Origin of the sequence: Nocardia sp. NPDC058499 (genome assembly GCF_042719915.1) — a bacterium.
Lineage (GTDB): Bacteria > Actinomycetota > Actinomycetes > Mycobacteriales > Mycobacteriaceae > Nocardia.
The window spans coordinates 504,094-561,764 of the sequence record NZ_JBHXMZ010000001.1; the positions used below are offsets into that span (position 1 = coordinate 504,094).

Genomic DNA, 57,671 nt, shown 5'->3' on the forward strand with positions numbered 1-57,671 from the left:
AGTAACGCGTTGAGGGTGGCGAAGATGAGCGGGGTTGCGTACTGGCCGACCACATCGCAATAGCCGTCCGCGCAGAACGAGTTGATCAGCGAGATCGAGATCTCCTCGATGATCGCGTGCAGTTCGTGCATATCGACACCGTCGATCGCCGCGACCGCGGCCGACCGATAGCGCGCCCGGTCGTGTCCCACGGTGCGCAGCGGGTTCGGGCGGTATTCCATCATCGGCAGCACCGGGCAGTCCGCGCGGACACCCTGCTGCCAGACGCGCGGGTCGGCGGGGAAATGCTCGGGATCGTGCATGATCCGCACCGCGGTGTGGTAGCCGATCACCAGGGTCGCCGGAACGCCCGGGGCCAGTTCCACCGGGGCCAGCGAGCCGAAGCGTTGGCGCATCGCACGATAGGCCTGGTGCGGGTCGGCCGCGAATTCCTCGGTATACAGGGGAATTCGCGGGCCAGCGGTGTCCACGGGAGATCCGTGGGTCAACGGGACGCTGTCGACCGTGTCGTACCGATCAGTTTTCGCTGTGGTCAAGACATCACACTCCGAGGTTCGTACGAATCAGCGAATAGTGCGGGTTCGCAGACCTATCCGCCGACTCATACCTCCCGTTCAGCGACGTCCGCGACGAGCCATCAGCATGAAGTTGTAGGTATCCGTCCTGAGCACGGTACCGGTATCAGGACAGGTACACAGGCAATTTCTGATGACCGTTGGAAACGAAACTCACCACCGGTTTCAGCTCGTCCGGCTCCACCGCCAACCGCATGTTCGGGAAGCGCCGGAACAGCGCGGGCAGCGCCAGTTCGCCTTCCATCCGGGCCAGCGGCGCGCCGATGCAATGGTGGGCGCCGTGCCCGAAGGCAATATGGTCTTTGACCGCACGCGCCGCATCGAAGGTATCGGTGGTGGCGCCGTGCACCTTCGGATCACGGCTGGCGGCCGCGTACGACGCGAGGATGGCTTCGCCCTTACCGATCCGCAGGCCCTCGATCTCGATATCCTCCACCGCGAAACGCAGCGGCAGATGCGCCACGGGGGCCTGGTAGCGCAGCGTCTCCTCCACCACATCCACCCAGCCGATGTCGCCGGCCAGCGCGGCGGCACGCTGCTGCGGATGCGTGAGCAGCGCGACGATGGCCTGATCCAGCAGGTTGACCGTCGTCTCATGCCCCGCGTTGATAACCAGCATCAGCGTATCGATGATCTGATTCTCGGCGAGCTGCGCACCGTCCTCGTCCCGGTTCGTGATCATCACGCTGGTGATGTCGTCACCGGGATTCGCGCGCCGGTAGGCCACGAGTTCGGTGACCAGCCCGTACATCTCGACATAGTTCGCCTGGGCTTCTTCCTGCCCGATGGTGGTGTCGAAATACCGGTCGACACAGACCCGCAGGCCCGGGCCCAGCGTATCCGGGACCCCGAGCAGTTCGGTGATCACCTGGATCGGCACCGGGTAGGCGTAGTGTTCGCGTAGATCGACGACCTCACCGGCCGGGACGGCGGCCAGTTCATCGAGGAGTTCGGCGACCAATGCCTCGACCCGGGGCCGCAGGCCCACGGTGCGGCGATGAGTGAACGCCGGCGATACCAGTTTGCGCAGCCGCCGATGGTCGGCACCGTAGGCGGTGAACATATTCTCCACCGCGATCCACGGCAGCAACGGCCAGTCCTCGGTGATCTCGCCGTTGGCGAACGCCGTCCAGTGCTGCCGCGGATCCTTCGACACCCGGGGATCCGCCAGCAGGCTCTTCAGAACCGCCGCATCGGTGACCGCCCAGGCCGGCACCTCGCCGGGCAACTCCACCAGCGCCGCCGGTCCCTGGGCACGCAACCGGGCGGACTCACCGACGACATCGGCACCGGCCATATCCAGGACGATGGTTTCGCGTTCCAACGAACGTTCTCCTTAAACGGTATTCAGGGGCGGCGAGGGCGGGAAGACGACCGGCAACGCCGCCAGGGCCCGGTGGAAAGGCCCCGGGCGCCAGCCGAGTTCCTCGGACGGCACCGCAAGTTCCAACTCCGGGAGCGCGTCGAGCAGCAGGTCGATCGCTCCCTGGACCACGACGAGCGCCGGAGACTGCGCCGGACAGGTATGCGGTCCGATACTCCAGGCCAGATGGGACCGGTTACCGATATGGTCGCCACCCCGGATGGCCGGATCGTTGTTACACGCGGCCAGGCTGATCAGCACCGGCTGGTGGGCCGGTAGCCACGTGTTCTCCACGAGAATCGGCTGACGCGGGTAGGTGGTGCAGAAATTCGCCATCGGAGGGTCGTTGAACAACACCTCGTCGAGCGCGTCCCGGGTGGACAGACTGCCGCCGAGCATACTTCCGCCGAACCGCTCATCGGTCATCATCAGCAGCAGGGTGTTGTTGATCAGGTTCTGCTGCGGTTCCACACCGGCGCCGTAGAAGCTGATCAGATTCGACAGCAGCTCTTCGTCGTCCAGTTTCGCCGGATGGTGGACCAGCCGTGAGGTGACATCGTTACCGGGATCGGACCGCTTCTGGAAGATCAGCTCCATCAACGCTTCGCTCAGATGGTTCATCCCCCACTCGGCGTTGACCGTATCGAACAGCGCGGCCATCCCGTTGGCCACCCGCTCCCCCAGTTCCGGTGTGCAGCCGACCATCCGGTTGAGCACCTCGAAAACCAGGGGGAAGGCGTATTGCATGACGAGATCGGCTTTACCGGTCCCGCAGAACGAGTTGATCAGCGGAACGGCGATCCGCTCCACCGTCTGGTTCAACTCGTGCAGGTCGATCCCGTCGATCGCGTGCACATACGCCTGGCGATAGCGCAGATGCAGATCACCGCTGTTACGCAGCGCATTCGGATACCACTCCATCATCGGCCGGATCGGCGAATCGGGTGGGATACTGGCCTGCCAGGTCCGCGGATCGGCGGGAAAACGATCGGGATCGTTGAGAATCCGGACCGCCGCCTCGTACCCGATCACCAGGGTGGCCGGAACGTCCGGCGCCAGGTCGATGGGAACCAGGGAACCGTACCGGCTGCGCATCGCGGCATAGGCGCGATGCGGATCGCCGGCGAATTCCTCGGTGTAGAGACTGAATCGTGGGCCAACGCCTCCGGTGGGCTCTCCGTGGACCACCGGGCTGCCGGTGAACGGAGGTTGTTGCTGCGGAACCGGAGAGTGCTGCGTGGTCAAAGACGAGACTCCAATCGATGGAACAGATATTCGACGAGCGTGATCAGCCCCTGCAGGCAGGTGCGCCGATCCCGGGCGTCGAGTGCGACGAGTGGAGTGTCTTCGGTCAGGTCGAGCGCTTCACGAATCTCCGACAACGGATAGCGATTCGATCCCTCGAACTCGTTCACCCCGACCGCATAGGGCACACCACGCTCTTCCAGCGTAGCGAGCACCTCGTCGGCCTTTTCGATCCGGCGGGTGTCGACCAGCACCAGGGCGCCCAGGGCGCCCTTGGCCAGTTCTTCCCACAGCGGGATGAACCGCTGCTGCCCCGGCGTGCCGAAAAGGTACAGCGCCAACTCGGGATTGAGTGTGATGCGGCCGAAATCCATCGCGACCGTGGTCGTTGTTTTCGACCCCAGCCCGCCCAGATCATCGATCCCGACGCTGGCCTCGGTGATGGTCTCCTCGGTACGCAGCGGTTTGATCTCCGAAACACTGCTCACGAAGGTGGTTTTGCCGACGCCGAAATTACCGGCGACCAGCAATTTCACCGACCGGGTCACCGTCTCCGCAACATAGTCGACCGCGCGGCCGTAATCCGCGGACCGATCAGGCCGGGAGAGCACGGAGCCCATTGAGTACCTCCTCGAGCAGGGCGATCTCCGGCATGATCTCCGCCGGGGTCGGGATATTCAGGTGTCCGCTGTCCAGCAGATCGGAGACGACGATCGTCACCACCGACGGCGGCAGGTCGAGATACGCGGCGACCTCCGCGATCGACAGGGCACCACGAGCGCATACATCGACCACTCGGCGCGCGTCCGGGGTGGCGCCCGGCGCCGGGTCCGATACGGCGACGACAAGCGTCACCAGGCCCAGCTCGCGGGTCGGACGCGAGCGCCCGCCGGTCCGCACGTAGGCACGGACCAGGTCTGGGTCACGCCGCGACCGGCTCATTGCAGATCGCCGCCGTGTGCGCCTCTGCGGGGCTCACTACCGAGCTCGTGGCCCACCCGGCCGGCCAGCTCGTTCATGCGATGCGCGATGAGACCCACATCGATATCGGTCATGGTCGCCACGCCGAGCAGCGCACCCTCGCCGGCGGCGGTGATCATGATCATGCCCTGGTCGTATTCGGTCATGTTCTGCCGCACATCGTTTCCGGTGCTGCCGCAGAACTCCCCGAGCGCCTTGCCCAGCGAGCGCAGCCCCGAGGCCGCGGCCGCGAACCGTTCGGCATCGTCTTTGGCGATACCGGCAGAATGCGCGATACGCAGTCCGTCCTCGGAGAGCAGAACGGCAAATCGGACGCCGGGAACCTCGAGATCGTCCAGTAACCAGCCCAGTTTATTGGTGCTGTCTGATACCACTGTCCTCGGTGAACCCATCAGGATGTCATCCCTTCGGTGTTTTCGGTTGCGGCGGCTCGGCCGCTCTTGGAGCCGCTCTGCCAGGCGGCGGCGATATCGGGGCGAGCCTGCCCCGGTTCGGTCCTGGGTTGCCCGGACAGACGATCGTTGATATCCGCGGGTACGGCCGCGGCACGGCGTCGCCGCCTGGGCAGACCACCGCTGGTGATGTCGTGCACGGTTGTCCGCTGTTCGGTGCCGCTGTCCTCGGCGGATTCGCCCGCCGAGGCCCATTCGCCGGGCGCCGGTGCCTCGGCGGCGGGTACCGCGGCGTGGGCGCCGGTCTCGGTGGCGGCATGCGCACCGCCCCGGGCCGGCATCGTGCCGCCGGTCAGGGCATTGCCGTTACCACTCGATACCGAGGAGGCCTGGCCGCCGGGTACCGCGGCGAGTTCCCGGGGGGCCGGACCGCCGTTGGAGAGAGCGTCGTTGTCGTTATCGGCCTTTGGAGCGACCAGCAGTGCCTCCGGAATGTAGACCATGGCGCGCATACCGCCGTAGGCGTTCGGGCCGTCGATGTAGACGGTGAACCCGTAGCGGCGAGCGAGGGCGGCGATGCCGGGGAAACCGACCTTGGGGGCCGGGCCCAGCTGATGGATATCGACCGTGCGTTCGTTGGCCAGAACCTGGCGCGACTCCTCCATCTGCTCGGCGTTCATCCGCACGCCGGCGTCGTCGACGATCACGGTCACGCCGTGATGGCCTTCCTGGAAGGTGACGTCGACGAACGAGGTGGGCGGCGAATAGCGCAGGGCGTTGTCGATGAGCGAGGCCAGGGTGTGTACCAGCGGTTCCACCGCGCGGCTGATGACGACGCGGTCGAGCTGGGCGGGCCGTACGCGCAGATAGTCGCGCACACGGCCGGTCGCGCCGCCCACCACATCGGTGAGCGACTGGGCGGGCCAACGGCGGCCGGGCAGGCCACCACAGACGATCACATAGGACTGCGCCTGGCGGATCATCTGCTGCACGGTGTGGTCGATACGGATGAGGGTCTCGTATACGCGGTCGTCGCGGTGTTCGCGCAGCGCGGCGCTCACCACCTGGCTGACGTCGGCGCCGAGGCTCACCACCGAGGTACCGAAGGAACGCACCGCGGCGCTGGTCGCTTCGCGCGCAAGAGATTCGGCGCGTTCGCGGCCGCTGTCGGCCTCGGTGCGCACGCTCTGCTCGGCCGCGGCGACGGCGGCGCGGGTTTGTTCCTCGGTTTCGCGGGTGACGGTTTCACGGGTTTCGCTCTGGACGGTGCGCAGATCCTCGGACACCCGATCGAGGATCCAGCGCAGGCACTGCGCGAAACGCGAGTTCTCGAGTCCCGGCGGCACTTCGGGACCGACGGCGGTCTGTTCGAACCGGCGTACGGATTCCGAGAGCGCGGGCAGTGTACTGGCAGCGAGATGTTCGAGGGCATCTTCGCGAACGGCCAGCTCCCGCTCGAGTACGGAGAGGCGCTTCTGTTGTTCGCGCACGGCCCGAACGGCGTACCACGCCACGCCGAGCACCAGTAAGGTGGCGAGGATCCAGGGAAGCAGCACGGCGGTATTCAGATTCATCAGCTTTCTCGTCGTTGACGGGGCTCGAGGTGCGCCACGCGGTGCCGTGGCAGGCCACGGCGCTTCGTCTCGCCTTCCTCGCGACGCCGACCATGTTCGCCCCTGGCCGGATGAGGTCCGCGCCGGGCACCAGCGGTCCGGTCGGTGACATATCCCTTAGGCACTTTCGGCTACTCGAAAGTAACTAAGGGACAAGTCATTCGGCCGTTCGCTGACCATCGGAGCACATCCTCGATGGCCCGGAACCCGACGACTCGCTCACAGTAGCAGCATTGTCGTGAACTCTCTCAATAACGGTCGATAATCGATTGTCACCGATCCGTGATAGTGCCGGGACCTCGCGGAATGCGGAAAGGTATTGCGCTGGTGAAGATCACGAACTCGATTCCCCTCACGGCGACCCCGCGGACTCGCGCGTGCCACAGCCCACATCGCGCGACCGTCCCCTATCACCAGCGACGGAACCGAAACCGGACCGACCGGTCGGCGATTGGCAACGCGCGCCGAAAATTGATATTGGAGGCTCGGCCGAATCTCCCGGCCATACGGCCGATACCGGTGCCGGCCGCGCGGAAAACAATAATGCCGCTCTACACAATCCCCGCCCCGGCCGCAGAACTCGGCTGCGCGAATATGTCCGGGATCCGATACCACACCGGCATTAACGCAAGGAAATGCGACCGTTTCCGATCGAGGCCGTAGCGGTCCATACCAGTGGACGGCTTCCGGCTGCCAGTCCGGACCAATTCGGGTATAGACCAATTTCGGGCGGCGACCGATAGGTCGCCGCCCGAATTCGGCATCGCCGAAGTTGTGCCGAGGTCCCGCCTAGACGGTGAAACCCAGCGCCCGCAACTGTTCCCGGCCGTCCTCGGTGATCTTGTCGGGACCCCACGGCGGCATCCAGACCCAGTTGATCTTCAGATCGTCGACCAGTCCGCTGCGCACCAGCGCATTCCGCGACTGATCCTCGATGACATCGGTGAGCGGGCAGGCCGCAGAAGTCAGGGTCATATCGAGTACCGCGGTGCTCTCCTCGACCCGCATGCCGTACACCAGGCCCAGATCCACGACATTGATACCGAGCTCGGGATCGACCACATCGCGCATCGCCTCCTCGAGATCGGCGAGCTGCGCGAGATCCTCGGCCGACAGTTCGGCCTCGGCGGGTGCGGGATCCGCGGTGGATTCGGTGGCGGATGTTTCGGTCATGATGTTTCCCCGTTCCGTACTCGGTCGGTCTCCGGCGTCGCGGCGGCCGGGGCGACGGCATCGGCGGCACCGTCGATCCGGAGCACCGCATCCTTGAACGCCATCCAGCCCAGAAGAGCACATTTCACGCGGGCCGGATACTTGGCAACACCGGCGAAGGCGATCCCGTCGCCGATGACGTCCTCGTCGCCCTCGACGGTACCCCGGCTGCCGATCATCTCGTTGAACGAGTCGACGACGCCCAGCGCCTCACCCACCGGCAGGCCGATCACCTGATCGGTGAGCACCGAGATCGACGCCTGGCTGATCGAACAGCCCTGCCCGTCGTAGGACACATCGGCGACATCCCCGGCGTCGCCGAGATGCACCCGCAGGGTCACTTCGTCGCCGCAGGTCGGGTTCACATGGTGCACCTCGGCGCCGTACGGATCCCGCAACCCGCGATTGTGCGGGTGCTTGTAGTGATCCAGGATCACTTCCTGGTACATCTGTTCCATACGCATGTTCTAGGCAACCCCGAAGAAGCTCTGGGCCTTCCGCACCGCGGCGACCAGTTTCTCCACCTCGTCCACGGTGTTGTACAGCGCGAACGAGGCACGGGCGGTCGCGGCGATACCGAAGCGCCGGTGCAGCGGCCAGGCGCAATGGTGGCCGACCCGGATGGCGACACCCTCGTCGTCCAGGATCTGGCCCAGGTCGTGCGCGTGGATACCGTCGGCGACGAAGGCCACCGCACCACCGCGGTCGACGTTGTCGGTCGGCCCGACGATCCGGATACCCGGCACCGCGCCCAGGCCTTCCAGCGCCGCCTCGACCAGGGTGTGCTCGTGCGCGGCCACCGCGTCCATGCCGATTTCCCGCAGATAGCGCACCGCGGCCCCGAGCCCGACCACCTGCGAGGTCATCGGCACCCCGGCCTCGAACCGCTGCGGCGGCGGCGCGTAGGTGGTCTCCTCCATGGTGACCGTTTCGATCATCGAGCCGCCGGTGATGAACGGCGGGGTCTCGGTGAGCAGATCCCGTTTGCCGTACAGCACACCCACACCCGACGGGCCGAGCATCTTGTGCCCGGAGAACGCGGCGAAGTCCACGTCCAGGGCACGGAAGTCGACCGGCGCGTGCGGTACCGACTGGCAGGCGTCCAGCACCACCAGCGCACCGACGGCGTGGGCCCGGCGCACGAGCTCGGCGACCGGCGCCACCGCTCCGGTGACATTGGACTGGTGGGTGAAGGCCACGACCTTGGTGGCCGGCGAGAGTTCCAGCGACGACAGATCGATCCGGCCGTCCTCGGTCACCCCGTACCAGCGCAGGGTCGCGCCGGTCCGCCGCGCCAGCTCCTGCCACGGCACCAGGTTCGCATGGTGTTCGAGTTCGGTGATCACGATCTCGTCGCCGGGACCCACGTGGTACGGGAACCGCGCGTCGGCGAAGGAGTACGTCACCAGATTCAGCGATTCGGTGGCGTTCTTGGTGAACACGATCTCGTCGGCCTCGGCGCCGACGAATCCGGCGATCTCGGCGCGGGCCGCCTCGTAGGCGTCGGTGGCCTCCTCGGACAGCTGATGCGCGCCCCGGTGCACCGCCGAATTGCTTTCGAGCAGGAAATCGCGTTCGGCGTCCAGCACCGCCAGCGGCCGCTGCGAGGTGGCACCGGAATCCAGGTACACCAGCGGCTTCCCGTCCCGGACCGTACGGTTCAGGATCGGGAAGTCGGCCCGGATCCGGGCGACATCGAAGGCGGGAAGGGTCGCAGTCATATCACGCTCCGGCGGTGGCAGTCTGAGTGAATTTCACATAGCCGTTGGCGTCCAGTTCCTCGGCCAGTTCCGCGCCGCCCTCGGCGACGATGCGGCCGCCCACGAAGACGTGCACGAACTGCGGCTGGATATAGCGCAGGATGCGGGTGTAGTGGGTGATCAGCAGAACGCCGCCGTTGTCCCGCTCCTTGTAGCGGTTGACGCCCTCGGACACGATACGCAACGCGTCCACGTCCAGGCCCGAATCGGTTTCGTCGAGGATGGCGATCTTCGGCTTGAGCAGGCCCAGCTGCAGGATCTCGTGCCGCTTCTTCTCACCGCCGGAGAAGCCCTCGTTCACACTGCGGTCGGCGAAGGCAGCGTCGATATCGAGTTCGTTCATCGATTCCTTCACCTCCTTCACCCAGTGCCGCAGCTTCGGCGCCTCGCCGCGCACCGAGGTGGCGGCGGTCCGCAGGAAGTTGGACATGGAGACCCCGGGAACCTCGACGGGGTACTGCATCGCCAGGAACAGGCCGGCGCGCGCCCGCTCGTCCACCGACATCTCCAGCACGTCCTCACCGTCGAGGGTGATCGAGCCGCTGGTGACGGTGTACTTGGGATGTCCGGCGATCGCATAGGACAGAGTCGACTTACCCGAGCCGTTCGGACCCATGATGGCGTGCGTCTCACCGGATTTCACGGTGAGGTTCACGCCCTTGAGGATCTTGACGGTATCGCCGTCCGGGGTGGCGACCTCGGCGTGCAGGTCCTTGATTTCCAGGGTGGTCATCGGTTTCTGAATTCCTTCGGTGGCTGTGGCTGGGTGGTCGGTCAGGCGCCGATGGCGGCGAGTTCGGCCTCGATGGCCGCCTCCAGCCGCTCGGCGACTTCGGGCACCCCGATCTTCTGGATGATCTCGTGGAAGAAACCGCGCACCACGAGACGACGCGCAGCGTCCTCCGGAATACCGCGTGCCCGTAGATAGAACAGCTGTTCGTCGTCGAAGCGACCGGTCGCCGATGCGTGCCCGGCGCCGACGATCTCACCGGTTTCGATCTCCAGGTTCGGCACCGAATCGGCGCGCGCCCCGTCGGTGAGCACGAGATTGCGGTTGATCTCGAAGGTGTCGGTGCCCTCGGCGGCGGCGCGGATCAGCACATCGCCGACCCACACCGTGCGGGCGTCGCCCTTGCGCGAATCGGGGTCGCCCTGCAATGCGCCCTTGTACAGCACGTTCGATTTGCAGTGCGGTTCCGCGTGATCGACCAGCAGGCGCTGTTCGAAATGCTGTCCGGCGTCGGCGAAGTAGAGGCCCAGCAGTTCGGCGTCGCCACCCGGCCCGGCGTAGCGGACGGTGCCGGTGAGCCGGACCAGATCGCCGCCGAGGGTGACCGCGGTATGCCGCAGGACGGCATCGCGACCGAGGTTCGCGTGGTGGGCAGTGGCGTGCACGACATCGTCGGCCCAATCCTGCACCGCGACGACAGTGAGCTTGGCGCTGTCGCCGAGGACGAATTCGACGTTCTCGGCGTAGGTCCCGCTACCGCGCTGGTCGATGACGACCGTCGCGACGGCGAATTCGGCCAGCCGCACCTGCAGATGCCCGTAGGCCGTCTTCCCCTCGCCGGGACCGGTGATCCGCACGACGACAGGGTCGGCGACCTCGGTCTCCTTGCCCACCGAGACGATCGTGGCCTGTTCGAACCCGGAGTACGCCTGAGCCGCGACCCGATCGGCTGGGGTACCGCCGGCACCCAGCCGGGTATCGTCGCGACCCACGGTCTCCACGGTCACACCGGGGGCGTCGGTCACCTCGATACGGGCCTGCCCGTCCGCGGTGGCGGTGCCGTTGTGCAGCCCGCGTAGCCGGCGCAGCGGGGTGAACCGCCACGCCTCGTCCTTCCCGGAGGGGATCTCGAAGGCGTTCACCTCGAAGGACGTGAACACCTCGCCCTTGTTGATCGCCGGTGTGCGAGCCTCGGCGGCCTCCGAAAGATTCGAAGGACGACGGGCTGTGCTTTTCGGTTCGCTCGCAAGCTCGCTCACTAGCCGACGGCTCCTTCCATCTGCAGTTCGATCAGGCGGTTGAGCTCGAGCGCGTACTCCATCGGGAGTTCCTTGGCGATGGGCTCGACGAACCCGCGCACCACCATCGCCATGGCCTCGTCCTCGGTGAGACCGCGGCTCATCAGGTAGAACAGCTGGTCCTCCGACACCTTCGAAACGGTCGCCTCATGCCCCATCGTCACGTCGTCCTCGCGGATATCGACGTAGGGGTAGGTATCGGACCGGCTCACGGTATCGACCAGCAGCGCATCGCATTTCACCGTCGACTTCGACCCGTGCGCGCCCTTGTTGACCTGGACCAGGCCGCGGTAGGAGGCGCGGCCACCGCCGCGCGCCACCGACTTGGAGACGATGGTCGAGGAGGTGTGCGGCGCCAGGTGCACCATCTTGGCGCCCGTGTCCTGATGCTGGCCCTCGCCGGCGAACGCCACCGAGAGCACCTCGCCCTTGGCGTGCTCACCGGTCATCCACACGGCCGGGTACTTCATGGTGACCTTGGAGCCGATATTGCCGTCGATCCACTCCATGGTCGCGCCCGCCTCGGCCTTGGCCCGCTTGGTGACCAGGTTGTAGACGTTGTTCGACCAGTTCTGGATGGTGGTGTAGCGGCAGCGGCCGCCCTTCTTCACGATGATCTCGACCACGGCCGAGTGCAGCGAATCCGATTTGTAGATCGGCGCGGTGCAGCCCTCGACATAGTGCACGTAGGCGTCCTCGTCGACGATGATCAGCGTGCGCTCGAACTGGCCCATGTTCTCGGTGTTGATCCGGAAGTAGGCCTGCAGCGGGATATCGACGTGCACGCCCGGCGGAACGTAGATGAACGAGCCGCCCGACCACACCGCGGTGTTCAGCGCGGAGAACTTGTTGTCACCGGCCGGGATGACGGTGCCGAAGTACTCGTGGAAGATCTCCGGGTGCTCCTTCAACGCCGTATCGGTGTCGAGGAAGATGACGCCCTGTTCCTCCAGATCCTCGCGGATCTGGTGGTAGACGACTTCGCTCTCGTACTGTGCGGCGACGCCCGAGACCAGCCGCTGCTTCTCCGCTTCCGGGATGCCCAGCTTGTCGTAGGTGTTCTTGATGTCCTCGGGGAGGTCTTCCCAGGTCTCGGCCTGCTTCTCGGTCGAGCGCACGAAGTATTTGATGTTGTCGAAGTCGATACCGTCGAGGTTGGATCCCCAGTGCGGCATCGGCTTGCGATCGAAGATGCGCAGCGCCTTGAGCCGGTTCTCCAGCATCCAGGAGGGTTCGCTCTTCTTGTCCGAGATATCGCGTACGACCTCTTCGGACAGACCACGCTGCGCACTGGCGCCCGCCACGTCCGAGTCGGCCCAGCCGTAGCCGTAGTTACCCAGTGAGGCGATGGCCTCCTCCTGGGTCAGCTGCGGCACCTGGTCGGTGGTGGTCGTCATTCGGCACTCCTTCCGGAGTCGTTCGATACGTCCGTTGCGGGCTGTGCAACGGTTGATGGTGAAGCGTTGTTCGGTTGGGGGCCGCCCGCCCGGTCCGGCAGGACGGTGAGCGGGACATGCGTGGTGCAGGCGCAGTCGCCGTTGGCGATGGTCGCCAGCCGCTGCACATGCGTGCCGAGCACTTCCCGGAAGGCCTCGAGCTCGGCCTCGCAGAGCTCGGGGAATTCCTCGGCCACATGCGAGACCGGGCAGTGGTGCTGGCAGATCTGCACACCCGCGCCCACTCGCCGGGTACTCGCGGCGAACCCGGCATCCGACAGCGCCGTAGCGATCTCGTCGGCCTTGGCCACCGTTTCGGACCGAACGGTATCGTCCCCGGTCGCGCCGGGATCGACCGACTGCCCCTTCTGCTGGGCGGGCAGCGGATCGATGCCGTCGACCAGGGTGCGTGCCCGTTTCCGGGCGAAGGCCGTCACGGCATCCTCGCCGCCGATCTCACGCAGCTGCCGGATGGCCGCACCGGCGAGATCGTCGTACGCGTGCCCGAGCATGCTGCGTCCGGCGGCGGTGAGCTGATACTGCTTGGCCGGACGTCCACGCCCCTTCTGCTGCCACGGCGCGGACCGGCCCGCCCGCGCCTGACCGGATTCGATGAGTGCGTCCAGATGGCGCCGCACGCCGGCCGGAGCCAGCCCCAGCGCGGCACCGATCGCGGTCGCGGTGATCGGGCCCTCCTCGAGCAGCAGCTGGATGATCGCCGCCCGAGTGTGTCCCTCACCGCCGATCACGGGCGCGCCGACGGACCCGGCACCGGCCCGGTGACCAGCCCCTTCGTCCACATTCGGCAAACCCACAGTTTTCACAACATCAGTGTGGCGGAATTCGTTCCCGAAATCTAATAAGGGTGCCCTGAGCAGGGTGGTCGTCATAGGGCCACCCGTCCCGGCCGGAAACCGGAAACCCCTGTTCCACCTAGAAAGTCCCGTTCACCTCGACCGGACCGAATACCTACAGTGATCTGCTTCACTCCGCCGCCGAGGCGACCGGAAACCGGATCGCGGCCCACCCGGTTGCTGTCCGGCTGCACAGGGCGGGCACTCGACCGCGAACAAGACGGGACCCGCGTCCGCGAACCGGTACGACTCCACGTCCTGCCCGGTGTCGATTCGGGAGAATACCCACAGCAGAGCAGACCATGTCCGATAACTGAGCGGTTTCCGGACGCGGCATCAACGAAGCCGGCGGCGGCCTCCTCGGCACGAGCCCGGCGATTCGGCACACCGTGTGCCGCGGCCCGGGGTCCACCGCGGACTCCGGCGAACTAGTCTCGGTGGCCGTGGCAGGACAGGCAGGCGCCCCGGGCGCATCGGCATCGCTCCGGCAGCGTGCGCTGCATCTGATGCGACGCGCCCTCGGACTGGATGTCAAAGCCTCGGATCACACCATCGCCGTCCTGCACAGCGACGAATCATCCGAGGCACCGGGGCTCGATCGCCGGGAACTGCGGCAACTGGACCGGATCCGGTTGATGGGCACCACCGGCACCGTGCTGATGGCGATCAGCGCCCTCGGTATCGGCGCACAGCCCGTGCACCAGAACCCCACGTCCGGCATGCGGGTGCTGGGCATCTTCGCGCGGGCGCACACCGGATCGCTGGCGATGTGCATGGTCGGTACTGTCACGGTCGTCCTGGCCTGGTTACTTCTCGGCCGTTTCGCCATCGGCGGCCTCGGCGGCTCACCACTGCGCCGGATCACCCGCCGTCAGCTCGACCGCACTCTGCTCGTATGGATCATCCCGCTCTGCGTCGCACCACCCATGTTCAGCAACGATGTGTACTCGTATCTCGCGCAGAGCGAGATCACCGCACGCGGGATCGATCCCTATGTGGAAGGCCCGGTCGCGGGCCTCGGCATCGACAATGTCCTCACCAACAATGTCCCGAACATCTGGCGCGAGACCCCGGCACCGTACGGCCCGCTGTTCCTGTGGATAGGTCACGGTATCGCCGAGATCACCGGCGACAACATCCTCGCCGGGGTCTGGGTACACCGGCTGCTGGCGCTGGCGGGGGTCGCGCTGATCGTCTGGGCGCTACCGCGCCTGTCGGTGCGCTGCGGGGTGGCGCCGGTGAGCGCCCTCTGGCTGGGCGTGGCCAATCCGCTGGTGCTCTTCCACCTCATCGGCGGTGTGCACAACGACGCGCTGATGCTCGGGCTGATGCTGGCCGGGCTGGAACTCATGTTGCGCGCCATCCACGGCGTGCCGGGCGACGGGGGGCCACCGCCGCTGGACGTCCGCGGCTGGGCGTTGCTGATCGGCGGTGCGATCACCGTCAGCCTCTCCTCGTCGGTCAAGATCACGTCGATCATCGTGCTCGGGTTCGCGGGTATGGCACTGGCCCGGCGCTGGGGTCCGGGGATCCGACCGGTCATCAAAGCCGCGGCGATACTCGGAGTCGTCGCGGCGCTGACAACGCTGGTGATCAGCACGGCGAGCGGTCTCGGATTCGGCTGGCTCGATACGGTCAGCGTGGCCAACGCGGTACGCAGCTGGATGTCACTGCCGACGGCACTGGGGATCATCACCGGCTTCGGCGGTGTGCTGCTGGGATTGGGCGACCACACCACGGCGCTGCTGAGCATCACCCGGCCGATCGCCGGGGTGATCGCGGCCTACATCACCGTACGTATGCTCGTCGCGACCTGGACCGGCCGCATCCATCCCGTGGGCGCGCTGGGCGTATCGCTCGGCGCGATCGTGCTGCTGTTCCCGGTGGTCCAGCCGTGGTACCTGCTGTGGGCGATCGTGCCCATGGCGGCCTGGGCCACCAAACCGGTATTCCGGGTTCCGGCCATCGGTATCTCCGCGGTGGTCAGCGTGATCCTCATGCCGCGCGGCGCCGACCTCGAGGTTTTCCAGATCGTCGGGTCCGCGGTCGCGACGGTGATCGTGTCCGTGCTGTTCATCGTGGTCACCCGCAACGCCTTGCCGTGGCGCACTCAGCAGGGGGTGTCGGCCCCGTCACAGCCGGCCGGGGCATACGGTGTGACCTCGTGACGACCGCTTCCCGTGTACCCGCCGTCCAGGTGGACCACGTCGCCAAACACTACGGCGAAACCGTCGCGGTGGACGGTATCGGTTTCACCGTCGAACCGGCGCAGGTATTCGCCCTGCTCGGGCCGAACGGGGCCGGCAAGACCACCACGGTGGAGATGTGCGAGGGATTCGTCCGCCCGGACGCGGGCTCCGTCCGTGTCCTGGGGCTCGACCCGCACACCGAGTCCGAACGGCTGCGGCCGCGGATCGGGGTGATGCTGCAGGGCGGCGGCGCGTATCCCGGGGCCCGCGCCGGCGAGATGCTGGATCTGGTCGCCTCGTATTCGGCGAATCCGCTCGACCCCGATTGGCTGCTGGGTGTGCTGGGACTGTCCGACAGCCGGCGTACCCCTTACCGGCGGCTGTCCGGCGGTCAGCAGCAGCGGCTCTCACTGGCCTGTGCGCTCGTGGGGCGGCCCGAGATCGTCTTCCTGGACGAACCGACCGCGGGGATGGACGCGCAGGCCCGGATCATGGTGTGGGAGCTGATCGACGCGCTGCGCCGCGACGGGGTCAGCGTGCTGCTCACCACCCACCTGATGGACGAGGCCGAAGAACTGGCCGACCATCTGGTGATCATCGACCACGGGCGGATCGTCGCCTCCGGCACACCCGCGGAGGTCACCGCGCACGGCGCGGCCGGACAGTTGCGATTCGCCGCCCCGCCGCGGCTGGACCTGGAGCTGCTGCAGCGTGCGCTGCCGGAGGGTTTCGCACCCACCGAAACCAGTCCCGGCTCCTATCTCGTGGAGGGCGAGATCAACCCACAGGTGCTGGCAACGGTGACCGCCTGGTGTGCCCGGGTGAACGTCCTCGCTACCGATATCCGCATCGACCAGCGCCGGCTGGAGGATGTTTTCCTGGAACTCACCGGACGGGACCTGCGCGCATGATGCGGTTGAATCTCCGCCTCCGCCGACCGCATCTGTCGGCTTCGAAGGAGGCCTGGTGATGCGATACCTCCGCTACAGCCTCCGCGCACCGCATGTATCACCGTCGAAGGAGGCCTGGTGACCAAACCGGATCTCTCGGCCAACCGGTTCGAACCGGGTATTTTCGCCCCCGCGCCCCAACCGGCACCGCGGGCGGCCATGTTGTTCGCGCAGACCCGCCTCGACCTCGTACTGCTGCTGCGCAATGGCGAGCAGTTGCTGCTCACCATGTTCATCCCGATCACGCTGCTGGTAGGACTGGCGCTACTGCCGTTCGGCGATATGGGCCCGGACAAGATCGACAAGATCGTGCCCGCCGTCATGATGGTGGCCGTGATGTCGACCGCCTTCACCGGCCAGGCCATCGCCGTCGGATTCGACCGGCGCTATGGCGCGCTCAAACGGCTGGGTGCCACTCCCCTGCCGCGATGGGGCATCGTCGCCGGTAAGAGCGGCGCGGTCCTGCTGGTGGTGATCCTGCAGGCGGTACTGCTCGGGTCGATCGGAGTCGCCCTCGGCTGGCGGCCCGGCCTCGCCGGGCTGGCACTCGGCGCGGTGCTGATCACCCTGGGGACCGCGACCTTCGCGGCCATGGGCCTGCTGCTCGGCGGCACGCTCAAGGCCGAGATCGTGCTCGCACTGGCCAATATCCTCTGGTTCGTCATGCTGGGTATCGCCAGCGTGGTCTTCGCCTCCGAAGAGCTGCCCGAGATCGTGCACACGCTGGTCCGGCTGGTGCCCTCGGGGGCGCTGGCGGTCGCCCTGGAACACGCGCTCAGCGGTAGTGTCGACTGGCTCGGCGTGGTGGTGCTACTCGTCTGGGGAACCGTCGCCGGGCTCCTGGCCGCCCGCTGGTTCCGCTTCGAATGAGTGACCACGACAACTTGTAGTAGTCCGGCTGCGGCCGTCGCAGTACCGCCCGCTACCATCGTGACGTGCTCTATCGCGCATTCCTGCGAGTCGTGGACCGGCTCCCACTGCCCTCCCGGCGCGTCCAGCTGCTGATCGCCCTCTCGGTACTCGGCACCCAGGCCGGGATCGCGGTGACCGGTGCGATCGTGCGGGTCACCGCCTCCGGGCTCGGCTGCCCCGCCTGGCCCCAGTGCTTCCCCGGCAGCTTCACCCCGGTCGGGGTTTCCGAGGTGGCGGTGCTGCATCAGGTCGTGGAGTTCGGCAACCGGCTGCTCACCTTCGTCGTCACGCTGTGCGCCGCGCTCATCGTGCTCGCGGTCACCCGGGCCCGGCGGCGCCGGGAGGTCCTGATCTATGCGTGGCTGATGCCGGCCGGCACGGTGCTGCAGGCGATCATCGGCGGTATCACCGTGCTGTCCGGGTTGCTGTGGTGGACGGTCGCCCTGCATCTACTCGCCTCGATGCTCATGGTGTGGGTGGCCGCGGTGATGTACGCCAAGGTCGCCGCCCCCGACGACGGAGTCGATACGGTCCGCGCGCCCGCGCCGCTGCGCTGGCTCACCGTGCTCAGCGGTATCGCCCTCGCCGGTGTGCTCGTCGCGGGCACCCTGGTCACCGCCGCCGGACCACATGCCGGCGACAAGAGCATCGAACGCCCGGTGGCCCGGCTCGAAATCGAGATCACCACACTGGTACATCTGCACTCGCAACTGCTGATCGGCTACCTGGCCCTGCTGATCGGCCTCGGCTTCGGCCTGTACGCCACCGGTATCACCGCACCGGTCCGCAATCGCTTCTTCGTGCTGATCGGGTTGGTCCTGGCGCAATCGCTGGTCGGGGTCGTGCAGTACTTCACCGACGTCCCCGCGGCCCTCGTGGCGATCCACGTGGGTGGCGCGGCGCTGTGCACCGCCGCCACCGCAGCCCTGTGGGCATCGCTACATACACGTGAGCGCCTCCCCGTCGGCGCACCGGAACCCCACACTCAACCCGCGTGAACCGAGGACCGGCGTAGCGCTCGGTCGGTGGTTTCGCAGCGCTCGACCGGTCCCGCAACCAGGAGCACACCTACGCCGCCGCACCGCCGGGCCGGGATGACCGCTCCGGCGCCCGCCGAAAGCGGGCTACCTCTGTGTCATTCGCTGCTGGGGCGCTTCTGATAGCTGCGCGCGACCAGGGCCGAGGTCAGGTACCACAGGCCGTTGGGTATGGCCGGGTCGTAACCGGTGAGCAGCCGGACCCGTTTGAGGCGGTAGTCGAGGGTGTTGGTGTGCATATGCATGAGCCGGGCGGTGCGCTGCCGGTTGAAATTGTTGGCGATGTGCTGGCGCAGTGTTTCCAGTAGTTCGGGATGCTCGTCGAGCGGGTCCAGGATGGCGCTGAGATGTTCCCGGGCCGGGCCGGGCCGGGTGATCTGGAATTCCAGCGCCAGATCCGAGAACCGGTGCAGCCCACCGCCGGTGGTGATCCGCGAGACGATATCGAGGAGTTCGTGGGCGCGATCGGTCGCACCGGGGATATCGGCGGTCTCCGCGGTGACGACGGTGGCGGTGACCGGTACCTGAGCGGCCTGCGACAGCCGGGCGATCAGTTCGTCGAGCGCGTCCTCGGGAAACATATGCGCGGGCAGCAGTACCGTGCCGCCGTCGATACTGAGCAACGACAGGGCGCGCTCACCGCAACTGCGCGCGAGTTCGGCCTGCACCCGGCGCAATTTCCGGCGCGCGACGATACGGCCGTCCACCCGCGGCGCGGATTCGTCCGGATGCGGCGGCAATCCCAGGGCCAGTACCTGATACGACGGCGCGATCTCGATCCCGCATTCCCGGGCCATGGTCGCGGTACTGTGCCCGCCGAGCAGCGCGGAGATCAGCGTGTGTACGGCGGTGTGATGTTCGGCGACCACCCCGCGGTATTCGCTCACATAGGCCAGCGCGACTTCCGAGGTGATCGTGTCGAGGATCTCCAGCATCCGGCGGGCGGTGGCGACCAGCGTTGCCGAATCCGCCGGGCCGGCGGTGGACATGATGTGGTCGAAACCGAGTTTGAAGCCCTCGTGGATGGCGTGGTTGATGGTGTCGACCGGAATACCCTCGCGCGCCCATTCGGCGGCGGCCTCACGCACCTGTTCGATCTCGTGCGGGAGTTCGCGGCCGTCGAGGCGGCCGAGGGTGAGTTCGAGGCATAGCCGGGTCACCGCGGTGACATCGCCCTGTAGCGCATCGCCGGGCAAGGTGCCGCAGGGCGCCACATTCTCGACGAAATGCCCGACCATCTGACGCGAGAGGGTCGACACATCACGTAGATGGTTCGAAATCGGACGGCCGGACACCGTAAGTCGGGTACGGGTCGGACTACTGACCGTCATATCGGCTCCTTCTACCCCGGGCTGACGCTCGAAGCCTCAACGGTAGCGCGAAGCGGTTACTCGCCAGTAGGTTTTGGCCGGGAAACTGTCCGAGCTACCTGCCGCCCGGACCGGCGGCCTGTGAGCACACACAGAACCGCCGTCGCAACAACTCAGTTCTCGTTACGCGCCCGGGGAAACCGTGTCTGCTTCGCGACCCAGCCCGCCATCTTCTCCCAGTGCCCGGTACGCGGCGTCGTCTTGGCCACCAGATCCCGCTCCCAGCCGTCGGCAGCGGTCAGGCCGTCCACGGCGTCGATCACGGCCTGCGCCGTGGCCGTATCGGCGACCATCCGGTCACCCAGCACACCGTCGGCGCCGACCAGCGTGATCCGGACGCCCCGGCGCCCGACCGGCTGCGGAACGGCCTCGGCCGAACCGCCGTGCGCGGCGACGAACTTACGCACCGAGCCGACGATCTCCTTCGGCGCGCGAACGGTGGCGGTTGCGGTATCTGTACTCATATCCCGGAGTTTACCGGCGGGTAGTACCGCCCACCCGCGGCCGTTGCCGCCGTCGCCACCGGACCCGCGTATTGCCGGCCCGGGCACACGTGTAGAACTGGACCATGCGCGCCATCCAGGTGGACCGGCACGGCGGTCCGGAGGTACTGACCCTCACCGAAGTTGCCGACCCGTCGCCCGGGCCGAATCAGCTACTGGTCGAGGTCGACGCCGTCGGTGTGAACTACATCGACACCTATTTCCGGACCGGCACCTATCCGAGACCGGTGCCGTACATCCCGGGGTCCGAGGGCACCGGCGTCGTCACCGAAATCGGCGCACAGGTCACCGCATTCGCCGTCGGCGACCGGGTGGCGTGGGCCGCCGGACCGAACAGTTACGCACCGCGCACCGTGGTGGACGAGGCGGTCGCGGTGGCGGTCCCCGAAGGGGTCGATCCGCCGGTCGCCGCCTCGACGCTGCTGCAGGGCATGACCGCGCACTATCTGATCGAATCGGTCTACCGGCCGGAACCGGGTGAGACCGTGCTGGTTCACGCGGGTGCGGGTGGGGTCGGGCTGCTGCTCACCCAGCTGGCGGCGTCCCGCGATATCCGGGTGATCACCACGGTATCCTCGGACGAGAAAGAGTCCCTGTCCCGCGGCGCCGGAGCCTCGGAGGTCTTGCGCTACGGCGACGATCTCGCCGACCGGGTTCGCGAACTGACCGGCGGCACCGGCGTGGCCGCGGTCTACGACGGGGTGGGCGCGGCGACGTTCGACGCCAGCCTCGCCTCGTTGCGGGTCCGCGGCATGCTTGCCCTGTTCGGCGCTGCCAGCGGTCCGGTGCCGCCGGTCGACCTGCAGCGGTTGAACGCGGCGGGTTCGGTCTTCGTGACCCGGCCCAATATCGCCCACTACACCCGCGACCGCGCCGAACTGGATTGGCGCGCGGGCGATATCTTCGAGGCCGTTGCCGACGGTTCGCTCACCGTCCGCATCGGCGCGACCTATCCGCTCGCCGAGGCCGCACAGGCCCACCGCGACCTGGAGAGCCGTAAGACCACGGGTTCGATCGTCCTACTTCCCTGACCCGGACGCCGGGCGCGGCGTGGACAGTCGCGCCCGGCGCGGTGTCAGTAGTCGCGCCCGGTCAGCCCTCGGTAGACGAAACGGGTCAGGCCCTCCACAGCTTCGGCGTCGGACAATTCCACCGACCCCTCCTCGACCGCGGCGAACAGCGCCTGGGCGAGCAGGAAGAACATCGCCAGGCTGGCATCGGGGGTGCTGGGCAACCGCATCCCCTTCGCCACCAGACCGTCGAGGTGGTCGGCGATATCGAGCCGCTGCTCGGCACCGAATTGCGCCATCTCGCGGCCGAATTCCTCGTTCACCAGGGCCGCCTGGTTCACCGACCGCATCACGACGGCATGCTCCCGGGCGAAGCGCCAGTACCCGGCGAGGTGATAACGCACGGCTTCCGGGTCGCTGAAATCCGGGCTGTGGCCGGGTTGCAGGGCTTGTTCGTCACCGGCTTCGCCCAGATCGGCCAGTAACGCCCGGAGCAGCTGTTCCTTATCGGAGAAATGGTTGTAGAACGACCCCGCCGACCGTCCGGCGGCGGCGGTGATATCGGTGATCTTGGTGTTCAGATAGCCGCGCTCGGCGAAGACCTGCCGCGCAGCGGTCTTGAGCGCCTGTTCGGTTTCCTCCGCGCGTTCCCGCCGGCTCGTTCCCACCACCGCACCTCCTTGACACGGCAACCTACCAACCCGAATAATGAATTCATATTCACTGAATCTGAATTCATCCAATGCTCGTCAGGAGTCTCCATGTCGCCTTCTGTCCTCATCGCCGGCGCCGGCCCGGCCGGCCTCACCCTCGCCATCGACCTCGCCCGCCGGAACGTCCCGGTACGCATCGTCGACCTGGCCGCCGAGTTTCCGGTCGGCTCTCGCGGCGACGGGATCCAGCCCCGCACTCTCGAAGTGTTCGACGACCTCGGAGTCCTCGACGCCGTCCATTCCGCCGGAGCCCCACCCCCGGCATTCCGGGCCTACCTCGACGGGCGGCCCGCCGGGGAACACCGGATGAGCGAGATCGTCGAGCCGAGCCCGGCCACGCCCTACCCCAACGGGTGGTTCCTCGGCCAGGCGCAGACCGAGGCGATCCTGCGCGAGCGATTGGCCGGATTGGGGGTCCGGGTCGAGCTGGGCACCGCACTGGAGTCGTTCGACCACGACTCCTCCGGTGTCACCGCACGACTGTCGACGGCGCACGGTACCGAAATCGTAGAAACGTCGTATCTGGTCGGCGCCGACGGCGGGAGCAGCACAGTGCGCAGGTCGCTCGGTATCGCCTTCACCGGCACCACCGACGAATCGATCCGGATGCTGCTCGGCGATATCCGCGCCGATGCGCTCGACCACGACTTCGGCCACTGGTTCGCCACGGCCGATAGCCCTATGGACGGGATCGGCCTCTCACCGTTGCCGGGTGGTGCACACTTCCAGTTCGCGGCGCCGCTGCCGGGAGATACGGAGCCCACCCTGGAGAGTTTGCAGCGCCGGCTGGACCGTTTGACCGGCGAGCAACGCATTACCCTGACCGACCTCACCTGGGCCACCGTGTGGCGGCCCAATATCCGGCTGGCCGAACGGTTCCGGGTGGGACGGGTATTCCTGATCGGTGACGCCGCCCAGGTCCACCCACCGACCGGCGGCCAGGGGATGAACACCGGTATCCAGGACGCCTACAACCTGGGCTGGAAGCTCGGCGCCGCGCTGGACGGCGAGGAGACGCTGCTGGACACCTACGAACCGGAACGGCGGGCCGTGGCGGCCCGGGTTCTCGGGATCAGCACCGAATTGCTCGGCAAACTGATCGACGGCGCGGAGGACGCGATGAAACGCGGCGCGGACACCGACCAACTCGGCATCACCTATCGCGACCCCGCCGATCCCCGCCGGATCGCGCCCGGTGACCGTGCGCCCGATGCCCCGCTGAAGAACGCCGCCGGACAGGCGGTGCGCCTGTTCGACCTGTTCCGCGGTCCGCATGCGACCCTGCTGTGTTTCGGATCCGCCGGATACCCGCCCGCCGGGCCCGGAACCCGCCGGTACACCGTGGTCCGTCCCGGCGTACCGGCCGGTGCCGACGAGCTGATCGATGTGGACGGTCACGCATACGCCGCCTACGACGCCGTCGACGGAACGCGGATCCTGGTGCGGCCGGACGGGTATCTCGGCACCGCGCCCGCCCCGTAGGGTCAGCCGAAGAAGACCTCGCCGAGGGTGGTCCAGCCGAGGACCGAATCGACGGCCAGGCCGCAGAACACCACGGCCAGGTAATTGTTGGACTGCAGGAACAGGCGCAGCGGTTTCACCGATTCGCCGCGGCGGACACCCGAATACAGCTGGTGCGCCATGAGCAGGAACCAGGCCCCGGCAACCAATGCCACCGCCGCGTAGATCACTCCGGTCGCCGGGACCAGTGCCAGGGTGGTGAGGACGGTGAGCCAGGTGTAGATGACGATCTGCTTGGTCACGGCCTGCTCGGTGGCCACCACGGGCAGCATCGGCACGCCGGCGGCCCGGTAGTCCTCCTTGTAGCGCATGGCCAGCGCCCAGGTATGCGGCGGTGTCCAGAAGAAGATCACGCCGAACAGGGCCAGTGCGGGCCAGCCGATGGTGCCGGTCACCGCGGACCAGCCGACGAGCGCGGGCATACAGCCGGCGGCGCCGCCCCAGACGACGTTCTGCGCGGTGCGCCGTTTCAAACCCAGGGTGTAGACGAAAACGTAGAAGAGGATCGTGGCGACCACGAGCGCGCCGCTGAGCAGATTCGCCTGCCACCACAGCCACGCGAAGGAACCGATTCCCAGGGCGACACCGAAAACGAAGGCATGCGAGGTGGGAACGGCATCGCGGGCCAGCGGGCGTTTGGCGGTCCGCTTCATCACCTTGTCGATATCGGCGTCGGCCACGCAGTTCAGCGTGTTCGCGCTCGCCGCGCCCATCCAGCCGCCGAACAGGGTGGCCAGGATGAGCCGGATATCGACGTGTCCGCGGTCGGCCAGCAGCATGGTGGGAATGGTCGCCACCAGCAGCAGCTCGATCACGCGCGGTTTGGTGAGCGCGATATACGCCAGCGGGCGACGGGCTATCCGGGCGAGTTTCGCACTGCCGAGGACGCGGTCCGCAGGTGCCGGGGCGGAATCGTGGGCGCCGCCGACCCCCGGGTCATGACCGATCCGCACTGTCTCTCCTCGCACACTGTCGAACGGGCGCAGCCGGATCCACCTCGCTCGCAGCCACACCGGCCGGAGCGGAGCCGGAGGCCGCTGCGCATCGCATCCGGTTCGCGGGCGAGCAGCGCGCGGCTGCGACGCGGCTACTACTACACACGATGGTAGACCCCGGACCGCGACGCCTTGCCGCGCGGCCCCTGCGACCCCGCCCACATTCCCGGGCTACGCCCCGCGGGTACCCGGCGGGACCGGCGGGTCCTTCTTCGCCGGGGGCCGTGCGCAGGGGCGGCCGGACGCATCTAGGGTATGGGGTGTATGCGGCGCCGCCGTCACCGCGCCGTACCGGTTCGCCGCCCCTGCCCGCCCCCTTTTCGACGCCTCGAAAATGTCAGGAGAAACACGGTCGTGTCAGTGACAGACGACATCCGCGCCCTCACCCAGCCGAACCTGCCGGACGACTGGACCGATCTGGACACCAAGGCCGTCGATACGGTCCGTGTCCTGGCCGCCGACGCCGTACAGACCGCGGGCAACGGGCATCCGGGCACCGCGATGAGCCTGGCGCCGCTGGCGTACACGCTGTTCCAGCGCACCATGCGGCACGACCCCGCCGACCCGGAATGGGTCGGGCGCGACCGGTTCGTGCTGTCCTGCGGCCATTCCAGCCTCACCCTCTACATTCAGCTGTACCTGGCGGGTTTCGGGCTGGAACTCGACGACCTGAAGAATCTGCGCAAATGGGGTTCGCTGACACCGGGACATCCGGAATACCGGCACACCAAGGGCGTCGAGATCACCACCGGTCCGCTGGGCCAGGGGCTGGCGTCGGCGGTGGGTATGGCGATGGCGGCCCGCCGTGAGCGCGGCCTGTTCGATCCGGAGGCCGCGACCGGCGCGAGCCCGTTCGACCATCACATCTACGTGATCGCTTCCGACGGCGATATGGAGGAGGGCGTCACTTCCGAGGCCTCCTCGATCGCGGGCACCCAGCAGCTGGGGAACCTGGTAGTGATCTACGACGACAACAAGATCTCCATCGAGGACGACACCACCATCGCCTTCACCGAGGATGTGGCGGCCCGCTACGCGGCGTACGGCTGGCATGTCGAGGTGGTCGAGGGCGGCGAGGATGTCGTCGCGATCGAAGCGGCGCTGGCCGCGGCGAAGGCCGAGACCGGTAAGCCGTCGCTGATCCTGCTGCGCACCATCATCGGTTATCCCGCGCCGAACAAGATGAACACCGGCGCGGCGCACGGTGCGGCGCTGGGCGCCGACGAGGTGGCCGCCGCCAAGCGTGCTCTGGGCTTCGATCCCGAGCAGACCTTCCAGGTCGACGACGATGTCATCACGCATACCCGCAAGGCCGCCGAACGCGGCGCGAAAGCGCATGCCGACTGGACCGTCGAATTCGACGCCTGGGCCCAGCGGGTGCCGCAGGGCAAGGCGCTGTTCGACCGGCTGTTCAACGGTCAGCTGCCGGACGGCTGGACCGACGGCCTGCCCACCTGGGAGCCGGACGCCAAGGGCCTGGCCACCCGGAAGGCCTCGGCCAAGGTGCTGGCCGCCGTCGGCCCGGTACTGCCGGAGTTGTGGGGCGGTTCGGCCGACCTCGCCGAATCCAACAACACCACCATTCCGGAATCGATGAGCTTCGGTCCCGAATCCATCTCCACCGGAATGTGGAAGGCGAGCCCGTACGGTCGCACCCTGCACTTCGGTGTCCGCGAGCACGCGATGGGGTCGATCCTCAACGGTATCGCCCTGCACGGGCCCACCCGCCCCTACGGCGGCACCTTCCTGGTGTTCAGCGACTACATGCGCCCGGCGGTGCGCCTGGCCGCGCTCATGCGGGTGCCGGTGACCTACGTCTGGACCCACGATTCCATCGGCCTCGGCGAGGACGGCCCCACCCACCAGCCGATCGAGCATCTGGCCGCGCTGCGCGCCATCCCCGGCCTGTCGGTGGTGCGCCCCGGTGACGCCAACGAAACTGCCTACGCCTGGCGCGCGGTCATCGAGAAGCACAGCGGTAAGCACAATTCGCCGTTCGTCTCCAGCGATGCCGTGGGCACCGGCGGCCCGGCCGCGCTGGCACTGACCCGCCAGGATCTGCCGGTGCTCGAGGGCACCAGCCTCGACGGCGTGTCCAAGGGCGGTTACATCCTCGCGGAGGCCTCCACCGGCGTTCCGCAGGTGATTCTGATCGGCACGGGCTCCGAGCTCCAGCTCGCCGTGGCCGCGCGCACTACCCTGGAGGAGCAGGGCATCGGCACCCGGGTGGTCTCGATGCCGTGTGTGGAATGGTTCGACGCGCAGGACAAGGCCTATCGCGACGAGGTGCTGCCCCCGGCAGTGGCCGCCCGGGTCGCGGTCGAAGCCGGTATCGCGATGCCGTGGCACCGGTTCACCGGCGATGCGGGCGAGATCGTGTCGATCGAGCATTTCGGCGCCTCGGCCGATTACAAGACCTTGTTCCGCGAGTTCGGCTTCACGCCGGAGGCTGTCGTGGCCGCTGCGCAGCGCACGCTCGACAATGTGAAGGGATAAGGGTTCATGGCACAGAACGAGAACGTCGCCGCCCTGGCCGCGGCCGGAGTGTCGGTGTGGCTGGACGATCTGTCACGCGATCGGATCAACTCCGGCAACCTCGCCGAACTGATCGCCACCCGCGGGGTCGTCGGGGTCACCACCAACCCGACCATCTTCCAGGGTGCCCTCAGTAAGGGACACGCCTACGACGAGCAGGTCCGGGCGCTGGCCGCCCGGGGCGCCGATACCGACGCCGCTGTCCGCACCATCACCACCGACGATGTCCGCGCGGCCTGCGATGTGCTGGCCCCGGTTTTCGAACAGACCGGTGGCGTGGACGGGCGGGTCTCCCTCGAGGTCGATCCGCGGCTGGCCTTCGACGCCGACAAAACGGTGGCCCAGGCCGTCGAACTGTGGAAGATCGTCGACCGGCCGAACCTGTTCATCAAGATCCCGGCCACCGAGGCCGGCCTGCCGGCCATCACCGCGGTCATCGAGGAGGGCATCAGCGTCAACGTGACCCTGATCTTCTCGGTGCAGCGGTACCGCTCGGTGATGGGCGCCTATCTGGACGGGCTGCGTAAGGCCCGGGTCGCCGGCCACGATCTGGCCAAGATCCATTCGGTGGCTTCGTTCTTCGTCTCCCGGGTGGATAGCGAGATCGATAAGCGGCTCGAGGCGATCGGTACACCCGAGGCCCTGGCGCTGCGCGGTAAGGCGGGCGTGGCCAACGCTCGGCTCGCCTACGCCGAATACCTGGATGTGTTCGGTTCCGCTGGTGACCACGCCTCGACCTACAACCATCTGGCCTCCGCCGGCGCGAACCGGCAGCGGCCGCTGTGGGCGTCGACCGGGGTGAAGAACCCCGAGTACCCCGACACCATGTACGTCACCGAACTGGTCGCCACGAACACGGTGAACACGCTGCCGGAGAAAACGCTCGAGGCCGTCGCCGATCACGGTCGGGTCCGCGGCGACACCGTCTCCGGGACGGCCGACGAGGCTGCCGGGGTGTTCGAGCAGCTCCGCGAGGTGGGTATCGATCTCGACGATGTGTTCGCGGTCCTCGAACGCGAGGGCGTGGACAAATTCGAGAAGTCCTGGCAGGAACTGCTGGACGCCACCACCGCCGAATTGGCTGCCGCAGGAGGTAACTGACCCCGATGGCCGGCGCTCCGGAGAGCACAGTGACGGCATCCGGCACCCCGTGGCGTAATCCGCTGCGGGACAGCCGGGACAAACGGATACCGCGGATCGCGGGCCCGTGCAGCATGGTGATCTTCGGCGTCACCGGAGATCTCTCCCGGCGCAAACTCATGCCGGCCATCTACGACCTGGCGAACCGGGGGCTGCTGCCCCCGGGTTTCGCGCTGGTCGGTTTTGCACGCCGCGAGATGTCGGACCGGGATTTCGGCGATATCGTGCACGACGCGGTACGCGCGCATTCACGGACTCCGTTCCGCCAGGAGGTCTGGGATCATCTGGCGGAAGGGTTCCGCTTCGTGCAGGGCACCTTCGAAGACGACGCAGCCTTCGCGACGCTCGCCGATACCCTGGCCCGGCTCGATGCCGAACGGGGTACCGGCGGCAATCACGCCTTCTACCTCTCGATTCCGCCCGATTCGTTCCCGGTCGTGCTCGACCAGCTGCACCGGCATCGGCTCACCAGCCGGCACGCCGAGCAGGGTCCGGCACCGTGGCGGCGGGTGGTGATCGAGAAACCGTTCGGGCACGATCTCGACAGCGCCCGCGAACTCAACGCCCTGGTGAACCGGGTGTTCCCCGAAGAAACCGTCTTCCGGATCGACCACTATCTCGGTAAGGAGACGGTGCAGAACATCCTGGCGTTGCGTTTCGCGAACCAGTTGTTCGATCCGATCTGGAACGCCAACTATGTCGACCACGTGCAGATCACCATGGCCGAAGATATCGGCCTCGGCGGCCGCGCCGGCTACTACGACGGCATCGGCGCCGCCCGCGATGTGATCCAGAACCATCTGCTGCAACTGCTCGCGCTCACCGCCATGGAGGAGCCGATCAGCTTCGAACCCCGGCAGCTGCAGATGGAGAAGATCAAGGTCCTTTCCGCCACGAAACTCGTGGAACCGCTCGACGAGACGACCGCCCGCGGCCAGTACGCGGCCGGCTGGCAGGGCGGGCAGGAAGTGGTGGGGTTGCTGGACGAGGAAGGTTTCGATCCGCAGTCGCGCACCGAAACCTATGCCGCGCTGACCCTCGAGGTCGATACCCGGCGCTGGGCGGGGGTTCCGTTCTACCTGCGGACCGGTAAACGCCTGGGCCGGCGGGTCACCGAGATAGCGGTGGTGTTCAAACGCGCCCCGCATCTGCCGTTCGACCAGACGATGACCGAGGAACTCGGCGAGAACGCACTTGTCATCCGCGTCCAGCCGGACGAGGGCATCACCATGCGCTTCGGTTCGAAGGTACCCGGATCGTCCATGGAAGTACGCGATGTGAACATGGATTTCAGCTACGGGGAAGCGTTCACCGAATCCTCCCCGGAGGCCTACGAACGTCTCATCCTCGACGTCCTGCTCGGTGAACCCTCCCTTTTCCCGGTCAATGCGGAGGTCGAATTGTCCTGGCGCATCCTCGATCCCGTGCTCGCCCATTGGGCAGCCGACGGCAAACCCGAACAGTACGAGGCCGGGACCTGGGGCCCGGATTCCGCCGCCGAGATGCTGGCCCGCACGGGCCGGGAATGGCGGCGGCCGTGATCATCGATATCCCCGACACCACCACCGGCGCCGTCACCAAACGCCTGGTCCAGCTGCGTGAGAGCAACGGCGTCATCACCATGGGCCGGGTGCTGACCCTGGTCGTGTGCACGCTGGACAGTTCCGAAGCCGAGGGCGCCATCGACGCCGCCAACGACGCCAGCCGTGAACACCCCTGCCGGGTGGTCGTCCTCGCCCGCGGGGACCGCTCGGCCGAAACCCGGCTGGACGCACAGATCCGGGTCGGCGGCGATGCCGGCGCCGCGGAGGTGATCGTGCTGCGCTTGCAGGGACAGCTGGTGAACCACGAAAGCAGCGTGGTGATCCCGTTCCTGCTGCCCGACACCCCCGTGGTGGCCTGGTGGCCGCGGGGCGCACCGGAATTCCCGTCGAAGGATTCGGTGGGCCGGCTGGCTGCGCGCCGGATCACCGACGCCACCTTCGCGCACGACCCGCAGGCCACCATCAAGAAGCGCCACGGCTCTTACGCCCCCGGCGATTCCGATCTCGCGTGGAGCCGGATCACCTACTGGCGGGCCCTGCTGGCGGCCGCGATGGACGAGGCCCCGCACGAACCGGTGCAATCGGTGACGGTCTCCGGGCTGCGTGAAGAACCTGCGCTGGATATGCTCGCGGGCTGGCTCGCCCGGCGACTCGACTGTCCGGTGTATCGGAAAACCGGCGATCTGGTGGTCGAACTCCATCGCCCGACGGTGTCGATCGCCATCGCCCGCCCGCAGACCGGGGTCACCGCGACACTCACCCGCACCGGCGAACCCGAACAGCGGATCGCGCTGGCACGCCGCGAGACCCGCGACTGCCTGGCCGAGGAACTGCGCCGTCTGGACGCCGACGAAATCTACGCCGAAGCCCTCGCCGGAATCGAAAGGGTGACCTATGACCACCAGCCGTGACGCCGCCCCTGCCGCCACCGTGGATGTACATCCCGACAGCGACGCCCTGACCACCGCAGCCGCCCGGCGTTTCGTCGAGGTACTGGTGGCGGCGCAGGCCGAACGCGGCACCGCATCGGTGGTGCTGACCGGCGGCGGTACCGGTATCACCCTGCTCGAGAAGGTTCGCGCACAACCGGGCGAACTGGACTGGTCGAAACTCGATATCTTCTGGGGCGACGAACGTTTCGTCCCCGCGGGCGACCCCGAACGTAACGAACTACAGGCCCACCGGGCACTGCTCGACCACGTCCCCGTGGACCCCGCCCGAGTCCACACCGTGGCCACCTCCGACGGCGAATACCCGGACCCGGTCGAAGCAGCCGCCGAATACGCCACCGCGGTCCGCGCCCACCTCGCCGCCTCCGGCGGTTTCGACCTGCATCTGCTCGGGATGGGCCCGGACGGGCATATCAACTCGTTGTTCCCCGGGCATACCGATACGATCCGCGAAGACCGCGAACCGGCCGTCGCGGTCACCGACTCCCCCAAACCACCCCCGGTCCGGGTCACCCTGACCTATCCGGCGATCCGGCGGTCACGGCACGTGGTCCTGGTGGTGTCGGGCGCGAACAAGGCCGACCCCGTCGCGGCCGCGCTGAACGGCGCCGATCCGCTCGACATACCCGCCGCGGGCGCTCACGGCACCGAATCCACCACCTGGATCCTCGACAAGGACGCAGCTACCGCGATCCGCTGAACCGCCCGTCGGGGTGCGGCGGTGTTACCCCTCCGCGCGGGCCTGGCGCAATCCGCCGAGGATCCGCGTAATGAATCGGCCACTCCCACCTCACTACTCGCGGGTCACAGCTGCACCGCAGGCGTGCAGTGGCCGCAGCGGCGGCGTAACCAAATTTGGCTAATGCGGCCGAAGTGAACTACGGTTCCCCTAGTAGCCAAATTTGGCCATCCCGGCGGAAGGGGTGCGATGAAGCCGGTACGACTCCTGGTCCTGGGCGCATTGCGCAGGCGCGGTCGCGCGCACGGCTATCAGATCCGCGCAGACCTGGAGGCCTGGGGTGCACACGAGTGGTCCACCGCCACATCGGGTTCGGTGTATCACGCGCTCAAGAGCATGGCTGGACAAGGCCTGCTGGCGGCGACGTCCGATGCGGATCCCTCGGCCGCCGGGGGACCGCCGAGGATCGAATACGAGCTGACGGACAAAGGTGAGCAGGAGTACCTCAGCCTCCTGCGCCGGGCCTTGGCCGACCGCGAGCCGCGGCTGGACGTCCTGTGTGCTGCGGTGGGCCTGATCGAGGACCTGCCCCGAGAGCAGGCCCTACAGGTCCTGCGCACCCGAGCCGACGCGATGCGCGACTGGCGCACCAGCATCACCGCACACCTGCCCGCGGACACGGAGCTGGACGCCTGGGGCCCGGTGGGTGAGGTCATATCGCTGTGGCTGGCGACCGCCGATACCGGCGCCCAGTGGACCCGGCGGCTGATCCAGCGCCTGGAAGAGGGCGCATTCAGCATGGCCGGCGAGCCCGGCTCCCCCACCCGCCGCCCCGCACAGCCGGCCGAATAGCGGCCGGGAGCATCGGCGAAACCTTCCTTTTCGAGACGGAGCAATGTCATGGCCCACGAGATAACCGTCCCGCTGCTTCCGTGCGGATCCATCGACGAGATCGTCGAGTTCTACACCATGCTCGGCTTCACCCGGACCTACTACCAGGTCCGCCCGAACCCGTGCGTGGGCCTGCGGCGAGAAGACATCCAGCTGCAGTTCTTCGGCATGCCGGACTTCAGACCGGAAGACTCCTACGGCAGTTGTGTGGTCATCGTGCCCGACACCCAGCAGCTCTTCGAGGCGTTCGCCGCGGGCATGCGCGCAGTTCACGGCAAGCTCCTGGTCTCCGGGATCCCGCGGATGACCCGCCCGCGGAAACGCAAGAATGCCGGCAACCACTCCGGGTTCACGGTCATCGACCCCGGCGGGAACTGGATCCGGTTCTTCCCGTCCCCGGGCACCGGCAACACCGGTGCGCCGGCAGGCGGCAAGCTGGCCAGGGCGCTGGCGAACGCCGTTGTACTCGGCGACTCCAAGGGCGACAATGAGCAGGCGGCGAAGATCCTCGACGCCACGCTGGCCCGGGAGCAAGAGTGCGCTCCGGCCGCCGAACTGGTCGAGGCGTTGGCTTACCGCGCTGAACTCGCCATCCGCGTCGACGACACCACCGCAGCAGTCGATGCCCTCACTCGCGCCCGCGCCGTCCCCCTTACCGAAACCGAACGCAGCGAACTCACCGCGCACTTGACCGGCCTCGAAGACCTGGAAACCGTCGTCGGACTCGCGCCCTAGCCGAGTAAGTGCGAAGTCCCGGTGATGCCCCGACATGGGTGGAGGGCGCCGGGCCGCATCGGTGCCGCGGATAGTAATTTCACCCGACCGCACCGGCTGGTCATGGCCGCCGCCGCACATACGGACACGGTGCGAGCGAACTCCACCACGTCAGATAGGTGTGGTCGCCGGGCGCCAGGAGGGCGAGGGTTCAGTTCCGCACGCGCCGGCGCCGTTCCTGCCGACTGCCGGGCAGGGCCGGCCCGGTCCTTGAACCTGCTCCGTCCGAGCGCTGCCGCTGCGGCCTCTCGATATCGGCGACCCCCCGACCGGAGGGTGCCCACACGGAACGCCCTCCGCTTGCTCAAGCGTCGGCCTCCACAGCAACTGGAGGCGAACATGGGAGTCGGCGCCTACCGGCTCCTGGCCGCCGCGGCCCGCGCATGCCATCGAGGTACCCGACGTCGATGACGCTATCGAAGGCCGGCTTGCGTGGCGGTTCGGTCTGGAAGCCGTTGCGGATCTGTTCGGAAACCCGCGGCGAAAGAGAGAACGCGACAGAGTGTTCTGCAAGCGCGCCGCGACTTGCCGTGTCCGGACAACCCCGAGCTTCCGGTCCGCGAATTAGGCTCGTAACGGTGAGCGTCCGGTGAATATCGACGAGGCCGAACAGCGGTTCCGCGCGGAGATCGCGGGGCTGGGTCCGGCAGCGACTTCACCCGACCATGAACTCGCGCCCGGGATCACCGGTGCCCGCTGCCTCGAGTTTTTCACCGCGCAGGTGCTGAGCAGGCAGGCCGATCTGGCGGCCCGGCGGCTGGGGGCGAGCGGGCAAGGGTTCTACAGCATCGGATCGTCGGGGCATGAGGGCAATGTCGCGTTGGCCGCTGCGAGCCGGGTCACCGATCCACTCCTGCCGCATTACCGTTCCGGTGCACTGTTCGTCGAGCGGGTGCGCCGGGCAGGCGGTGGGGACCCGGTACGGGATCTGCTGCTCGGGGTGGTCGCCGCTGCCGCGGATCCCATTTCCGGCGGCCGGCACAAGGTGTTCGGCAGCGCGGCGGCCCATATCATCCCGCAGACCTCGACGATCGCCTCCCAGCTACCGCGCGCGGTGGGGCTCGCGTTCGCGATCGACCGCGCCGCCCGGCTCGCCCTCGACTGCCCTTGGCCACGGGATGCGGTGGTGCTGTGCGGTTTCGGCGATGCCTCGGCCAATCATTCGACCGCCACCGGAGCGGTCAATGCCGCAGTGCATACGGCTCATCTCGGTGTGCCGGTTCCGGTGTTGTTCGTCTGCGAGGACAACGGGATCGGGATCAGCGTCCCCACGCCGCCGGAGTGGATCGAGCAGGCCTACGGTCACCGGCCGGGGCTGCGCTATTTCGGTGCGGATGGATGCGATCTGCTCGACGCCGTCACCACCGCGTCCGCTGCCGTGGAATGGGTGCGCGCACAGCGGCGGCCGGCGTTCCTGCGCCTGCGTACGGTGCGGTTGTTCGGGCATGCCGGGTCCGATGTGGAATCCGCCTACCGCGACAGCGCCGCGATCGCCGCCGATCTGGCCCGCGACCCGGTCACCGCCACCGCTCGACTACTGATCACTGCGGGAATCCGGACTCCGCGGGAGATCCTCGATCACTACGACCGCTTGGCGGCACAGGTGGCCGCCACGGCCGAAGACGTGTGCCGGGAACCGAAACTCGGCTCGGCGGACCGGGTGATCGCACCGTTGGCGCCGTCCCGCCCGGACGTGGTGCGCACCGACGTCCTGCGTTCCGATCCGCCGATACGGGCGCCACAGCACCCGGGCGCACCGCACGAAACCGGCAGTCGCGACGCTGTCTCCGCTGCCCCGGGAAACGACACGTCTGCGGCCACCGAGATACCCGGCGCCAGGAACGGCGAAGAGATACCCGTCGACGACACCCACGGGCCGGGTCCGCCGCCGATTCACCACGATCAGCCGACGGGACAGGTCCGGGATTCGAACTCCCGGTACGAGCGGTGTCCGGCACCCGGGCACGACAGGCACGCGGACGGCGCTCACCACGAGCCCCCGCCATCTGCCACGGATCAATCCGGCCCCGATGGACCGGAGGCACCACCGACGAACCCGGTGACGCTGGCCCAGGCACTCAACCAGACCCTTGCCGAATTGCTCGCCCGCGATCGCGATGTCCTGGTTTTCGGCGAGGACGTCGCGCGCAAGGGCGGTGTCTACGGAGTAACCAAAGGACTCCGTAAGAAATTCGGCGCGCGCCGCGTGTTCGATACCTTGCTCGACGAGCAGAGCATTCTCGGTACCGCGCTCGGCGCCGGACTCGCCGGATTCGTCCCGGTCCCGGAAATCCAATACCTCGCCTACGTGCACAACGCCCTGGACCAGTTGCGGGGCGAGGCGGCCACCCTGTCGTTCTTCTCGGCCGGCCGTTACCGCAATCCGATGGTGGTGCGGATCGCCGGCTACGGCTACCAGCGCGGTTTCGGCGGGCATTTCCACAACGACAACTCTGTGGCCGCGCTACGCGATATCCCCGGACTCGTGGTGGCGTCGCCGTCTCGTCCCGACGATGCGGCGGCCGTACTCCGCACCTGTGTTTCGGCGGCACGGGTGGACGGGCGGGTCTGTGTACTGCTCGAACCCATCGCGCTCTATCACACCCGCGATCTGTATGAAGCGGGTGACGACCGATGGGCGGCACCTGTCACCGGCGCCCATGTGCCGATCGGGCGGGCCCGCGTGTACGGCGAAGGGACCGATCTGACGATCGTTGCTTTCGCCAATTCCGTCCCCATGAGCCTGCGGGTCGCCCGCCGGCTGTCGCAGGACGGAATCACCGGCCGTGTCCTCGACCTCCGCTGGCTGTCACCGCTCCCCTACGAGGATCTGCTGCGGCATGCCGAAGCGACCGGTCGCGTTCTCGTCGCCGACGAGACCCGGCGCAGTGGCGGTATCAGCGAATCGGTGTGCGCGGCATTGGTGGACGGGGGGTTCACCGGGGCCCAGGCCCGGGTGACCAGCGCGGACAGCTTCGTTCCCCTCGGGCCGGCCGCCGCGTCGGTCTTGCTGAGCGAATCCGATATCGAAGCCGCCGCCCGCCGGTTGCTCGCCGGCACGGGCCCTCCCCGGCCCGCGTGAATCCCGGCCCGCCCGGCAGCGCCGGCGTCAGATATCGATGCCGAGGTTGATCGCCGCCAGATACCCGTCGCCCTGCCGCGCAATGGCGAACATTCCGGACTCGTCGAAGATGAAATCGTCCGAGTTCTGAGTGTTGTCCTGCCAGCCCGCGTGATCGGTGTACGGCGCGGTCGCGTACACCGCTTTCTTGGTGTCGTCGTCGAAGTAGAGCTGGGTGGTCAGCACCGTCTTCTTGTCCATATGCACCTTCACATGGATATGTGTGGTCCGGCCGGTGTACCAGCCCGGGAAGATCGTGGTGAAATACGCGATACCGGCGGCGTCGGTGGGCTGGGCACCGCGCAGGTAGGTGCCGTCGTCGGTGGTCGCCGATTCCGCATCGCCGGAGCTGTAGGAGCCGTCGGAGGAACCACCCGAACCGGTCCCTTCCACATCACTGCCCGCGCCCGGCGGCATACCCGGCGGTGGCCCGCCTCCCGGCCCGCCCTCCGGCAGCTCGCCCCTCGGCCCGCCTTCCGGTGGACCACCCGGCGGCGGTGCACCGCCCGGCCCGGAACCAGCCGCCAGGGAGCCCTGTTCGAAACCGGAGTAGACACCGCCGGCGTCACAGTGCCAGAGTTCGACCACCGCGTTCGGCACCGGTTTCGCCGCGCCGCCGGCGGAACATTGCGAGACATCGTGGACCCGCAGTGCCAGGTTCAGCCGTGTACCGGGTCGGTCCTCGCGGATATCGTCGCGAATATCGTCGACGTCGAACCAGTACGGTCCGACGATCGCCGCCGACGTCATCACGCACGTCAGCGCCGTGGCGAGCAAATTCTGGACCGCATCGCCGGGCGCCGCCGTGGTCGGCGATGCGGAACCGCCACCCGTCCGGTCGTCGCCGCACGCGGCGGCCAGCAACGCCCCCACGCTGAGGGTCCCACCCAGGGCGAGCGCCCGCCGCCGGCTCACCCGGCGCCGGCTCACCTCGACCTCGTCGTTCATCCGCAGTCTCCTTCGCACCCCTCGGCCCGCCGGGAACGACAGACGAGCACTTCACACGCTAGAACCGGATAGGGCTCGCAAACTCACCACCGGCTGCGAATCGGCTGGGAGTCTGCTGTGCGCCGGGCCGGGCTATCCGGCGATTCCACCGGCGAACGGCGACTCACGCCACTGTGCGAGGGCGGGCGTCAGATAGTCGTGCAGGACCGGCTGCTGCGGTACGAGGGCCAGGCAGGCGACCACCCGCAGCATGCCCACCGCGTTCACGAAACGCAGAACACCGGCGTCCAACGAGCGGATGCCGTTACGCCGCGCACCGCTGTCGTAGGCGGCCTCGAGCTCGGGCCCGAGACCGGCCAGGTCCCATTCGACCGGGCCCAGCGTGACGAGTTCGAAGTCGGCGAACAGGTGTCCGTTCACACCGGAGAAGATGTTGGCCGGCGGCGAGTCCCCGTGCACGGGTTGCAGGCCGATCCCGGGGAAGTACTCCTCGAAACCCTGCCGGGACCGGACGAGCGGGGCGAGAACATGCCACTCGCGGCGAGCCCGATCCAGATCGGCGGCGTCGAGCAGATCCGGGTATTCGCCGAGTACCGTGAGACTTTCGGTGACGAAATCCGGTTCCGCCGCGGACAGGAACGGCAGTGACCCCGGGTACGCCCGGAGCGCGGCATGCAGATCGGCGACGAGATCGCAGTTCGCCGCATAGTCGGGCGGTGCGCCCCGGTCTTCTTCTACGTACTGCCAGAAAGTCATCGAGAATCCGTCGCGCCGGACAGGTTCCCGCGGCACGGCCGGACTCGGGGCGATCACCGGAACCCCCTGCCCGGCTAGCCAGGTCGTCACCTCCAGTTCCGCCTGCTGACGCCTGCCCAGCGATGCGAGCTGGGCCGGCGACAACACAGTGGGAATCCGCGCCACCAGGGGCGCGGGCTCGAGATGTACCACCACCGAGAACACATCGTGCAGCACAGCAGCATCTGTCACCAGCAGCCCCAGATCGCGGGCAGCGCCGACCGCCGCATCGACAGCGGCGGACGTACGGCGGGCAAGGTCCTGCGGCGTCGCGAAATCGGTCACGCCCGAATAGTCGCACGTCCCGGACCGGCGCCCGAGCCCTCCCTGCTTATCGCAGCCATTCAGCTACCCACCGTGGCCACCCGGTCCCGATCTCGCCAGGTCGCCCGCGCGACTCGCTCGAAATTCCGGCCGAGCACCGCGCCGATATCGCTATCGGGCCATCCCCGCGCGCGGAGATGGCCGCCCAGGGCGACGAATGTTTCCGGCGGCATCCAGCAAATGGGACCCCAACGCGTATACGACTCGTCGAACAGGTCAGGGTTCGCGGCGACTTCGGCCACGAAGTCCTCGGCATCGAACGAGTGATCGGTACTCACGCCGACATGGTCGATTCCCACCAGTTCGACGGCATATTCGAGATGTCTGATCATGGCCTCTGGAGTCGGAGTATTGGGTCCCAGGAAAATACCGACGCCGGTGATCCCCACGACGCCCCCGGTCTCCGCACAGGCCCGCGCTTGGTCGTCGGTGACGTTTCGTGGGTGATCCCATACCGAACGCATGCACGAATGGCTGTACACCACGGGCAAAGTGGAGACTTCGCACATATCCAGCCCGGTGCGTTCGCTGCAATGCGACCCGTCGGGCACCATCCCGGCGGCGTTCATCTCCTGTACCAGCGCGCGACCCCACCCGGTCAACCCGGTGTCCTCGGTATCCAGGCAACCACAGCCTGCCCGGTTCGCATGGTTGTAGGCAGGCACCAGTGTGCGGACACCCAGGTCGGCGAAGGCGTGCACGTTGGCCAGGTCGCCGTCGAGAGGGTTGGAGTCCTCGAGATCGAACGCCACGGCAATACGTCCCGTCGCGCCGGCGGCCTCGATATCGTCGACGGCGGCGATCACCGCCAGCTCCGGGTGGCAGGCTGCGGCAGTCCGGTAGTAGTTCAGCAACGCGACCGAATCCGCGAAGCTGTGCGGCGAGTACCCGGCGTTGACCGAGACGAACGTCGGTCCCGGACGCCCGAAGCGGGACAGTACGCCCACATCCGTTCCGACCTGTAGGGGCAGGCATGCGTGCTGGTCCCAGAGCAAGTTCATGGTTCAGATACTGCCTGTCCGCCGGCCCGGACGCCGCGAGCTGCTGGGCCGGTATGGAGGTGGAGGCGGGTGACCAGTGTGCCGGGGATACGGCGCAGCTGTCGTTCCAGCTCCTCGCTGCGATGGCTGGGCAGGATATGGTTCCAGCCGGTGGGCGGGTCGATTTCGGCGATGACGACGATCGTGGTGCGTTCGGCGAAGTTTTCCCGGATGAACCGGGCGACGGGTTGCCCGACGGTCGCGTCGTCGAGGAGCACCAGCGGGACGCCGGGATGCCAGCTGTTCCATTTCTCGCTGAACAGCCGGGGATCGGAACCGGGCAGGCGGACATGGACCGCGACCACGTCGTCGCCGAGGGACAATGCGGCGGACAGGGCTTCGCGGCCGAGTTCGGATACTTCCGAGATCGGGACGACGACCACCGGTTCACCCGGCCGGGGTAGCGCGGGCACGGTGTTCGCGCCGCGGCATTCGCCGATCCGCCCGTAGGCGGCGCGCACCCGCTGCATGGCGACGACGAGCAACGGCAGCACCAGAACGATCAGCCACGCCCCCTCGGTGAACTTCATCGCCGTGGTGACCACGGCGGCCGCGGCGGTGAGCACCGCCCCGAACCCGTTGAGCGCGAGCCGGGCCCGCCAGCGACCGCTGCGGTGCTGCCACCAGTGGCGCACCATCCCCGCCTGGGCGATGGTGAAGCCGACGAAAACGCCGATCGCGAACAATGGGACCAGGGCGTTCATCTCGCCGCCGGAAGCGATCAGCAGGATCACGGCGCACAAACCGAGCAGTACCACCCCGTACCGGTAGACCCGGCGGGGTGAGGCGACCGCGAAGCGGTGCGGGAGGCAGTTGTCGTCGGCGAGGATTCTGGTCAGTGTGGGCAGACCACCGTAGGAGGTGTTCGCGGCCAGTGCGAGCAGCACGATGGTGGCGAATTGCACGATGTAGTAGGCGGTTCCGTCGCCGAGCGAGGCTGCGGTGAGCTGGGCGAGGACCGTGGTGTCCGCGGTGGGACCCACCTCGAATTTCTCGATCAGTACGGCGAGGCCCAGCAGCATGGCGCCCAGGAGCACACCGAGCGCGACCTCGGCGCGTCGGGCGCGGCGTATCCGCGGCTGCGCGAAGCTCGGCACCGCGTTCGCGATCGCCTCCACACCGGTGAGCGCGGCGCATCCACTGGAAAAAGCCTTCAGCAACAACAGGACACCCACTGTCTGCATATCCCCCACCGCGACCCCGGCCGCCGGGGCGACGGCCGGTTCCGCGCGCAGCAGACCGCCGATGATCACCGCGAAGATTCCGGTCACGAACACGAAGGTGGGCAGCATGAAAGCCCGGGCGCTGTGCACGATCCCGAACAGGTTCAGCACGGTGATACCGACGGCGACGGCGACGCAGATCTCTGCCGTCGCCCCGTGTAACCCAGGAAACGCCGAGGTCAGGGCGGCTACGCCGGCCGCGACCGAGACCGCGACGTTGAGGACGTAGTCGACGATGAGCGAAGCCGCCGCGACCAGTCCGGTGCGGGCGCCGAAGTACCGTTTCGCCACCGCGTACGCACCGCCACCGTCTGGGAAAGCCTTGATCACCTGCCGGTAGGAAGCGATCAGCACCGTGAGCAGCGCCGCGATGGCCAGGGTGACCGGCAGGGTCATCCCGAGCCCCGCGGCTCCGGCCGTGGCGAGCACCAGGACGATCGCTTCCGGACCGTAGGACACCGACGCCATCGCGTCGAGCGAAAGACCCGCCAAGCCGGTGGGCACGGTCAGACCACGTGCGGCAGCCCGGGGCGGCGGACCGGGTACAGGTTCGGCAGGGGGCGAGAGAACAGTCACGAAGGCGAGTGTCGGACGGCTCGACCGGAAACCGAACCGGCGTTGACGCAACCTTGATTGCGGTGTGACGGACCGCACCGACCGGGACAGCGCCCGCACCGGGACCGACGAACCGTGCGCTGAATCAGCTCAGATGAGGCGCCGCTGTACGGCATCGGCCATGACCGTGTCCACGATCCGGCCGACCGCCGTGGTGTCCGGACGTGCCGGGGCGCCTGCGAACAGCAGATGTCCGGCACCGATCAACGACAGCGCCAGCGTCTCGGTATCCGCATCGGCCGCGATCCGGCCCTGCGCGCATTCCTCGGCCAGGTAGTCGGCGATCATGGTGCCGGCCTCGGTGAGGACGGGCAGACCGGGGGTGGTCCGGTTCCGGCGCAGTCGCGCGCGCAATTCGTCCCGGGCGACGATCAGGGCGACGATCGCCACCGCTACCGGGTCGAAGAGCTCGAGCAGGGCCTCGGTGAGATTGCCGGTGACGGTCCCGGTGCCGGCGGACCCACGCAGAGTCACCGCCTGGTCCGCGAGCCGGGCCAGCCGGTCTCCGACCAGTTCGGCGAGGAACGCGTCGAAATCGGCGAAATACCGGTGCAGAACACCTTTGGCCACGCCGGCTTCGGTGGTGACGGCGCGGCTGGTCAGCGCGCCCGCCCCGTCCCGCAGCAGGATTCGTTCGGCCGCGTCGAACAACTGCTGACGCGCGTCTCGGATATGCACACCGGTCGGCACCGGGCCCGTCCCTTCACTGTTTCCGGCCCACCGATTGCCTAGTGGGCGCTCGCCCACTAGTGTGGGCGCATGCCCACTCTACCGCGGGACTCTGCTACACCTCCCCAGCCGGAGCCGCACCGGCACCGTGCGGTCGCCGAATCGTTCGGCGTCGACCCACAACGCTACGACCGGGCCCGTCCTCGCTACCCCGACGCGCTGATCACCCGGATCACCGCCACGAGCCCCGGCCGCGATGTTCTCGATATCGGTTGCGGTACCGGTATCGAAGCCCGGCAATTCCAGGAGGCCGGATGCGCGGTGCTCGGTATCGACCCGGACGATCGGATGGCCGAATTCGCCCGCGGCACCGGGGTCGAGGTCGAAACCTGCACGTTCGAAGCCTGGGATCCGGCCGGCCGCACCTTCGATGCGGTCGTCGCCGGCCAGGCCTGGCACTGGGTCGCCCCGGTCGCCGGACCCGCGAAGGCCGCGCAGGTCCTGCGCCCGGGCGGCCGGATAGCCGTGTTCGGGCATGCTTTCGACGCCCCCGCCGAAGTCACCCGGGCACTGGCCGCGGCCTTCGCGAAGGTCGCGCCCGATTCCCCCTTCACCCGTGCCGCCGCCGAGGCGAAATCCGCGCTCGAAACCTACCGGGAGATGTTCGCCGCGGCCGCCGACGGTATCCGCCGGGCGGGCCGATTCGACGAACCCGAGCAGTGGCGTTTCGACTGGGAGCAGTCCTACACCCGGGACCAGTGGCTCGACCATCTGCCCACCACCGGCCCGCTCACCCGGCTCGCACCGGATCGGTTGGCGATCGTGCTCGACAGTGTCGGCGCCGCCATCGACGAGATCGGCGGCGGTTTCACCATGCCGTACACCACCCTTGCGGCGACCGCCACGCTGACCGGCTGAATCCGCTGTGTGTCAGCGGATCCCGTACTCGGCGAGCGCATCCAGCAGTGCGCACGGCCGCTGGTCGACCGGCCCGGGTTCCACCAGGGTGACCGCACAGCCCAGTTCGGCGGCGGCACCGTCCGCCTCGTAGCTGTCACCGATCATCAGCACCTCACCGGGGGCGATACCGATACGGCGACAGGCGATATCGAAGAGCCGCGGGTCGGGTTTCACCGCCCCCTCGGCATACGACAGGACGAATTCGGTCACCTGTTCGGCCGCCCCGGCGCGTTTGAACACCGGCCGGATATCCCAGGCGATATTGCTGACCACGGCGATCGGCATCCCGGCCGCCGCCACCGCGGTCAGGGCCGCCTCCGTATCCGGGTACGGCCGCCAGGCCTCCGCCGACAGCAGTTGTTCGTACAGATATTCCGGATTACCGACCCCGGACCCCCGCAGCACCGCCAGATACAGTTCGCGATGCAGCGGCGGGTCCAGGTCCCGTCGTCCCCATTCGTCGCGCAGCCGCTCCGGCAGACCGCCCGGCCGCCCGACCGGTGCAGTCATCCGCCGCACCACCTCGGCCTGGGCTGCACCGTCGAGGGCTTCACCGTCGTGCCCGGCCAGCCCGTCCAGTTCCGGCTCGAATCGGAAAAGGGTACCGGAGAAGTCGAACAGCACACCGCGGACAGTCATACCGGCCAGGTTACGGAGCACCCGCAGCGTGCGGACGAGCGGTTTCCCGGCGGCCGTGGATGCGCCGCTCGCACCGGGTCCGGCGGAACCTCAGGACGGCAGGTCGCCGAGGCTGTCGAGCAGGAAGGTGTTCACCGCATCGGTGGCTTCCAACTGGACCAGATGACCGGCCCCGGGGACGCGCCGGACCGCCCGAAGGTCCGGGAGCGTCGCACGCATGGTGTCGAGCGGATCGCGGCCGCTGAAACCCTCCATATCCGGATCGTTCTCCCCGTAGACGAAATACACCGGCGCGGCGGGGGCGGCCTGCGCGTATTCGGCGGTCAGCTCCCAGTTGCGGTCGAGGGCGCGGTACCAGTTCAGTCCGCCGGTGAAACCGGTGCGTTCGAATTCCGTGGCCAGGACGTCGAATTCCGCTTCGGGAAGCCACGGCCACGGTAATTGCGGGGCCTGCGGCAGCGCATCGATATAGCGCATCCCCGGCGGGTTCTGCCAGACATCGAGATAGTGGTAATCGCCGCTCAGCGCGTAATACACCCGGGACAGGAATTCTCGCGGTTGCTCGGCGAGATGGGCGTCGGCGACGCCGGGCTCCTGGAAGTACTGCATATGCAGGAAGTGCCGTTCGGCCATTTTCGCCCAGTAATACCCGGGTGGTTTCGGCGAGCGCGGCGCGAACGGATTGTTCAGCACGATCAGGCCGCGCACCCGTTCCGGTGCCCGCATCCCGAGTTCCCACAGCAGGGCGGCGCCGAAGTCGACACCCGCGAACACCGCTCGTTCGGCGCCGATATCGTCGAGCAACGCCAGCAGATCACCGATCACGGCCCGGTTGGTGTACTCCTCGACGGCCGCGGGGGCGTCGGTACGCCCGGCGCCGCGCAGGTCGGGAGCGATCGCGCGGTATCCGGCCGCCGACACGGCGGCGAGTTGCCGGTGCCAGACGTACCCGGTATGCGGGAATCCGTGACAGAAGATCACCGGATCGCCCTGCCCCTGTTCAGTGATGTGCATCCGCACACCCCCGGTATCGATGAACCGGTGTATCGGCGCCACGGAACCTCCCGAATACTAGAACGCGTTACAGTTTCACGGTAACGTCCCGGGACTGTGAGCGGAACACCACATCCCCTGAAAAACCGGATCGCAGTGGTCACCGGTGCGAGTCGCGGTATCGGCAAAGGTATCGCGCTGGAACTCGGCGCGGCCGGCGCGACCGTATACGTCACCGGGCGATCGCAGCAGCCCGGCAAGCTTCCGGGCACGGTGCACGAAACGGCCGCGCAGATCAACGAACTGGGCGGCACCGGCGTACCCGTCGTCTGTGATCACGGCGACGACGAGGCCACAGCGGCCCTCTTCGAGCGCATCGGCACCGAACAGGACAGGCTCGATGTCCTGGTCAACAACGTCTACAACTCCCCCGCCGCCGCCCGCTGGCTGGGCCGCAAATTCTGGGATGTCCCCCCGAAAGCCTGGGACGAGACGTTCCGGATCGGGGTGCGTTCCCATTACGTCGCGGCTGTGTACGCGGCACCGTTACTGCTGAAAGCAGGCGGTCTCCTCGTGAACGTGTCCTCGCCCGGCGCGCAGCGCGCGATGCACAACGCCGTCTACGGGGTCGCGAAAACGGCCTTGGACCGGATGACCGCCGATTTCGCCCGCGACCTCGCCGATACCGAGGTCACCGCCGTCTCGATCTGGCCGGGTCTGGTGGCCACCGAACTACTGCAACTGGTGCCCGCCGATGACACGGGTAAACGCGTCGTGACCCTGCCCGGTGAGGGCAGCTTCGACCTGGACGAGGCCGAAACGCCCCGGTTCGCGGGACGCGCGGTGGTGGCGCTGGCCGCCGACGCCGGACGTAAGAAGCGAGCGGGCAAGGCCTGGAAAGTCGCCGATCTGGCCGAGGAGTACGGATTCACCGATATCGACGGACGGATACCCCGGACCGACTGACGATCAGGCGAACTTGATCTCCAGCCCGATCCCCAGAATCGCGATGAACCAGATCAGCCCGGTGAAGATGGTGATGCGGTTGAGGTTCTTCTCCGCAACGGTCGAACCGGACAGCGCCGACTGCGTCCCACCGCCGAACAGGCTGGACAGACCTCCGCCCTTGGCACGGTGCAGCAGCACCATCAGCACCAGCAGCAGGCTGGTGACGATCAGGAGGATATCCAGGAACATCCGCATGCCGGACAGTGTATCTATGCGCGCGGTCCGACCGACACCAGGTGGGTGAGCGTCTCGTCGTGGGCGAATTCCGCGACCGCGCGTTCGCGCATCAGGTCCTGGGCGGTCAGCCGCACCTTGTGCTGCTGCATATGCTCCGACCAGGAGCGCACCACGAAGGCCTCGACGTAGCGGTCCTCGGCGCCGACATCGCGGTACAGCCGCCATTCCATCGCACCGGTGCGCTGCCGCGACCGGCCCACGTAACTCATGGCGTCGAGGAATTCGGGGACCCGGTCCGCCGGCACGTCGTAGTCCTTCAGCACCAGCACCGGGCCGTCGTCCGGTTCCGGTTCCACCACCAGCTGCGGTTCCGGCCAGTACGCCTGCGGCGTCAGATCGAAGCCCGCAGCGAATTGGCGCATGGGCAGCCAGACGGTGCTGAGCGCGGCCAACCCGAGCAGCGCACCGGCGATCAGCAGGGCGGTGACCGCACCGTAGGCGCCGGCGACCAGGCCCCACGCCACCGAACCGATCGCCTGACCGGCCATGAAGACCAGCATGTACACCGACAGTCCGCGCGCCCGCACCCATCCGGGGAGCAGCAGCTGCATGGTGGCGTTCATGGTCGAGAGGGTGAGCAGCCAGGCCGCGCCGGCGAATACCAGCAGGATCAGCACCAGCGCCTCGACCCGCAGCAGCGCGGTTCCGACGCAGGCCACACCGAACATCAGCGCGGCGACGGCGACCTGCTGGGTGGGGGTGAGCAGGGCCCGTACGCGCGCCAGGCTGACCGCGCCGAGTACCGCCCCCACTCCGAGCGCGCCGAGCATCACGCCGTAACCGGAGGATCCCAGGCCCAGCTGATCGCGTGCGATCACCGGTAGCAGCGCCCACAACGCGCTACCTGGGGCGACGAACAGCGCGGTGCGCAGCAGCACCCGCCGGATGGCCGGTGCCGATTTGATGAACCGGGTCCCGGCCTGCAGCGCGGCCAGCGGGCGTTCGCTGGGGAATTCGCGCGCCACCTTCGGCCGCCGCCACAGCAGCAGCGCGCCGACGATCGCGCAGAAGGAGAATGCGTTGAGGGTGAACACCAGCGCCGGCCCGGACAGCGCGACCAGCACGCCCGCGACCGCCGGGCCCACTGCTCGCCCGATGTTCATATTCATACTGCCCAGCGCCGCAGCGGACGGAATCTGGTCGCGTGGGACCAGTTCGGGCTGGATCGCCTGCCACGAGGGAGCGACCACCGCCTGACCACAGCCGAGCAGGAACAACAGGATGAGCAACACCGAGGGCGTGGTGTGGCCGGTGGCGGTGGCGATCGCCAGGACCGCCGCCAGCACCGCCATGGTGGACTGCGCGCCGAGCAGCAGGCGCCGGCGGTCCAGCAGATCCGCGAGCACCCCGGACGGTATCGACAGGATCATCACCGGCAGCGTCGTCGCGGTCTGGACGAACGACACCAGGGCCGCCGCGTTGGGCTCGTCGACCAGTACCCACTGGGCGCCCACCATCTGCATCCAGGTGCCGAGATTGGAGACCAGCTGGGCGATCCAGAGCGCCCGGTAGACCGGGGACCGCAGCGGCGCCCATGTGGAAACTGGTTTCGGCGCGGCTGTAGTCACTCGGGACAGCATAGCCGCGTGCTCTGACCGGTATTCCGCCCGCTCACGCGGTGAGGCGAGGTACCAACGCGGTTCGAGCGGCGGCCGCTGCCGGATGTCGCCGCCCGGGTGCCCGGCGCGCGCCGGGTAGCATCGGCGGCATGCCCGGACGACTGCTCCGATTCGGTGCGGCCCTCGCGCTGATCCTGCTGGCCGCCACGGCCTGCTCGGACGATGAGGAGCCGGAGCCCGCGGCCCCCGATGCGACGCCGATGGGCCACACCTATATCTCCACCGAGGTCACCGGCACAGCGATCCCGGGCGGTGGACCCCTCACCCTGGTGTTCGCCGACGGCCGGATCACCGCCGACGCCGGCTGCAACAAACACAGCGGCGCCGTGGATCTCCACGATCACGTGCTGCACGTTTCCGAACTCGCGAGCACCCTCGCCGCCTGTCCCGGTGAACGCGCCGGATCCGATACCTGGGTGGGCGAACTGCTGCGCGGGGAGCCGACGTGGGAGCTCGACCGCGACCGGCTGACGCTGGTCGGCAAGAAGTCGACGGTGGTCCTCACGGACAAGAAGGTGGTGCAACCGGACCGGCCGATCCGCGGTACCGAATGGGTCGTCACCACGCTGCTCACCCCGGAGGCCCGGGTATCGTCGCGCACGATCGACGAAGTGCGGCCCCACCTCACCATCGCCGAGGACGGCGGGCTCACCGGGTTCGCCGGCTGCAACCGGCTGACGGGTCGCGCCGAGATAACCGAAACCCCGGCCGGCGCCGATATCGCGTTCACCGCGGCCACCACCCGGATGATGTGCACCCCCGAGGTCATGGAGGTGGAACGCGCGGTACTCGCCGCCCTGGACGGCACGGCACAGGCCACCGTCGACGCCGACACCCTCACCCTGCGCAACTCCAACGGCCACGGTCTGACGCTGCGCGCCGGGTAGGCCGACTGCCGGAACGGCTCGCACAAGACCGGGTTCGCGACCCGTAGCGGCGGCCGCGATCCGGTCGCGGGGCTACGGGCTGAACACCACGCTCTCGAAGGCCCGCGTTTCGGCATCCATCGGCACACCCTCGCAGTTGGGTCCGGGAAACGCGGCCACGTACATATCGGTGTCATTGGCGAGAACTCCGGCCGCGCCCGGTGTGTTGTAGCAGCGGTCGGGGTCGAGATCGTCGAGCACGGCCGGGCCGCCGATCTGTGAACGGTAGACGAATTCCCCCGGCGCCGCGTGCGCGCCGAGCGGAACGGTCAGGGTGATCGCGGCGCCGACGGCGAAGGCACCCACGGTTTCGACGATATATCGCACGCACTGGTCCTTTCGCTCGGAATTGCGGGCTGTTCGCGTCCAGCACCGCAGTATTCCGGACCCGCACCCTGGTCTGCGGTAAGCGGGCGGAACCGCCCGTCGATGGGCCCGTCGCAGCATCCCGGAACACCCGGGCGAACTCACCGGGCGCGCGGCGCGGCCCGGTATCCGGTCGTGCCCGGATCTTCCCACTGGTAGAGGGCCGGGATGAGAAAGCGTTGCAGCAGCTGCGATTCCGATTCGGCGTCGGCCGGCCACAGCAGCAACGACAACACCGACCGGATGAACCAGACGCCGGTCAGAGGGTCGTCCGGGCGCGTGCCCAGCATTTCGGAAACGATGCCGAGCAGGGCCGGCGATTCGGCGAAGGTCACCACCGACCGGGGCCCGTGCTGCGAGGCGAGAAACGCGACAACGATCGGATCGGAACGCACCTCACGCAGCGTTACGGTGAGCGCTGCGTACACGCGTTCGGGGCCGGTGAGGTCACCGAGCGCGAGCTCCACTTCTCCGGCGATACGGTTCGCCGCGCGAGCGAGGACGGTCTCACGCAGATGGGTCACACCACCGGTATGGCGGTAGACGGTGGCGCGCGAGCAGTGCGCGTGCCGCGCCACCGTATCGACATCGAGACCGTCGAAACCGCGCCGCGTGATCAGATCCGCGACCGCGGCGTAGATGTGGTCGGCCGCGGTGTCGTGGCGATCCGCGCCGAGTAGCCAGTCTCGCGCCATCGCTTCAGTATGAGACATCGACGGCGTCGAAGGTCCGGATATCGCCCAGTTCAGGAGCATGTGCTGAGACAACAATGGGCGGAACGACGACCCGATGTGTATCGACTTCAGTCGCAGATCTTGTTCCGGCGTCACCCGGGGACAACTGTGGAGGCAAGGTGCGGCGCCGGCGACCGATGTTCGCCGTGCCGGGCCGCCGGTACTCGGCGCGGCGCACGGCCGGCTTCGGCTACCACCCGGTACCCGAAGCCGCCGGCGCCTCGGATTGCGAACGGAGATCGGATGTCGACCACCGAATTGCTGGATCGCCCCGTCGGCGGCTGGTCGTGGACGCAACGCCGGACTCTCGTCGTGTCCTGCCTCGCCGTCACCTTGGTGATCGCGTCGATGGCCGCCCTGTACACCTCGTTGGCGCAGATCTCGATCGCCACGGGCGCGGACCACACCCAGGCGACCTGGATCGTCGACGGTTACACCCTCGCCCTGGCCTGCCTGGTCCTGCCCGCCGGCGCCCTGGGCGACCGCTACGGCCGGCGCCGGCTGCTGGTCAGCGGGCTGCTCGTCTTCGCGGCCGCCTCGATGATTCCCACGGTCACCTCGTCGGTCGACTGGATCATCGGCGCCCGCGTGCTCGCCGGTATCGGTGCCGCACTGGTTATGCCGTCCACCCTGTCCATGATCACCACCGCATTTCCGCCGGGGGCCTCGGCACGGGCCGTCGGGGTCTGGGCCGGGGCCGCCGGCTCCGGCGGCCTGCTCGGTCTGATCGGCTCCGGGCTGCTGTTGCAGTGGTGGTCGTGGCAGTCCATCTTCATCGGCATGGCCGCCGCCGCGGCAGTGCTCGCCGCCGCGGGATTCACCCTCACCGAATCCCGCAGTACCGCGCCGACCGGACTGGATCCACTCGGCGCGTTCACCGGGGTGACCGCGATTGCGCTACTGGTCTGGTCGTTGATCTCGGTTGCCGACCGCGGATGGAGTGATCCCTACATTCTGGCCGGTCTGGCGGGCGCCGCGCTCGCCACCGAACTCTTCATCCTGGCCGAACTCCGTGTCCGGTATCCCATGCTGGACCTGCGGTTGTTCGCACGGCGCGGCTTCGGCTGCGGTGCCGCATCGCTGGCCGTCCAGTTCCTCGTCACCTTCGGGCTGTTCATGATCGTCGTCCAGTATCTGCAGCTGATCCTGGGATACAGCCCCCTGCATGCCGCCGTCGCCGTCCTGCCCATGGGGGTCGCCGTTGTCGGACTGTCGTTGTTGTCGTCCCGGCTCACCGCCCGCTACGGGCTTCGGCTGCCCACGATCGCCGGCCTGATCGTTCTCGCCACCGGGCTGCTGCTCCTGACCCGCCTGACAGCCGAAGCCGGTTATCCCGGTGTACTGATCCCGTTGTCCATCGTGGGCATCGGAATCGGCCTGGCCGCGGCGCCGGCCACCACCGCGATCATGACCGACGCCGATATCGATATGCACAGCGTCGCCGCGGCGGTCAACGACGCCGCCCGCGAGATCGGCGCGGCCATCGGTATCGCCGTGGCCGGCACCGTCCTGGCCACCGGCTACCGCGCCGGTATCGCCCCTGGCCTGCCCCAGCTGCCCGCACCGGCTCGCGAACCCGTCGCGCACTCCCTCGCCGCCACCACCCAGCTCGCCGAGCAGGCCGGCCCGCAAGCGAAACCACTGCTCGACCTCGCCCGGGGCGCCTTCCTCGACGGCTTGCACCAGACGGTATTCGTCCTCGCGGTCATCAGCCTCGTTGCCGCGGCCGTGTTCGTCTTCTGGGCGCCCGGACCACCCGAAACAGCGAGGCCCGCCGGGACGGTACCCGGCGGGCCTCGAATACTTCACCTGCTCAGGGCAGCGGACCGCCCGCAGCGATCGCGGACAGCGTGGCGAACTCGTCGCCCTTGAGCGACGCTCCGCCCACCAGTGCACCGTCGATATCGGTTTGCTTGCTCAGCTCACCGACATTCTTGGCGTTCACCGAACCGCCGTAGAGCACCCGCACGGTCTCGGCGACCTCGGCTCCGGCCAGTTGGGCGAGCTCGCCACGGATGGCGCCGCACACCTCCTGCGCATCGGCCGGGGTGGCAACCTTACCGGTGCCGATCGCCCACACCGGTTCGTAGGCGATGACGACCTTCGCGATCTCCTCGGACTTCAGGCCCTTCAGCGAACCCCGCAGTTGCTCGAGGTTGTACTCGACGTGGGTGCCCGCCTCGCGGACGTTCAGCCCCTCGCCGATGCAGACAATCGGGGTGACCCCGTGCTTCAACGCCTGCTTCGCCTTGGCGAGCACCGTGGCGTCGTCCTCGTTGTGGTACTGGCGGCGCTCGGAATGCCCGACCACCGCGAACCGGCACCCCAGCTTGGCCAGCATGGCCGCGCTGACCTCACCGGTGTAGGCACCGGATTCGTGTACCGAAACATCCTGCGCACCGTAGGTGACCCGCAGCTTGTCGCCTTCGATCAGCGTCTGCACGCTGCGGATATCCACGAACGGCGGAATCACCGTGACATCGACCTTGTCGAAGTACTTGTCCGGCAGCGCGAACGCGATCTTCTGCACCAGGGCGATGGCCTCGAGGTGATTGAGGTTCATCTTCCAGTTGCCCGCGATCAGCGGTTTCCGAGCCATTACGCGTCCTCCGCATCGTCGAGCACGCTGATGCCGGGCAGCGTCTTACCTTCCAGGTACTCCAGCGAGGCACCGCCACCGGTGGAGATATGCGAGAAATCGCTCTCCGGGATACCGAGCGCCCGCACGGCCGCCGCGGAATCACCGCCACCGACAACGGTGAACGCGCCCTTACCGGTGGCCTTGGCGATGGCCTCGGCCACACCGCGGGTACCGGCCGCGAACTTGTCGAACTCGAACACACCCATCGGGCCGTTCCAGAACACCGTGCGTGCCTCGGTGAGCAGTGCGGCGAAACGCTGCACCGATTCCGGGCCGATATCCAGGCCCATCCAGCCGTCCGGGATCTCGTGGCACGGTACGACCTTCGATTCCGCGTCCGCGGCGAAGGAATCGGCGACGACGATATCGCGGGGCAGATGGATGACATCGGCGTAGCGGTCCAGCAGCTGCTTACAGGTGTCGATCATCTCCTCCTGCAGCAGCGAGGAACCGACGGACAGGCCCTCCGCAGCCAGGAAGGTGAAGCACATCCCGCCGCCGATGACCAGGGTGTCGACCTTGGGGGCCAACGCCTCGATCACGGCCAGTTTGTCCGAGACCTTCGATCCGCCGAGGACCACCGCGTAAGGGCGGTCGGTGGATTCGGTGAGCTTGGCCAGCACATCCGCCTCCGCGGCGACCAGCGTGCCCGCGTAGTGCGGCAGCAGTTTCGCCACGTCGTACACCGATGCCTGCTTCCGGTGCACCACACCGAAACCGTCGGAGACGAAAGCGCCGTCGTCGCCGACCAGTTCCACCAGCGCGGCGGCCAGCTTCGCGCGGTCGGCGTCGTCCTTGCCGGTCTCGCGCGGATCGAACCGGATGTTCTCCAGCAGCAGCACATCGCCGTCGGTGAGGCCCTCGGAGCGCGCAAGCGCGTCCTGTCCCACCACATCGCCGGCGAGCTGCACATTGCGACCCAATTCGGCGGCCAGGCGGGTCGCCACCGGGGCCAGCGACAGCGCCGGATCCGAGGCCCCCTTCGGGCGGCCGAGATGCGCGGTGACGACCACCTTCGCACCGGCTTCCACCAGTGCGCGGATGGTCGGCACCGAGGCGATGATCCGGCCCGGATCGGTGATCTCGCCGTTGTCGAGGGGGACGTTGAGGTCGGAACGCACCAGTACGCCGCGGCCCTCGACGCCCTCGGCGAGGAGATCGTCCAGAGTTTTGATGCTCACGCCGGTCCTAGAGGGACTTGCCGACGAGGCCGATGAGGTCGGCGAGGCGGTTGGAGTAGCCCCACTCGTTGTCGTACCAGGAGTAGACCTTCACCTGGTCGTCGATGACCTTGGTCAGCGGCGCGTCGTAGATCGAGGAATGTGGATCGGTGACGATATCGCTGGAGACGATCGGGTCCACGTTGTACTTCAGGATGCCCTTCAGCGGACCTTCCGCGGCGGCCTTGAACGCCGCGTTGATCTCGTCGACCGTGGCCTTCTTCTCCAGATCGGCGGTCAGGTCGGTGATCGAGCCGGTGGGGATCGGGACCCGGAGCGAGTAGCCGTCGAGCTTGCCGTTGAGCTCGGGCAGCACCAGGCCGATGGCCTTGGCCGCACCGGTGCTGGTCGGCACGATGTTCACCGCGGCGGCGCGGGCGCGACGCAGATCCTTGTGCGGGCCGTCCTGCAGGTTCTGGTCCTGCGTGTAGGCGTGGATGGTGGTCATCAGACCCTTGACGATGCCGAACTCGTCGTTCAGCACCTTCGCCAGCGGGCCCAGGCAGTTGGTGGTGCAAGACGCGTTGGAGATGATGTTCTGGCTGCCGTCGTACTTGTCGTCGTTGACGCCCATCACGATGGTGATGTCCTCGCCCTTGGCGGGCGCGGAGATGATGACCTTCTTGGCACCGGCGGCCAGGTGCCCCTTGGCCTTGGTGGCGTCGGTGAAGATACCGGTGGATTCGACGACGACGTCCACGCCCAGATCGCCCCACGGCAGCGCCGCCGGGCCCTCCTTGATGGCCAGCGCCTTGATGCGCTGGTCACCGACCACGATGGTGTCCTCGCCTTCCAGCGAGACATCCTTCGGCAGCCGGCCGAGGATCGAATCGTATTTCAGCAGGGTGGCCAGAGTCGCGTTGTCGGTGAGGTCGTTGACCGCCACGATCTCGATATCGGTGGTGCCGAGCGCTTTCTGCGCCTCCACCGCCCGGAAGAAGTTACGTCCGATACGGCCGAAGCCGTTGATACCTACCCGGACAGTCACGTTTCTCGCTCCTCAGCTGTCAAGCGGATGATTCCGACGCCACCCACACTAATGCCTTCGGGACTTCTCTCCGACACACCCCTGGTGTTCGCGAGCACCGGCTATCCGGGCAAGCTCGGACCTCATCCGGCGGCGCTACCTCCGCGTGTCGGACCGCGCCGGCCCGATCCGGCGGGCAACCGCAGCTCCGCCCCGAATCCGCGATCCCACCGGGCGCGGCCACGGCCGGCTCCCGAAAAACCCTGGCAACTCCGGGCGCCGCATCGCAGGATGGTCGGGATGCCCAGTACACCTCTCCCCGATTCCGGCCCGAACGTCCGTCCGGCCACTCCCGCCGATATCCCCCGCGCCACCCGAAGCCTCACCCGCGCCTTCGCCGACTACCCCTGGACCCGGCACACCATCGCCGCGGACGAGCACGAACGCCGGCTGGCCGAGTTCCAGGAACTCTTCCTCACCCGCATCGGATTACCGCACGGCAAGGTGTGGGTCGCCGACGACGGTGACGCGGTCGCGGTCTGGACCACCCCCGCCACCGATGCCGGCGCGGTCTTCACCGAACTGGCGCCCCGCTTCACCGAACTGGCCGGTGACCGCGCCGAGGCGCATGCAGCGGCGGAGGCGGCAATGCAGCCACACCGCCCGGTCGAGCCCGTCTGGTTCCTCGGCACCGTCGGCGTCGACCCCGCCCGCCGAGGCGGCGGACTGGGCCGCGCCGTGATCGAGCCCGGCCTGGCCGCTGCCGGACGCGAGGGGGTCGGGGCGTTCCTGGAGACGTCGACCGCGGAGAACGTGCGGTTCTACGAACACCTCGGTTTCCACGTGACCGCAGAAGTGGATATCCCCGGCGGCGGCCCCCTGACCTGGTGCATGTTGCGGCAGCCGTAGCAGTTCTCTCGCCGGGCCGCCGCCGGCCCGGCGAGGGAGCAGATCCGTCGCCGGAGCGAAATCAGGGCCTGTTCGATCGACAACGGAGAACACCGTCGCCCCTCGGTCCGGCCCGTAATGCCTCTGAGCGGACGCCGATGTCCGCCGGGGCTTTCCTCGAGACCATCGCGCCCGGATGCAGCCCGTGCACTCGGACGCCGATGCCGTGCGGCCGCGGATCGGTCGATCCGCAGCTCGGCAAAGCGGTGTCTACCTCTGCCTTCCCTGCCGGCGCCTACAGACCGAAGGCGACCTCGCCGATCACCGTCGAGATCGCCCGCGACGAGCCACCGCTCTCACGGCCTGCGCGCACCGTGTCGACTCCACGGCAGATGAGCCGATCGCGGCGGGCGCATCGTGCTGGAACGTCTCCGCGCCGTGTCGTGTGAGCCAGGCCTGACCGCGGCACGGCGTCCCGGCCAACCTGTCCGGGGCGTATGACGGCTCAGGCGTCGTCGAGCAGTTCGGCCGTGACCGCCGATTCGGTATCCGGCACGCCGAGTTCCTTGGCGCGCCGGTCGGCCATGGACAGCAGCCGCCGGATCCGCCCGGCCACCGCGTCCTTGGTCATCGGGGGGTCGGCGAGCTGGCCGAGCTCTTCGAGTGAGGCCTGCCGGTGTTCGACGCGCAGCTTCCCCGCCGCCGCCAGATGGTCCGGAACGTCGTCGCCGAGCAGCTCCAGCGCGCGTTCGACCCTGGCCGCCGCCGCGACCGCGGCGCGGGCCGATCGACGCAGGTTGGCGTCGTCGAAATTGGCGAGCCGGTTGGCGGTGGCGCGGACCTCGCGCCGCATCCGCCGTTCCTCCCAGGTGAGCCGGGTGTCCTGCGCGCCCATCCGGGTGAGCAGCGCACCGATCGCCTCGCCGTCGCGGACCACGACCCGGTCGGTACCGCGTACTTCCCGCGCCTTCGCCGAGATACCGAGCCGCCGCGCGGCGCCCACCAGCGCCAACGCCGCCTCCGGACCGGGGCAGCTCACCTCGAGCGCCGAGGAGCGGCCGGGTTCGGTGAGCGAGCCGTGGGCCAGGAAGGCGCCGCGCCATGCGGCCTCGGCATCGGCGACACTGCCGCCGACGACCTGGGCGGGTAGTCCGCGCACGGGCCGGCCGCGCACATCCAGCAGTCCGGTCTGGCGCGCGAGGGCTTCGCCCTCCTTCGCCACCCGGACCACGTACCGGGAGGATTTGCGCAGGCCACCGGCACTGAGCACATGCACATCCGACCCGTATCCGTAGAGTTCGAAGATCTCCCGCCGCAGCCGCCGCGCGATGGACCCCATATCGACTTCGGCTTCGACGATCACCCGCCCGCCGACGATATGCAGACCGCCGGCGAAACGCAGCAGGGCGGACAGTTCGGCTTTACGCGCACTCACCTGTGTTACGGCGAGCCGGCTCAGCTCGTCTTTCACTTCGGCTGTCATCGCCACGAGACGTGCTCCTTTCCACCCAACCCGGACCGCACATCCTGACCCATGTGCCGTCCCTCGACTCGAAGCCCCGGCAACGCCGGACGGGGCTCGTGGATCAGTTGATCCAGTGCGGCGGCGAGCTTTCCGGCATCGTGCCGGGCCGTTCCCGCGTCGGCGACATCGGAAAAGACTACTCGTGCCCGCAGTTGCCCGGCCGCTCTGGCCACATGTTCGCGCTCGCGTCCCTCCGGTACGCACCCGGAATCGACCAGAACCTCGTCGACCGCGAAATCCGGTGCGTGCTGGGACAATACATGCAGATGACGTTCGGCGGAGAAACCCGCCGTCTCACCGGGTTGTGCGACCAGGTTCAGAATCAGCACCTTACGCGCCCGCGTATACACCAGTGCATCGCGTAGGCCGGGCACCAGCAGATGCGGGATGACACTGGTGAACCACGATCCGGGCCCGAGGACCACCGCATCCGCTCGTTCGATGGCGGCGGTGGCCTCGGCGCAGGCAGGCGGGTCGGCGGGCAGCAACCGCACCCGGCGCACCTTGCCGGGGGTCGTGGCCACGGCCACCTGACCGCGAATACAGCGGCTGACCCGCGGGTCGGTTTCCAAACCCGAGACATCGGCCTCGATATCGAGCGGGAGGGTCGACATCGGCAGTACCCGGCCGCTGACGCCGAGCAGCTCACCGACCTTGTCGAGAGCGGCCACCGGATCACCCAGCACCTCGGTGAGTCCGGCCAGCAGCAGATTGCCGACCGAATGTCCCGCCAGCGCGCCGGTACCGCCGAACCGGTGCTGCACGGTCCGGGTGAGGACACCGTCGGCGTCGGCCGCCAGCGCGGCCAGGGCCATCCGCAGATCACCGGGCGGCGGGACCCCCAATTCGCGACGCAGCCGGCCGGAAGAGCCGCCGTCGTCGGCGACGGTCACGACCGCGCTGATCCGCCGGGTCAGCCGGCGCACCGCCGACAGGGTGGCGTAGAGCCCGTGTCCGCCGCCGAGTGCGACGACTTCGGGACCGCGGCGAGTCTCGGGACCGGAATCGAGGCCGCTCATTCGCGCCCCAGATCCCGGTGCA

At 68.0% G+C, this 57,671-nt stretch carries 54 protein-coding genes (2 of these 54 only partly in view); 19 read left to right on the forward strand and 35 right to left on the reverse strand.

Annotated features, from left to right (window positions below):
* The 14 genes from ACFWPH_RS02315 to ACFWPH_RS02380 all read right to left on the reverse strand — a co-directional run.
* Positions 1–470 carry the start of a cytochrome P450 gene (locus tag ACFWPH_RS02315; protein ID WP_378747644.1) on the reverse strand. Its footprint begins 733 nt before the window's first position, so only the first 470 of its 1,203 coding nucleotides appear in the window; its start codon is at positions 468–470; its stop codon lies off the left edge, out of view.
* 211 nt (positions 471–681) lie between these two features.
* Positions 682–1,899 (reverse strand): cytochrome P450, encoded by a 1,218-nt coding sequence (locus tag ACFWPH_RS02320; protein WP_378747646.1) that lies wholly within the window; start codon positions 1,897–1,899, stop codon positions 682–684.
* A 12-nt stretch (positions 1,900–1,911) separates the two neighbouring features.
* On the reverse strand, positions 1,912–3,183 hold the full coding sequence (locus ACFWPH_RS02325) for a cytochrome P450 (protein ID WP_378747647.1): 1,272 nt from the start codon (positions 3,181–3,183) through the stop codon (positions 1,912–1,914).
* A complete protein-coding gene (locus ACFWPH_RS02330) occupies positions 3,180–3,803 on the reverse strand; it encodes an ATP/GTP-binding protein (protein WP_051157624.1) in 624 nt (207 codons plus the stop codon). Before ACFWPH_RS02330 ends, ACFWPH_RS02325 begins: the two co-directional genes overlap by 4 nt.
* A complete protein-coding gene (locus tag ACFWPH_RS02335) occupies positions 3,778–4,125 on the reverse strand; it encodes a DUF742 domain-containing protein (RefSeq protein ID WP_033241677.1) in 348 nt (115 codons plus the stop codon). The genes ACFWPH_RS02330 and ACFWPH_RS02335 overlap by 26 nt, the downstream gene beginning before the upstream one ends.
* A complete protein-coding gene (locus tag ACFWPH_RS02340) occupies positions 4,122–4,556 on the reverse strand; it encodes a roadblock/LC7 domain-containing protein (protein ID WP_051157625.1) in 435 nt (144 codons plus the stop codon). Before ACFWPH_RS02340 ends, ACFWPH_RS02335 begins: the two co-directional genes overlap by 4 nt.
* Positions 4,556–6,130: an ATP-binding protein gene (locus ACFWPH_RS02345; RefSeq protein WP_378747649.1), complete on the reverse strand. Its 1,575-nt coding sequence runs from the start codon at positions 6,128–6,130 to the stop codon at positions 4,556–4,558. Before ACFWPH_RS02345 ends, ACFWPH_RS02340 begins: the two co-directional genes overlap by 1 nt.
* 828 nt (positions 6,131–6,958) lie before the next feature.
* Positions 6,959–7,342 carry a metal-sulfur cluster assembly factor gene (locus ACFWPH_RS02350; RefSeq protein WP_280460499.1) on the reverse strand — a complete coding sequence of 128 codons (384 nt, stop codon included), beginning with the start codon at positions 7,340–7,342 and terminating at the stop codon, positions 6,959–6,961.
* Positions 7,339–7,845 carry a Fe-S cluster assembly sulfur transfer protein SufU gene (gene sufU, locus ACFWPH_RS02355; protein ID WP_378747651.1) on the reverse strand — a complete coding sequence of 169 codons (507 nt, stop codon included), beginning with the start codon at positions 7,843–7,845 and terminating at the stop codon, positions 7,339–7,341. Before sufU ends, ACFWPH_RS02350 begins: the two co-directional genes overlap by 4 nt.
* A gap of 3 nt (positions 7,846–7,848) precedes the next feature.
* Positions 7,849–9,102 (reverse strand): cysteine desulfurase, encoded by a 1,254-nt coding sequence (locus ACFWPH_RS02360; RefSeq protein ID WP_378747652.1) that lies wholly within the window; start codon positions 9,100–9,102, stop codon positions 7,849–7,851.
* 1 nt (position 9,103) lies between these two features.
* Positions 9,104–9,874, reverse strand: coding sequence for a Fe-S cluster assembly ATPase SufC (gene sufC / locus ACFWPH_RS02365; RefSeq protein ID WP_378747654.1), 771 nt, complete (start codon positions 9,872–9,874; stop codon positions 9,104–9,106).
* 41 nt (positions 9,875–9,915) lie between these two features.
* Complete coding sequence (sufD, locus tag ACFWPH_RS02370) at positions 9,916–11,046, reverse strand: Fe-S cluster assembly protein SufD (RefSeq protein WP_378748214.1); 1,131 nt, start codon at positions 11,044–11,046, stop codon at positions 9,916–9,918.
* A gap of 83 nt (positions 11,047–11,129) precedes the next feature.
* Positions 11,130–12,566 carry a Fe-S cluster assembly protein SufB gene (sufB, locus tag ACFWPH_RS02375; RefSeq protein ID WP_378747655.1) on the reverse strand — a complete coding sequence of 479 codons (1,437 nt, stop codon included), beginning with the start codon at positions 12,564–12,566 and terminating at the stop codon, positions 11,130–11,132.
* On the reverse strand, positions 12,563–13,495 hold the full coding sequence (locus tag ACFWPH_RS02380; RefSeq protein ID WP_378747656.1) for a helix-turn-helix transcriptional regulator: 933 nt from the start codon (positions 13,493–13,495) through the stop codon (positions 12,563–12,565). Before ACFWPH_RS02380 ends, sufB begins: the two co-directional genes overlap by 4 nt.
* A gap of 470 nt (positions 13,496–13,965) precedes the next feature.
* On the opposite strand from ACFWPH_RS02380, the gene mptB reads away from it, so the two are divergent.
* From mptB to ACFWPH_RS02400, 4 genes are all read left to right on the forward strand, one after another.
* The gene (mptB, locus tag ACFWPH_RS02385) at positions 13,966–15,627 is read left to right on the forward strand and encodes a polyprenol phosphomannose-dependent alpha 1,6 mannosyltransferase MptB (protein ID WP_378748215.1); all 1,662 of its coding nucleotides are present in this window, start codon (positions 13,966–13,968) and stop codon (positions 15,625–15,627) included.
* A complete protein-coding gene (locus ACFWPH_RS02390; RefSeq protein WP_280417508.1) occupies positions 15,624–16,559 on the forward strand; it encodes an ABC transporter ATP-binding protein in 936 nt (311 codons plus the stop codon). Before mptB ends, ACFWPH_RS02390 begins: the two co-directional genes overlap by 4 nt.
* 117 nt (positions 16,560–16,676) lie before the next feature.
* The gene (locus ACFWPH_RS02395; RefSeq protein ID WP_378747658.1) at positions 16,677–17,468 is read left to right on the forward strand and encodes an ABC transporter permease; all 792 of its coding nucleotides are present in this window, start codon (positions 16,677–16,679) and stop codon (positions 17,466–17,468) included.
* 65 nt (positions 17,469–17,533) lie between these two features.
* Entirely contained in the window at positions 17,534–18,508 is a 975-nt protein-coding gene (locus ACFWPH_RS02400; RefSeq protein WP_378747659.1) for a heme A synthase, read from the forward strand.
* Between the two features lie 137 nt (positions 18,509–18,645).
* On the opposite strand, the gene ACFWPH_RS02405 is transcribed toward ACFWPH_RS02400, so the two are convergent.
* Both ACFWPH_RS02405 and ACFWPH_RS02410 read right to left on the reverse strand, forming a co-directional pair.
* Positions 18,646–19,878, reverse strand: coding sequence for a PucR family transcriptional regulator (locus ACFWPH_RS02405; protein WP_378747660.1), 1,233 nt, complete (start codon positions 19,876–19,878; stop codon positions 18,646–18,648).
* A gap of 152 nt (positions 19,879–20,030) precedes the next feature.
* Complete coding sequence (locus ACFWPH_RS02410) at positions 20,031–20,381, reverse strand: hypothetical protein (RefSeq protein WP_378747662.1); 351 nt, start codon at positions 20,379–20,381, stop codon at positions 20,031–20,033.
* A gap of 104 nt (positions 20,382–20,485) precedes the next feature.
* Between ACFWPH_RS02410 and ACFWPH_RS02415 the strand changes: the two genes are divergently transcribed.
* Positions 20,486–21,451, forward strand: coding sequence for a quinone oxidoreductase family protein (locus ACFWPH_RS02415; RefSeq protein WP_378747663.1), 966 nt, complete (start codon positions 20,486–20,488; stop codon positions 21,449–21,451).
* 44 nt (positions 21,452–21,495) lie between these two features.
* Here ACFWPH_RS02415 and ACFWPH_RS02420 read toward each other — a convergent pair whose 3' ends face one another.
* Positions 21,496–22,101, reverse strand: a complete 606-nt coding sequence (locus ACFWPH_RS02420; RefSeq protein WP_378747664.1) for a TetR/AcrR family transcriptional regulator — start codon at positions 22,099–22,101, stop codon at positions 21,496–21,498.
* 90 nt (positions 22,102–22,191) lie between these two features.
* On the opposite strand from ACFWPH_RS02420, the gene ACFWPH_RS02425 reads away from it, so the two are divergent.
* Positions 22,192–23,625 (forward strand): FAD-dependent monooxygenase, encoded by a 1,434-nt coding sequence (locus tag ACFWPH_RS02425; protein ID WP_378747665.1) that lies wholly within the window; start codon positions 22,192–22,194, stop codon positions 23,623–23,625.
* Positions 23,626–23,627: 2 nt separating this feature from the next.
* Here the strand turns inward: ACFWPH_RS02425 and ACFWPH_RS02430 are convergent, their stop codons facing one another.
* Positions 23,628–24,524 (reverse strand): heme o synthase, encoded by an 897-nt coding sequence (locus tag ACFWPH_RS02430; protein ID WP_378748217.1) that lies wholly within the window; start codon positions 24,522–24,524, stop codon positions 23,628–23,630.
* Between the two features lie 489 nt (positions 24,525–25,013).
* On the opposite strand from ACFWPH_RS02430, the gene tkt reads away from it, so the two are divergent.
* From tkt to ACFWPH_RS02470, 8 genes are all read left to right on the forward strand, one after another.
* The gene (tkt, locus tag ACFWPH_RS02435; protein WP_378747667.1) at positions 25,014–27,155 is read left to right on the forward strand and encodes a transketolase; all 2,142 of its coding nucleotides are present in this window, start codon (positions 25,014–25,016) and stop codon (positions 27,153–27,155) included.
* 6 nt (positions 27,156–27,161) lie between these two features.
* Positions 27,162–28,295, forward strand: coding sequence for a transaldolase (gene tal / locus ACFWPH_RS02440; RefSeq protein ID WP_378747668.1), 1,134 nt, complete (start codon positions 27,162–27,164; stop codon positions 28,293–28,295).
* Between the two features lie 5 nt (positions 28,296–28,300).
* Positions 28,301–29,875, forward strand: a complete 1,575-nt coding sequence (gene zwf / locus ACFWPH_RS02445; RefSeq protein WP_378747670.1) for a glucose-6-phosphate dehydrogenase — start codon at positions 28,301–28,303, stop codon at positions 29,873–29,875.
* On the forward strand, positions 29,872–30,789 hold the full coding sequence (opcA, locus tag ACFWPH_RS02450) for a glucose-6-phosphate dehydrogenase assembly protein OpcA (protein ID WP_378747671.1): 918 nt from the start codon (positions 29,872–29,874) through the stop codon (positions 30,787–30,789). Before zwf ends, opcA begins: the two co-directional genes overlap by 4 nt.
* Positions 30,773–31,528 (forward strand): 6-phosphogluconolactonase, encoded by a 756-nt coding sequence (gene pgl / locus ACFWPH_RS02455; RefSeq protein ID WP_378747673.1) that lies wholly within the window; start codon positions 30,773–30,775, stop codon positions 31,526–31,528. Before opcA ends, pgl begins: the two co-directional genes overlap by 17 nt.
* 228 nt (positions 31,529–31,756) lie before the next feature.
* Positions 31,757–32,359 (forward strand): PadR family transcriptional regulator, encoded by a 603-nt coding sequence (locus tag ACFWPH_RS02460; protein WP_378747674.1) that lies wholly within the window; start codon positions 31,757–31,759, stop codon positions 32,357–32,359.
* A 48-nt stretch (positions 32,360–32,407) separates the two neighbouring features.
* Positions 32,408–33,133 (forward strand): VOC family protein, encoded by a 726-nt coding sequence (locus ACFWPH_RS02465; protein ID WP_378747675.1) that lies wholly within the window; start codon positions 32,408–32,410, stop codon positions 33,131–33,133.
* Positions 33,134–33,761: 628 nt separating this feature from the next.
* Positions 33,762–36,254 (forward strand): thiamine pyrophosphate-dependent enzyme, encoded by a 2,493-nt coding sequence (locus ACFWPH_RS02470; protein ID WP_378747677.1) that lies wholly within the window; start codon positions 33,762–33,764, stop codon positions 36,252–36,254.
* 27 nt (positions 36,255–36,281) lie between these two features.
* On the opposite strand, the gene ACFWPH_RS02475 is transcribed toward ACFWPH_RS02470, so the two are convergent.
* From ACFWPH_RS02475 to ACFWPH_RS02495, 5 genes are all read right to left on the reverse strand, one after another.
* Positions 36,282–37,241 carry a protocatechuate dioxygenase gene (locus ACFWPH_RS02475; RefSeq protein WP_378747678.1) on the reverse strand — a complete coding sequence of 320 codons (960 nt, stop codon included), beginning with the start codon at positions 37,239–37,241 and terminating at the stop codon, positions 36,282–36,284.
* Positions 37,242–37,373: 132 nt separating this feature from the next.
* Complete coding sequence (locus ACFWPH_RS02480; RefSeq protein WP_378747679.1) at positions 37,374–38,321, reverse strand: phosphotransferase; 948 nt, start codon at positions 38,319–38,321, stop codon at positions 37,374–37,376.
* A 59-nt stretch (positions 38,322–38,380) separates the two neighbouring features.
* Positions 38,381–39,361 (reverse strand): dipeptidase, encoded by a 981-nt coding sequence (locus ACFWPH_RS02485; RefSeq protein ID WP_378747680.1) that lies wholly within the window; start codon positions 39,359–39,361, stop codon positions 38,381–38,383.
* Positions 39,358–41,091: an APC family permease gene (locus ACFWPH_RS02490; protein ID WP_378748219.1), complete on the reverse strand. Its 1,734-nt coding sequence runs from the start codon at positions 41,089–41,091 to the stop codon at positions 39,358–39,360. The genes ACFWPH_RS02485 and ACFWPH_RS02490 overlap by 4 nt, the downstream gene beginning before the upstream one ends.
* 237 nt (positions 41,092–41,328) lie before the next feature.
* Positions 41,329–41,928, reverse strand: coding sequence for a TetR/AcrR family transcriptional regulator (locus ACFWPH_RS02495; RefSeq protein ID WP_378747682.1), 600 nt, complete (start codon positions 41,926–41,928; stop codon positions 41,329–41,331).
* Positions 41,929–41,997: 69 nt separating this feature from the next.
* Here ACFWPH_RS02495 and ACFWPH_RS02500 point away from each other — a divergent pair, with 69 nt between their 5' ends.
* Entirely contained in the window at positions 41,998–42,825 is an 828-nt protein-coding gene (locus ACFWPH_RS02500; protein WP_378747684.1) for a class I SAM-dependent methyltransferase, read from the forward strand.
* Positions 42,826–42,837: 12 nt separating this feature from the next.
* Here the strand turns inward: ACFWPH_RS02500 and ACFWPH_RS02505 are convergent, their stop codons facing one another.
* Both ACFWPH_RS02505 and ACFWPH_RS02510 read right to left on the reverse strand, forming a co-directional pair.
* Positions 42,838–43,506 (reverse strand): HAD family hydrolase, encoded by a 669-nt coding sequence (locus ACFWPH_RS02505; RefSeq protein WP_378747685.1) that lies wholly within the window; start codon positions 43,504–43,506, stop codon positions 42,838–42,840.
* A gap of 90 nt (positions 43,507–43,596) precedes the next feature.
* Positions 43,597–44,520 carry an alpha/beta fold hydrolase gene (locus ACFWPH_RS02510; protein WP_378747686.1) on the reverse strand — a complete coding sequence of 308 codons (924 nt, stop codon included), beginning with the start codon at positions 44,518–44,520 and terminating at the stop codon, positions 43,597–43,599.
* A 96-nt stretch (positions 44,521–44,616) separates the two neighbouring features.
* Here ACFWPH_RS02510 and ACFWPH_RS02515 point away from each other — a divergent pair, with 96 nt between their 5' ends.
* Positions 44,617–45,465: an SDR family NAD(P)-dependent oxidoreductase gene (locus tag ACFWPH_RS02515; protein WP_378747687.1), complete on the forward strand. Its 849-nt coding sequence runs from the start codon at positions 44,617–44,619 to the stop codon at positions 45,463–45,465.
* Positions 45,466–45,468: 3 nt separating this feature from the next.
* Here the strand turns inward: ACFWPH_RS02515 and secG are convergent, their stop codons facing one another.
* On the reverse strand, positions 45,469–45,702 hold the full coding sequence (gene secG / locus ACFWPH_RS02520) for a preprotein translocase subunit SecG (protein ID WP_280417538.1): 234 nt from the start codon (positions 45,700–45,702) through the stop codon (positions 45,469–45,471).
* Between the two features lie 14 nt (positions 45,703–45,716).
* A complete protein-coding gene (locus ACFWPH_RS02525; protein WP_378747691.1) occupies positions 45,717–47,324 on the reverse strand; it encodes an MFS transporter in 1,608 nt (535 codons plus the stop codon).
* A 128-nt stretch (positions 47,325–47,452) separates the two neighbouring features.
* Between ACFWPH_RS02525 and ACFWPH_RS02530 the strand changes: the two genes are divergently transcribed.
* Positions 47,453–48,250: an META domain-containing protein gene (locus ACFWPH_RS02530; protein ID WP_378747692.1), complete on the forward strand. Its 798-nt coding sequence runs from the start codon at positions 47,453–47,455 to the stop codon at positions 48,248–48,250.
* A gap of 72 nt (positions 48,251–48,322) precedes the next feature.
* Here ACFWPH_RS02530 and ACFWPH_RS02535 read toward each other — a convergent pair whose 3' ends face one another.
* Both ACFWPH_RS02535 and ACFWPH_RS02540 read right to left on the reverse strand, forming a co-directional pair.
* Positions 48,323–48,616, reverse strand: coding sequence for a hypothetical protein (locus ACFWPH_RS02535; RefSeq protein ID WP_378747694.1), 294 nt, complete (start codon positions 48,614–48,616; stop codon positions 48,323–48,325).
* A 140-nt stretch (positions 48,617–48,756) separates the two neighbouring features.
* The gene (locus ACFWPH_RS02540) at positions 48,757–49,350 is read right to left on the reverse strand and encodes a TetR/AcrR family transcriptional regulator (protein WP_378747695.1); all 594 of its coding nucleotides are present in this window, start codon (positions 49,348–49,350) and stop codon (positions 48,757–48,759) included.
* Positions 49,351–49,632: 282 nt separating this feature from the next.
* Here ACFWPH_RS02540 and ACFWPH_RS02545 point away from each other — a divergent pair, with 282 nt between their 5' ends.
* A complete protein-coding gene (locus ACFWPH_RS02545; RefSeq protein WP_378747696.1) occupies positions 49,633–51,261 on the forward strand; it encodes an MFS transporter in 1,629 nt (542 codons plus the stop codon).
* Here the strand turns inward: ACFWPH_RS02545 and tpiA are convergent.
* From tpiA to gap, 3 genes are read right to left on the reverse strand one after another with little or no spacing between them, the layout of a single operon-like run.
* Positions 51,203–51,988, reverse strand: coding sequence for a triose-phosphate isomerase (gene tpiA / locus ACFWPH_RS02550; RefSeq protein WP_378747697.1), 786 nt, complete (start codon positions 51,986–51,988; stop codon positions 51,203–51,205). The genes ACFWPH_RS02545 and tpiA overlap by 59 nt on opposite strands.
* Positions 51,988–53,211, reverse strand: a complete 1,224-nt coding sequence (locus tag ACFWPH_RS02555) for a phosphoglycerate kinase (protein ID WP_378747698.1) — start codon at positions 53,209–53,211, stop codon at positions 51,988–51,990. The genes tpiA and ACFWPH_RS02555 overlap by 1 nt, the downstream gene beginning before the upstream one ends.
* Before the next feature lie 7 nt (positions 53,212–53,218).
* Positions 53,219–54,238 (reverse strand): type I glyceraldehyde-3-phosphate dehydrogenase, encoded by a 1,020-nt coding sequence (gene gap / locus ACFWPH_RS02560; protein ID WP_378747699.1) that lies wholly within the window; start codon positions 54,236–54,238, stop codon positions 53,219–53,221.
* Between the two features lie 279 nt (positions 54,239–54,517).
* Between gap and ACFWPH_RS02565 the strand changes: the two genes are divergently transcribed.
* Positions 54,518–55,126, forward strand: a complete 609-nt coding sequence (locus ACFWPH_RS02565; protein WP_378747700.1) for a GNAT family N-acetyltransferase — start codon at positions 54,518–54,520, stop codon at positions 55,124–55,126.
* Between the two features lie 484 nt (positions 55,127–55,610).
* On the opposite strand, the gene whiA is transcribed toward ACFWPH_RS02565, so the two are convergent.
* The 3 genes in view from whiA to rapZ are tightly spaced (each overlapping or abutting the next) and all read right to left on the reverse strand, a layout consistent with a single transcriptional unit that may run on beyond the window.
* Entirely contained in the window at positions 55,611–56,588 is a 978-nt protein-coding gene (gene whiA, locus ACFWPH_RS02570; RefSeq protein ID WP_174375588.1) for a DNA-binding protein WhiA, read from the reverse strand.
* The gene (gene yvcK / locus ACFWPH_RS02575) at positions 56,585–57,649 is read right to left on the reverse strand and encodes a uridine diphosphate-N-acetylglucosamine-binding protein YvcK (RefSeq protein WP_378747702.1); all 1,065 of its coding nucleotides are present in this window, start codon (positions 57,647–57,649) and stop codon (positions 56,585–56,587) included. Before yvcK ends, whiA begins: the two co-directional genes overlap by 4 nt.
* On the reverse strand, positions 57,646–57,671 hold the end of the coding sequence (rapZ, locus tag ACFWPH_RS02580) for an RNase adapter RapZ (RefSeq protein WP_378748220.1). It continues 850 nt past the right edge of the window; only the last 26 of its 876 coding nucleotides appear in the window; its start codon lies off the right edge, out of view; its stop codon occupies positions 57,646–57,648. The genes yvcK and rapZ overlap by 4 nt, the downstream gene beginning before the upstream one ends.

Coding starts and splice junctions, on each gene's coding strand:
- ACFWPH_RS02330 (WP_051157624.1), bottom strand. CDS start 3,803: ATGGGCTCCGTGCTCTCCCGGCCTGATCGGTCCGCGGATTACGGCCGC.
- ACFWPH_RS02335 (WP_033241677.1), bottom strand. CDS start 4,125: ATGAGCCGGTCGCGGCGTGACCCAGACCTGGTCCGTGCCTACGTGCGG.
- ACFWPH_RS02340 (WP_051157625.1), bottom strand. CDS start 4,556: ATGGGTTCACCGAGGACAGTGGTATCAGACAGCACCAATAAACTGGGC.
- ACFWPH_RS02345 (WP_378747649.1), bottom strand. CDS start 6,130: ATGAATCTGAATACCGCCGTGCTGCTTCCCTGGATCCTCGCCACCTTA.
- ACFWPH_RS02350 (WP_280460499.1), bottom strand. CDS start 7,342: ATGACCGAAACATCCGCCACCGAATCCACCGCGGATCCCGCACCCGCC.
- sufU (WP_378747651.1), bottom strand. CDS start 7,845: ATGCGTATGGAACAGATGTACCAGGAAGTGATCCTGGATCACTACAAG.
- ACFWPH_RS02360 (WP_378747652.1), bottom strand. CDS start 9,102: ATGACTGCGACCCTTCCCGCCTTCGATGTCGCCCGGATCCGGGCCGAC.
- sufC (WP_378747654.1), bottom strand. CDS start 9,874: ATGACCACCCTGGAAATCAAGGACCTGCACGCCGAGGTCGCCACCCCG.
- sufB (WP_378747655.1), bottom strand. CDS start 12,566: ATGACGACCACCACCGACCAGGTGCCGCAGCTGACCCAGGAGGAGGCC.
- ACFWPH_RS02380 (WP_378747656.1), bottom strand. CDS start 13,495: ATGACGACCACCCTGCTCAGGGCACCCTTATTAGATTTCGGGAACGAA.
- mptB (WP_378748215.1), top strand. CDS start 13,966: ATGCGACGCGCCCTCGGACTGGATGTCAAAGCCTCGGATCACACCATC.
- ACFWPH_RS02405 (WP_378747660.1), bottom strand. CDS start 19,878: ATGACGGTCAGTAGTCCGACCCGTACCCGACTTACGGTGTCCGGCCGT.
- ACFWPH_RS02410 (WP_378747662.1), bottom strand. CDS start 20,381: ATGAGTACAGATACCGCAACCGCCACCGTTCGCGCGCCGAAGGAGATC.
- ACFWPH_RS02415 (WP_378747663.1), top strand. CDS start 20,486: ATGCGCGCCATCCAGGTGGACCGGCACGGCGGTCCGGAGGTACTGACC.
- ACFWPH_RS02425 (WP_378747665.1), top strand. CDS start 22,192: ATGTCGCCTTCTGTCCTCATCGCCGGCGCCGGCCCGGCCGGCCTCACC.
- tal (WP_378747668.1), top strand. CDS start 27,162: ATGGCACAGAACGAGAACGTCGCCGCCCTGGCCGCGGCCGGAGTGTCG.
- zwf (WP_378747670.1), top strand. CDS start 28,301: ATGGCCGGCGCTCCGGAGAGCACAGTGACGGCATCCGGCACCCCGTGG.
- pgl (WP_378747673.1), top strand. CDS start 30,773: ATGACCACCAGCCGTGACGCCGCCCCTGCCGCCACCGTGGATGTACAT.
- ACFWPH_RS02460 (WP_378747674.1), top strand. CDS start 31,757: ATGAAGCCGGTACGACTCCTGGTCCTGGGCGCATTGCGCAGGCGCGGT.
- ACFWPH_RS02465 (WP_378747675.1), top strand. CDS start 32,408: ATGGCCCACGAGATAACCGTCCCGCTGCTTCCGTGCGGATCCATCGAC.
- ACFWPH_RS02475 (WP_378747678.1), bottom strand. CDS start 37,241: ATGAACGACGAGGTCGAGGTGAGCCGGCGCCGGGTGAGCCGGCGGCGG.
- ACFWPH_RS02485 (WP_378747680.1), bottom strand. CDS start 39,361: ATGAACTTGCTCTGGGACCAGCACGCATGCCTGCCCCTACAGGTCGGA.
- ACFWPH_RS02490 (WP_378748219.1), bottom strand. CDS start 41,091: ATGGCGTCGGTGTCCTACGGTCCGGAAGCGATCGTCCTGGTGCTCGCC.
- ACFWPH_RS02500 (WP_378747684.1), top strand. CDS start 41,998: ATGCCCACTCTACCGCGGGACTCTGCTACACCTCCCCAGCCGGAGCCG.
- ACFWPH_RS02505 (WP_378747685.1), bottom strand. CDS start 43,506: ATGACTGTCCGCGGTGTGCTGTTCGACTTCTCCGGTACCCTTTTCCGA.
- ACFWPH_RS02510 (WP_378747686.1), bottom strand. CDS start 44,520: ATGCACATCACTGAACAGGGGCAGGGCGATCCGGTGATCTTCTGTCAC.
- secG (WP_280417538.1), bottom strand. CDS start 45,702: ATGCGGATGTTCCTGGATATCCTCCTGATCGTCACCAGCCTGCTGCTG.
- ACFWPH_RS02525 (WP_378747691.1), bottom strand. CDS start 47,324: ATGCTGTCCCGAGTGACTACAGCCGCGCCGAAACCAGTTTCCACATGG.
- ACFWPH_RS02530 (WP_378747692.1), top strand. CDS start 47,453: ATGCCCGGACGACTGCTCCGATTCGGTGCGGCCCTCGCGCTGATCCTG.
- ACFWPH_RS02540 (WP_378747695.1), bottom strand. CDS start 49,350: ATGGCGCGAGACTGGCTACTCGGCGCGGATCGCCACGACACCGCGGCC.
- ACFWPH_RS02545 (WP_378747696.1), top strand. CDS start 49,633: ATGTCGACCACCGAATTGCTGGATCGCCCCGTCGGCGGCTGGTCGTGG.
- tpiA (WP_378747697.1), bottom strand. CDS start 51,988: ATGGCTCGGAAACCGCTGATCGCGGGCAACTGGAAGATGAACCTCAAT.
- ACFWPH_RS02565 (WP_378747700.1), top strand. CDS start 54,518: ATGCCCAGTACACCTCTCCCCGATTCCGGCCCGAACGTCCGTCCGGCC.
- whiA (WP_174375588.1), bottom strand. CDS start 56,588: ATGACAGCCGAAGTGAAAGACGAGCTGAGCCGGCTCGCCGTAACACAG.
- yvcK (WP_378747702.1), bottom strand. CDS start 57,649: ATGAGCGGCCTCGATTCCGGTCCCGAGACTCGCCGCGGTCCCGAAGTC.